43 protein-coding genes and 2 pseudogenes (1 of these 45 cut by a window edge) are annotated in these 57,671 nt (G+C 65.7%); 23 read left to right on the top strand and 22 right to left on the bottom strand.

Going from position 1 to position 57,671, the window contains the following annotated elements:
• From uxaC to AC1PLA_RS20510, 5 genes and pseudogenes are all read left to right on the top strand, one after another.
• A protein-coding gene (uxaC, locus tag AC1PLA_RS20530) for a glucuronate isomerase (RefSeq protein WP_481105258.1) crosses the window boundary here: on the top strand, positions 1-198 show its end. The gene continues 1,224 nt to the left of window position 1, outside the view; only the last 198 of its 1,422 coding nucleotides appear in the window; its start codon lies beyond the left edge, outside the window; it ends in the stop codon at positions 196-198.
• A gap of 163 nt (positions 199-361) precedes the next feature.
• The gene (galB, locus tag AC1PLA_RS20525; RefSeq protein ID WP_481105257.1) at positions 362-3,061 is read left to right on the top strand and encodes a beta-galactosidase GalB; all 2,700 of its coding nucleotides are present in this window, start codon (positions 362-364) and stop codon (positions 3,059-3,061) included.
• 459 nt (positions 3,062-3,520) lie between these two features.
• Positions 3,521-4,567 (top strand): hypothetical protein, encoded by a 1,047-nt coding sequence (locus AC1PLA_RS20520; RefSeq protein ID WP_481105256.1) that lies wholly within the window; start codon positions 3,521-3,523, stop codon positions 4,565-4,567.
• 699 nt (positions 4,568-5,266) lie between these two features.
• Positions 5,267-6,352: pseudogene (locus AC1PLA_RS20515) on the top strand (endo-1,4-beta-xylanase); the annotation flags it as partial.
• A gap of 76 nt (positions 6,353-6,428) precedes the next feature.
• Complete coding sequence (locus tag AC1PLA_RS20510) at positions 6,429-7,466, top strand: SMP-30/gluconolactonase/LRE family protein (protein WP_237348050.1); 1,038 nt, start codon at positions 6,429-6,431, stop codon at positions 7,464-7,466.
• A 252-nt stretch (positions 7,467-7,718) separates the two neighbouring features.
• On the opposite strand, the gene AC1PLA_RS20505 is transcribed toward AC1PLA_RS20510, so the two are convergent.
• The 3 genes from AC1PLA_RS20505 to AC1PLA_RS20495 all read right to left on the bottom strand — a co-directional run bounded on the left by AC1PLA_RS20505 (position 7,719) and on the right by AC1PLA_RS20495 (position 9,774).
• Complete coding sequence (locus AC1PLA_RS20505) at positions 7,719-8,414, bottom strand: DUF3800 domain-containing protein (RefSeq protein WP_481105255.1); 696 nt, start codon at positions 8,412-8,414, stop codon at positions 7,719-7,721.
• A gap of 14 nt (positions 8,415-8,428) precedes the next feature.
• Positions 8,429-8,614 carry a hypothetical protein gene (locus AC1PLA_RS20500; RefSeq protein ID WP_481105254.1) on the bottom strand — a complete coding sequence of 62 codons (186 nt, stop codon included), beginning with the start codon at positions 8,612-8,614 and terminating at the stop codon, positions 8,429-8,431.
• Between the two features lie 116 nt (positions 8,615-8,730).
• Complete coding sequence (locus AC1PLA_RS20495) at positions 8,731-9,774, bottom strand: Kelch repeat-containing protein (protein WP_481105253.1); 1,044 nt, start codon at positions 9,772-9,774, stop codon at positions 8,731-8,733.
• A 162-nt stretch (positions 9,775-9,936) separates the two neighbouring features.
• Here AC1PLA_RS20495 and AC1PLA_RS20490 point away from each other — a divergent pair, with 162 nt between their 5' ends.
• Positions 9,937-10,935, top strand: a complete 999-nt coding sequence (locus AC1PLA_RS20490; RefSeq protein WP_481105252.1) for a DNA-binding protein — start codon at positions 9,937-9,939, stop codon at positions 10,933-10,935.
• Positions 10,936-11,027: 92 nt separating this feature from the next.
• Here AC1PLA_RS20490 and AC1PLA_RS20485 read toward each other — a convergent pair.
• A pseudogene (locus AC1PLA_RS20485) lies at positions 11,028-11,174 on the bottom strand (DUF2256 domain-containing protein); the annotation flags it as partial.
• Between the two features lie 227 nt (positions 11,175-11,401).
• Here AC1PLA_RS20485 and AC1PLA_RS20480 point away from each other — a divergent pair.
• Both AC1PLA_RS20480 and AC1PLA_RS20475 read left to right on the top strand, forming a co-directional pair.
• Positions 11,402-11,824: a hypothetical protein gene (locus AC1PLA_RS20480; protein WP_481105251.1), complete on the top strand. Its 423-nt coding sequence runs from the start codon at positions 11,402-11,404 to the stop codon at positions 11,822-11,824.
• A 72-nt stretch (positions 11,825-11,896) separates the two neighbouring features.
• Complete coding sequence (locus AC1PLA_RS20475) at positions 11,897-12,268, top strand: hypothetical protein (protein ID WP_481105250.1); 372 nt, start codon at positions 11,897-11,899, stop codon at positions 12,266-12,268.
• A gap of 66 nt (positions 12,269-12,334) precedes the next feature.
• Here AC1PLA_RS20475 and AC1PLA_RS20470 read toward each other — a convergent pair whose 3' ends face one another.
• The 3 genes from AC1PLA_RS20470 to AC1PLA_RS20460 all read right to left on the bottom strand — a co-directional run bounded on the left by AC1PLA_RS20470 (position 12,335) and on the right by AC1PLA_RS20460 (position 14,316).
• On the bottom strand, positions 12,335-13,339 hold the full coding sequence (locus AC1PLA_RS20470; RefSeq protein WP_481105249.1) for a 2-hydroxyacid dehydrogenase: 1,005 nt from the start codon (positions 13,337-13,339) through the stop codon (positions 12,335-12,337).
• A 232-nt stretch (positions 13,340-13,571) separates the two neighbouring features.
• Positions 13,572-13,730: a DUF2256 domain-containing protein gene (locus tag AC1PLA_RS20465; protein WP_172454289.1), complete on the bottom strand. Its 159-nt coding sequence runs from the start codon at positions 13,728-13,730 to the stop codon at positions 13,572-13,574.
• Positions 13,731-14,025: 295 nt separating this feature from the next.
• The gene (locus tag AC1PLA_RS20460) at positions 14,026-14,316 is read right to left on the bottom strand and encodes a SymE family type I addiction module toxin (RefSeq protein WP_481105248.1); all 291 of its coding nucleotides are present in this window, start codon (positions 14,314-14,316) and stop codon (positions 14,026-14,028) included.
• A 470-nt stretch (positions 14,317-14,786) separates the two neighbouring features.
• Here AC1PLA_RS20460 and AC1PLA_RS20455 point away from each other — a divergent pair, with 470 nt between their 5' ends.
• Entirely contained in the window at positions 14,787-15,173 is a 387-nt protein-coding gene (locus AC1PLA_RS20455) for a bleomycin resistance protein (RefSeq protein WP_481106242.1), read from the top strand.
• Between the two features lie 147 nt (positions 15,174-15,320).
• On the opposite strand, the gene AC1PLA_RS20450 is transcribed toward AC1PLA_RS20455, so the two are convergent.
• The 7 genes from AC1PLA_RS20450 to AC1PLA_RS20420 form a co-directional block, all read right to left on the bottom strand.
• Entirely contained in the window at positions 15,321-16,784 is a 1,464-nt protein-coding gene (locus AC1PLA_RS20450; protein ID WP_481106241.1) for a mannitol dehydrogenase family protein, read from the bottom strand.
• A gap of 228 nt (positions 16,785-17,012) precedes the next feature.
• Positions 17,013-19,700: a glycoside hydrolase family 3 protein gene (locus AC1PLA_RS20445; protein ID WP_481105247.1), complete on the bottom strand. Its 2,688-nt coding sequence runs from the start codon at positions 19,698-19,700 to the stop codon at positions 17,013-17,015.
• A 2-nt stretch (positions 19,701-19,702) separates the two neighbouring features.
• Positions 19,703-21,397: a glycoside hydrolase family 43 protein gene (locus tag AC1PLA_RS20440; protein WP_481105246.1), complete on the bottom strand. Its 1,695-nt coding sequence runs from the start codon at positions 21,395-21,397 to the stop codon at positions 19,703-19,705.
• The gene (gene manD / locus AC1PLA_RS20435; protein ID WP_481105245.1) at positions 21,397-22,656 is read right to left on the bottom strand and encodes a D-mannonate dehydratase ManD; all 1,260 of its coding nucleotides are present in this window, start codon (positions 22,654-22,656) and stop codon (positions 21,397-21,399) included. Before manD ends, AC1PLA_RS20440 begins: the two co-directional genes overlap by 1 nt.
• Before the next feature lie 11 nt (positions 22,657-22,667).
• Positions 22,668-24,632, bottom strand: a complete 1,965-nt coding sequence (locus AC1PLA_RS20430; RefSeq protein WP_481105244.1) for a sialate O-acetylesterase — start codon at positions 24,630-24,632, stop codon at positions 22,668-22,670.
• On the bottom strand, positions 24,629-26,824 hold the full coding sequence (locus AC1PLA_RS20425) for an alpha-glucuronidase family glycosyl hydrolase (protein ID WP_481106240.1): 2,196 nt from the start codon (positions 26,822-26,824) through the stop codon (positions 24,629-24,631). The genes AC1PLA_RS20430 and AC1PLA_RS20425 overlap by 4 nt, the downstream gene beginning before the upstream one ends.
• 118 nt (positions 26,825-26,942) lie before the next feature.
• Entirely contained in the window at positions 26,943-27,107 is a 165-nt protein-coding gene (locus AC1PLA_RS20420) for a hypothetical protein (RefSeq protein ID WP_016903660.1), read from the bottom strand.
• On the opposite strand from AC1PLA_RS20420, the gene AC1PLA_RS20415 reads away from it, so the two are divergent.
• Complete coding sequence (locus tag AC1PLA_RS20415) at positions 27,058-28,074, top strand: LacI family DNA-binding transcriptional regulator (RefSeq protein ID WP_228960737.1); 1,017 nt, start codon at positions 27,058-27,060, stop codon at positions 28,072-28,074. The genes AC1PLA_RS20420 and AC1PLA_RS20415 overlap by 50 nt on opposite strands.
• 69 nt (positions 28,075-28,143) lie before the next feature.
• Here the strand turns inward: AC1PLA_RS20415 and xylA are convergent, their stop codons facing one another.
• Positions 28,144-29,481, bottom strand: a complete 1,338-nt coding sequence (gene xylA / locus AC1PLA_RS20410) for a xylose isomerase (RefSeq protein ID WP_054591108.1) — start codon at positions 29,479-29,481, stop codon at positions 28,144-28,146.
• Between the two features lie 481 nt (positions 29,482-29,962).
• On the opposite strand from xylA, the gene ttcA reads away from it, so the two are divergent.
• The 3 genes from ttcA (at position 29,963) to AC1PLA_RS20395 (ending at position 33,331) form a co-directional block, all read left to right on the top strand.
• Positions 29,963-30,883, top strand: coding sequence for a tRNA 2-thiocytidine(32) synthetase TtcA (gene ttcA, locus AC1PLA_RS20405; RefSeq protein ID WP_024937607.1), 921 nt, complete (start codon positions 29,963-29,965; stop codon positions 30,881-30,883).
• A 64-nt stretch (positions 30,884-30,947) separates the two neighbouring features.
• Complete coding sequence (locus AC1PLA_RS20400; protein WP_007974628.1) at positions 30,948-31,853, top strand: recombination-associated protein RdgC; 906 nt, start codon at positions 30,948-30,950, stop codon at positions 31,851-31,853.
• Positions 31,854-32,545: 692 nt separating this feature from the next.
• On the top strand, positions 32,546-33,331 hold the full coding sequence (locus AC1PLA_RS20395) for a YgjP family zinc-dependent metalloprotease (RefSeq protein ID WP_039513591.1): 786 nt from the start codon (positions 32,546-32,548) through the stop codon (positions 33,329-33,331).
• A 149-nt stretch (positions 33,332-33,480) separates the two neighbouring features.
• Here the strand turns inward: AC1PLA_RS20395 and AC1PLA_RS20390 are convergent, their stop codons facing one another.
• The 3 genes from AC1PLA_RS20390 to hemH form a co-directional block, all read right to left on the bottom strand.
• Positions 33,481-33,768 (bottom strand): hypothetical protein, encoded by a 288-nt coding sequence (locus AC1PLA_RS20390; RefSeq protein ID WP_481105243.1) that lies wholly within the window; start codon positions 33,766-33,768, stop codon positions 33,481-33,483.
• 132 nt (positions 33,769-33,900) lie between these two features.
• Entirely contained in the window at positions 33,901-34,767 is an 867-nt protein-coding gene (locus AC1PLA_RS20385; protein WP_481106239.1) for an alpha/beta fold hydrolase, read from the bottom strand.
• Positions 34,768-34,769: 2 nt separating this feature from the next.
• Positions 34,770-35,735 (bottom strand): ferrochelatase, encoded by a 966-nt coding sequence (gene hemH, locus AC1PLA_RS20380; protein WP_039521260.1) that lies wholly within the window; start codon positions 35,733-35,735, stop codon positions 34,770-34,772.
• Positions 35,736-35,887: 152 nt separating this feature from the next.
• Here hemH and AC1PLA_RS20375 point away from each other — a divergent pair, with 152 nt between their 5' ends.
• From AC1PLA_RS20375 to tatC, 4 genes are all read left to right on the top strand, one after another.
• A complete protein-coding gene (locus tag AC1PLA_RS20375; protein WP_181105714.1) occupies positions 35,888-36,790 on the top strand; it encodes a lipid-binding SYLF domain-containing protein in 903 nt (300 codons plus the stop codon).
• Between the two features lie 73 nt (positions 36,791-36,863).
• Entirely contained in the window at positions 36,864-37,091 is a 228-nt protein-coding gene (gene tatA, locus AC1PLA_RS20370; RefSeq protein WP_016904256.1) for a Sec-independent protein translocase subunit TatA, read from the top strand.
• 15 nt (positions 37,092-37,106) lie between these two features.
• Positions 37,107-37,745, top strand: a complete 639-nt coding sequence (tatB, locus tag AC1PLA_RS20365) for a Sec-independent protein translocase protein TatB (RefSeq protein ID WP_481105242.1) — start codon at positions 37,107-37,109, stop codon at positions 37,743-37,745.
• Complete coding sequence (tatC, locus tag AC1PLA_RS20360) at positions 37,742-38,479, top strand: twin-arginine translocase subunit TatC (protein WP_039513578.1); 738 nt, start codon at positions 37,742-37,744, stop codon at positions 38,477-38,479. Before tatB ends, tatC begins: the two co-directional genes overlap by 4 nt.
• A gap of 266 nt (positions 38,480-38,745) precedes the next feature.
• On the opposite strand, the gene AC1PLA_RS20355 is transcribed toward tatC, so the two are convergent.
• The 3 genes from AC1PLA_RS20355 to AC1PLA_RS20345 form a co-directional block, all read right to left on the bottom strand.
• A complete protein-coding gene (locus AC1PLA_RS20355; protein ID WP_016904253.1) occupies positions 38,746-39,645 on the bottom strand; it encodes a BPSS1780 family membrane protein in 900 nt (299 codons plus the stop codon).
• Between the two features lie 45 nt (positions 39,646-39,690).
• The gene (locus tag AC1PLA_RS20350) at positions 39,691-40,455 is read right to left on the bottom strand and encodes a glutamine amidotransferase (RefSeq protein ID WP_016904252.1); all 765 of its coding nucleotides are present in this window, start codon (positions 40,453-40,455) and stop codon (positions 39,691-39,693) included.
• 540 nt (positions 40,456-40,995) lie between these two features.
• The gene (locus tag AC1PLA_RS20345; protein ID WP_104647728.1) at positions 40,996-42,810 is read right to left on the bottom strand and encodes a GspE/PulE family protein; all 1,815 of its coding nucleotides are present in this window, start codon (positions 42,808-42,810) and stop codon (positions 40,996-40,998) included.
• 90 nt (positions 42,811-42,900) lie between these two features.
• Here AC1PLA_RS20345 and glyQ point away from each other — a divergent pair, with 90 nt between their 5' ends.
• The 3 genes from glyQ (at position 42,901) to AC1PLA_RS20330 (ending at position 47,921) form a co-directional block, all read left to right on the top strand.
• Positions 42,901-43,809: a glycine--tRNA ligase subunit alpha gene (gene glyQ, locus AC1PLA_RS20340; protein WP_039513568.1), complete on the top strand. Its 909-nt coding sequence runs from the start codon at positions 42,901-42,903 to the stop codon at positions 43,807-43,809.
• Between the two features lie 294 nt (positions 43,810-44,103).
• On the top strand, positions 44,104-46,332 hold the full coding sequence (gene glyS, locus AC1PLA_RS20335; protein ID WP_481105241.1) for a glycine--tRNA ligase subunit beta: 2,229 nt from the start codon (positions 44,104-44,106) through the stop codon (positions 46,330-46,332).
• Positions 46,332-47,921, top strand: coding sequence for a tetratricopeptide repeat-containing sulfotransferase family protein (locus tag AC1PLA_RS20330; protein ID WP_481105240.1), 1,590 nt, complete (start codon positions 46,332-46,334; stop codon positions 47,919-47,921). The genes glyS and AC1PLA_RS20330 overlap by 1 nt, the downstream gene beginning before the upstream one ends.
• A 216-nt stretch (positions 47,922-48,137) precedes the next feature.
• Here AC1PLA_RS20330 and AC1PLA_RS20325 read toward each other — a convergent pair whose 3' ends face one another.
• Positions 48,138-50,828 carry a TonB-dependent receptor domain-containing protein gene (locus AC1PLA_RS20325; protein WP_481106238.1) on the bottom strand — a complete coding sequence of 897 codons (2,691 nt, stop codon included), beginning with the start codon at positions 50,826-50,828 and terminating at the stop codon, positions 48,138-48,140.
• Positions 50,829-51,066: 238 nt separating this feature from the next.
• Here AC1PLA_RS20325 and AC1PLA_RS20320 point away from each other — a divergent pair, with 238 nt between their 5' ends.
• The 3 genes from AC1PLA_RS20320 to AC1PLA_RS20310 all read left to right on the top strand — a co-directional run bounded on the left by AC1PLA_RS20320 (position 51,067) and on the right by AC1PLA_RS20310 (position 57,233).
• A complete protein-coding gene (locus AC1PLA_RS20320) occupies positions 51,067-52,848 on the top strand; it encodes an autotransporter assembly complex protein TamA (protein ID WP_016903873.1) in 1,782 nt (593 codons plus the stop codon).
• Positions 52,845-56,705, top strand: a complete 3,861-nt coding sequence (locus tag AC1PLA_RS20315; RefSeq protein WP_481105239.1) for a translocation/assembly module TamB domain-containing protein — start codon at positions 52,845-52,847, stop codon at positions 56,703-56,705. The genes AC1PLA_RS20320 and AC1PLA_RS20315 overlap by 4 nt, the downstream gene beginning before the upstream one ends.
• 183 nt (positions 56,706-56,888) lie before the next feature.
• The gene (locus AC1PLA_RS20310) at positions 56,889-57,233 is read left to right on the top strand and encodes a hypothetical protein (protein WP_146096916.1); all 345 of its coding nucleotides are present in this window, start codon (positions 56,889-56,891) and stop codon (positions 57,231-57,233) included.
• Positions 57,234-57,671 lie beyond the last annotated feature (438 nt).

Genomic DNA, 57,671 nt, shown 5'->3' with positions numbered 1-57,671 from the left:
GGCTTCTACAACACCGTGGGTTTCAACGACGATACCCGCGCCTTCCTGTCGATTCCGGCGCGGCACGATGTGGCGCGGCGTGTGGACAGTGCCTTTCTCGCCAAGCTGGTCGCCGAGCACAGGCTGGACGAGGACGAGGCGGTCGAGGTTGCGATCGATCTGGCGTATCGCCTGCCCAAGCAAGCCTACAAGCTGTGAGGCTGAGCGAGGCAGCACGTGGCGATGCCTGCACGCGTGCAGGTAGTGCGGATCGACCATGCATGCGTGCATGGTCGATGCGAGACGCGATATGACGCACACGGGCATGCAGGCGAGGGTGATGCGCGCGCTCAGGGATTGCGCATGCCTTGCGCGTGTCGCGATGCTTTGCATCTGCGTGGTAGTGCCCGCGCTGGCAGCACCACCGGCATCGAACCAGTTGCCGCGCGAGCGTGTCTCGCTCAACGGGCAATGGCGCTTCCATCGCGGCGATCCTCCAGGCAATCGGCAAATCCTGGACTACGACATCCGCCCGCACGTGCTACGCAGCGAAGACGGCAAGGTGGCCGACGCGCAGCCCGAGCAGGCGCAGCACCTCAATGCCGCCGCAACCCGCGTGCTCAAGCCGTGGATCCTGCCCACGGCCAACAACTTGATTGCAGATCCCGCGAAGCGGCACAAACGCCCGCCCGGCCACCCCGGCAGCAGCGTCGCCTTCGTGCAGCCGCAGTTCGACGACAGCGGTTGGGAGCGCGTGGATCTGCCGCACGACTGGGCCATCGCCGGGCCGTTCCTGGCCGATGGTCCCTACGGTGGCATGGGGCGCCTGCCGAGCTGGGGCGTGGGTTGGTATCGCAAGCGCCTGGACATCCCCGCCAGCGATCGCGGGCGCGCGCTGTTTCTGGATCTCGATGGTGCGATGGCCTATGCCACGGTCTGGCTCAACGGCAAGCTGGTCGGCGGCTGGCCGTATGGCTACAGCTCCTGGCGCGTGAACCTGAGCCCCTATGTGGTGTTTGGTGCGCGCAATCAGCTGGCGATCCGTCTGGACAACCCGCCCGACTCGGCGCGTTGGTATCCGGGCGGCGGGCTGTATCGCAATGTGTGGCTGACCAAAGCTGCGCCGCTGCATGTCGCGCATTGGGGCACGCAGCTGACCACGCCGCAGGTGTCGGCCGACACCGCGCAGGTGCAGCTGGCGATCACGCTGGACAATGCCGCGCGCAGCGCGGTGCAGGCGCAGGTCAGCACCGCCATCTATGTGCTCGACGATGCGCGCGGCACACGCAGCGGCGCGCCGGTCGCGCGCATTGCCGCCGTGCAGGTTGCGGTTGCCGCCGGTGGCAGCGCCCGTGTGCAGGGCAGCACGCAGATCGACCGCCCGCGTCTGTGGGGCCCGCCGCCGACCCAGCGCCCGCACCGCTATATCGCAGTGACCGAGGTCAGTCAGGACGGCCACGTGGTGGATCGCTACGAAACACCGTTCGGTATCCGCAGTATCGTGTTCGATGCCGACAAGGGCCTGCTGGTCAATGGCGAACATGTGCCGATTCGCGGCGTGAACAATCATCACGACCTCGGCGCGCTGGGTGCGGCGTTCAACCTGCGCGCCGCCGAGCGGCAACTACAGTTGCTGCAGCAGATGGGCGCCAATGCCATCCGCATGAGTCACAATCCGCCCGCACCGGAGCTGTTGGAGCTGACCGACCGCATGGGCCTGCTGGTGGTGGACGAGGTGTTCGACAGTTGGGAGATGAAGAAGACCCCGCTGGATTTTCACCTGGTGTTCCCGCAGTGGCACGAGCCGGACCTGCGCGCGATGCTGCGGCGCGACCGCAATCATCCCTCGGTGATCCTGTGGAGCGTCGGTAACGAAGTCGGTGAGCAGTACACCGGCGAGCAGGGCGCGGCGATCGCACGCACACTGCACGCCATCGTGCATGAGGAAGACCCCACGCGCCCGGCCACGGTGGCGATGAACTACGCCTCGCCCGAGATGCCGTTGCCCGCTGCACTGGATGTCATCAGCCTTAACTACCAGGGCGAAGGCATCCGCGACGCACCGGAATTCGCAGGCACCGAGCGCATCCGCAAACAACCGCAATATCCCGCGTTCCATGGCAGGTTCCCACACAAGGCCATTCTCAGCAGCGAGACCGCCTCGGCGTTGAGCAGCCGCGGTGTGTATCTGTTTCCGGTGACGCCGGACACCAGCGCGCCGGTGCGCGATGGGCGCGGCGGCGACTCGGTCGCGCACCAGGTCAGCGCCTACGAACTGCATGCGGTGGACTTCGGCTCCAGCGCCGACAAGGTGTTCGCGGCACAGGACCGGCATCGGTATGTCGCCGGCGAATTCGTCTGGACCGGCTTCGATTATCTGGGCGAACCCACGCCGTACTACAGCTCGCGCAGTTCGTACTCCGGCATCTTCGATCTGGCCGGTTTTCCGAAGGATCGCTACTGGCTGTATCAATCGCGTTGGCGCCCCGATCTGCCGATGGCGCATCTGCTGCCGCACTGGACCTGGCCCGGCCGCGAGGGCCAGGTCACGCCGGTGCATGTGTTCACCTCCGGCGACGAGGCCGAGCTGTTCGTCAATGGCGTCTCGCAGGGGCGCAAGCGCAAGGGCCGGCTGCAGTACCGGCTGCGCTGGGACGCGGTGGTCTACCAACCCGGCGAGCTGCGCGTGCAGGCGTACAAGGAAGGCAAACCCTGGGCCGAAGACCGCGTGCAAACCGCCGGCAGCGCCGCGCGCATGCAGGTCACGCCCGACCGCAGCAGCATTCGCGGCGACGGGCAGGATCTGAGTTTCGTCACCGTGCGTTTGCTAGATCGCGATGGACGCCCTACACCGACCGCCGGCGATCGCCTACGTTTCCGCATCGAAGGCCCGGGCGAGCTGGTCGCCACCGACAACGGCGATTCCACCAACCTGGAATCCTTCGCCGCGCCGCAGCGCAATGCGTTCAACGGGCTGTGCCTGGCGATCGTGCGTGCCAAGTCCGGCGCGCGTGGCACCATCACGCTGCATGTCGAATCGGACAGCCTGGACGCCGCGCAGGCGCAGATCGTGGCGCAGTGATGAGATTGCGCATGAGCTGTCGCCTGCAGTAATTCACCTTGCAGGCAGCCGTAGAAACAACACCGCCTAGATGGGGAGCGTGCTCGGGTGCGGCCAAAGCAATCGGCCATGCCGTAGTAATCGTTCCATGAAAGCCGCCCCGTCATGGAGTTCGCGTGATGGATATCGGCTTGATCACGCGTGCGTTGCATGGCGCCGTCGGGCGCGTATTTCGCTATCGCCCCTGGCAATCAATGCTGAGACGTCGTCTGCGCGCATCGGCCGCCCGGATTGCGAAATGCCGTAACGCAGCATCGACACCTCGCGGATGCGCGCTTAACACAAGAACGTGACACAGCCCAAAGTTGATGCGTTTGCTGCATCTTCAACTTCGTTTTCCCGGACATTACTTCCTGGTGGCGCATGGCCGGCCTGGCCGTGCGAGGAAGATCGTTTACTCCACCTTCATAAGGAATGGGAATGAATAATTTTGGATCAACGTCAGTGCTTGTTGCCTGCATCATCGGAAGTGTGGCCAGCGCAGGGGCTGCGACGCAGAGCTCGGCCATCAACGCCGCCGGCCGCGCCAAGGCCATGTCGTCCTGGGAAGCGACGATCCATCAGCAAGCGCCGTCGATGGAGGGTTGCTTCCGCTCGGCGTTCCCGAACAATGGCTGGCAGGCGACACGTTGCGCGGCGCCACCCAAGCTCGTGTCGGTGCCACCGGCCGCCATCAACGGCAACGGTCGCGCCACCACTGCGCACACCGATGGTGCTTTCACGGTCGGTAACGGCACCGACTACGCTGCACGCACCGGCAGGTTCACGCGCTCTGCGGTGGGCTCGTTTCCGAGCGTGAGCGGCGTGACCACCGGCGTGGCCGATTATTCGTTGCAGATCAATACCGACACCGCCAGTAATCCCACCACCTGTTCGCAGTTCGGTTACTCCACGTGTCAGACCTGGGAACAGTTCATCTACTCCACCGATGGTGACGGCGACGCCAGCAATGGCCGCACTCCGATTGTCTTCATCCAGGACTGGTTCTTCGCCGGTAGCACTTCGCAATACAACGCGGTCGGCTGTCCATCCGGCTGGAACGCCTATCCCGACCAGAACGCCTGCTATCGCAACAGCGACGCAGTGGACGCACCGCTGGTCGCGGTGAAGAACATCGGTAGCATCAAGCTGACCGGCTCGGCGACCGCTGGTGGCGTGGACACCGTCTCGTTCTCGGTCAACGGCCAGGCCTATAGCGTGAACCAACCCGCCTCTACATTGAACATCAACAAGATCTGGCGGCAGTCCGAGTTCAATATCTTCGGCAATGGCAGCGTCAATCCGGTGGTGTCGTTCAATCACGGCTCGAGTGTTACCGTGAACGTGGCCGTCAACGACGGCACGACCAATGCCCCGACGTGTCTGGGCAACGCCGGCACCACGTTCGAGCAGAACAACCTGACCCTTGGCAGCTGCACCGCTTCCGGTGGTTCGTCGCCGCGCATCAGCTTCACCCAAAGCAACTAAGGTGTGCTCAACGCTCGGGAAGGCCTCGGCCTTCCCGAGCGTTTGTCGTTGTAGCACTTGCCAGCGGCCGGGTGGACCCCGATCCAATTCGCGTCGTCGATCATCTTCGTGCAACGCAACTCGTCGCGGCCACTGCCACTGTGCATCGCTCAATGACATGCCTGCATCTGCTATCGCGCACAGGCGCTGGTTGGGTGCGGTACGCCCTGCACAACGCAGGCGCGCTGATCGATGGCACTGCCGCCGGCACATAGATCTTCGCGCAATGATCGACGCGACTGCTGACGCTCCGTGCCGTGTCGTCGCCGACACGCCATGTCGCCCTGCAGCAGTTGGACGTTGGAGCAAGGCCAACATGGGTGCGCCAATGTGTACTCGCAACCGTTGGACGCCGTGGCGCACACTGTTTGCCGGCATGCACGCGCCAACGCAGGTCGCCGCCGCCCTTGGAGACGGAAGCAGCTATGCTGCGTTATCGCCAGAGTTTGCCGCAGGCGGACTGTGCCATGGCCTTGCGCATCCCCGCGACGCACGCCGCTCCAGTGTCGTCCCTGCGTCCCGGTCAGTTGCCCATGCCTTCCTCATCGAGCTGCCGCCATGTTCGCACCTCCGCAGTTTTCCTTCTTGTTGCTGGTCGGCATGTTGGGTGGCAGCGCGATCGCGAGCGCTGCGCCGTCGGCGGTTGCCACCTCTCCCTGTCCGGGGCAGACGCTCAAGCAGGTCTATGCCGATGCCTTCCTGATCGGTACGGCCGTCAATGCCGAGATCGTGTCAGGCCACGACGCCGCATCCGCGGCCTTGGTCGCCTGCCACTTTAACGCGCTCACGCCCGAGAACGTGATGAAGGCCGAAGTGGTCTCGCCGCGTCGCGGCATCAACGATTTTTCCGCCGCCGATGCCTTCGTTGATGACGCGCGTGCGCAGCATATGTTCGTGGTCGGTCACACGCTGGTGTGGCACAACCAGACGCCGGACTGGTTCTTCACCACCGCTGATGGCCAGCCCAATACGCCGGCACAGCAACTGGAGCGCATGCGCCAGCATATTGCGTTGGTGGCGGGTCGTTATGCCGGCAAGGTGCAGGCCTGGGACGTGGTCAATGAGATCATCGACGAAGACGGGCGTTACCGTGATACCAACTGGGTGCAGCGCGTCGGCGATGGCGACACCGTAGTGCGCAACGCCTTCACCTTTGCCCAGCGCTATGCGCCGGATGCGGAGCTCTACTACAACGATTTCAACGCATGGCGGCCGAGCAAACGCGATGGCATCGTGCGCATGGTCAGGATGCTGCAGCAATCGGGCATCCGCATCGATGGTGTCGGCATGCAAGGACACTGGGGGCTCAACTATCCCAGCCTGCGCGATATCGAAGACGCCATCGATGCCTACGCCGCGCTCGGCATCAAGGTCATGATCACCGAGCTGGACATCGACGTGTTGCCGCTCACCAGGGAAGGCCAGGTCATCGGGACCGGGCTTGCGCACAAGCAGTTCCAGCTGCCGGAATTCAAGCGCTTTCTCGACCCGTATCGCGAGGGCTTGCCGCCGCAGGTGCAGGCGCAGCTGCGCGATCGCTACGCCGAGTTGTTCGCGCTGTTCTGGCGCAAGCGCGACAAGCTCGCACGCGTCAGCGTGTGGGGTGTGAGCGATGGCATGTCCTGGAAGAACGATTACCCCGTGCCGGGCCGTACCAATTATCCGCTGCTGTTCGATCGCAACTACCAGCCCAAGCCGGCGCTGGATGCGGTGTTGGCGGTACCCGCGCGCGCTGGCGGGCGCTAGCGCGGCCGCCGGCGTGCGCAGCAGGCCTGCACACACATGGTGGCATCATGGCCCGACTTCGTTACTGGACTGACCGATGCGCTTGCCGCCCTATCTGCTGTTGGCCGTTCCGTTGCTGGCAATCCTCGCCGCCTGCACCAGGAAGGAGGTGCCGCCACCGCGCTTCGCCGCGATCGGGCATCTGCAGAGCTTCGATCGCAGCTTCAGCGACGTGGTCGCTGGCGATGCGCGCATCGAGAAGCTCAGCGAAGGCTTCACCTGGTCCGAAGGCCCGGCCTGGGTCCGCAACGGTGGCTATCTGCTGTTCACCGATGTGCCGGAAAACAAGCTCTATCGCTGGTCCGAGGACGCAGGCTTGTCGGTCCTGCTATCGCCATCCGGTTACAGCGGCCTGGAGCAGGCCACGCTGCGCGAAGCCGGCGCCAATGGGCTGTATGCCGAACCGGGCGGCACCGTATTGCTGGCTGATTCCGGCACGCGCATCGTCGCCAGGCTCGACCCGGCCACGCGCAAGAAGACGCCGCTGGCGACGCAGTTCGAAGGCCACCGTTTCAACAGCCCCAACGATCTGGTCCGTCGCAGCGATGGCGTGGTGTTCTTCACTGACCCACCGTACGGCCTGAAGGGCATGAACGATTCGCCGGTCAAGGAGCTGCGCTACAACGGCGTCTACCGGCTGGACACCGACGGCAGCGTGCACCTGCTGGACGACAGCCTCAGCCTCCCCAACGGCATCGCACTGTCGCCCGATGCGCGCACCCTGTACGTGGCCAACTCCGATCCGGACCGCCCGATCTGGATGGCCTATACGCTCGACGCAGCCGGTGCGGTGACCGGCAAGCGCGTGTTCGCCGACGCCTCCGATCTGGTCGCCAAGGACTCGCCCGGCCTGCCCGACGGCATGGCGGTCTCCGCCGACGGCCACCTGTTCGCCACCGGCCCCGGCGGCGTCATCGTGTTCGCCCCCGATGGCCGCAGGCTGGGCCGTATTGAAACCGGCGAACCCATCTCCAACTGCGCCTTCGGCAACGACGGCCATACGCTGTACATGACCTCCCACGCGATGCTGGCGCGGGTGCGGGTCAAGGCGCTTGGGTTGGAGTTTGCGCCGTAGCGCCCATTGGCCGGCCAAACCGCAGCACAGCAGTCGCCGCTTCCGTAGGAGCGGCCCTGGCCGCGATGGAGCTGTACCCATCGCCCTATATTGCAAGTCGTTCTGCTTTCAGCCGTCACAACAGCTGATGGATGCGATGTCCTTACTGACCCGGTTTTGTAGCAGGCAACCTTGAATTCTTCGGTCCAGAACCCTAGACTCGCACCCTAAGTGGACTGGGGGTTCCCGGTCGGCGTCATAGCCTCGGTGAGATCACCGGGGCTTTTCGCTTTCTGGCGGCGGGAAAATTTTCAGGCCCCAACCTTCATAGTCGACACCCAATTGACGCCGGCCTTGCTTGCAGAAGAATTTTCGCTGCAGCACGTCGAATGCGCGATTGGGATGATCCGGGCGAAGTACCGATAGCCCGATGGGCCGCGCAACGAGGTCAGCCAGTTGCAAGCCAGATGAGTTGGCCTTTTTGTCCGCAAAGACGATGGTGAAGGGAAGTTGCCGGCCCCAGCGGTTTGCGTCGTCGCAGATCCGCCTGAATTCCAGCTCCAGATCGCGGTCTTCCTTCTTGCCACGGCATTCAACCACCACGTGCGTTGCAACGTTGTCCTGCTTCTTTTCCTGCATCAGTTCGAAAAGTGTTTCCAGGCAGAATGCGAGCGCCAGGTGGTAGGGATTGTCTGCGGTCTGGGCCTTTTCCTTCAGCCGTGTCTTGTCGATGACACAGCTGATCAGGATGAAGTTATGCGACTCGATGATGCCCGTCAGCTCGTCCAGAAAAATCGTCTTTTCCAACCGATCACTGAAGCGGAAATGTCCCTTTTCCTTGCGGATGTCATGCTCGTGAAGAATCACCACGTCATGCCCGAAATGCCTGAACTTGAATGACGCAATGGCGGGAACAACGTGTTGCGCGTAGTGGCCTTTGTGGAAGACACACAAGGCCAGCACAAACACCGGATAGTTGGGATCTACCGACTCAGGCCGTGGTCGCCGCTTTCATCGACATAGACGATGTAATTGCTGTAATGCGGGTCGGCAGCCGCCAGCAGTGGCGATGTTGCCGGCTCGCCTTCCGCCTGTACCAGTGGCAGCGAAAATTGCCCGGCAACGCCAGGCATTGTTGATGGCGTGTGATCTGATCCACGTTTCGGCATGACCACTCCCTGGTGCTGCACATTGAACAACGATGCAGCAGATTAGATCCTCGTCTGCAGAGGCACAACTTCAACCAGGTCTTTCGCAGCATGCCGTACGCGGGAGTCGGCATGGCCTATTGCGCGCTGTTTTCATGCAACACCAGCACATCATCCAGCTCCGGCCCGCCGCCGCGGTTGCCGCTGCCCGCCACGATGTACAGAGCGTCGCCGACCGCTGCGGCCTGGGTGCCGTGGCGCCCTTGCGGCAACGCAGCCAGCGTCTGCCAGGTGGAGGTGGCCGGGTCGTAGGCTTCGACGTCATCGTGTGCCTTGACCTGGCGCGTGCTCTCGCCGCCCATGACCAGCAGCTGGCCATTGCGTGCAATGGCGGCGGCACCGGCGCGCGGCGTCGGCAGCGCGGCTGGGGCAACGCTCCAGGTGCCGCGCTGGATGTCATAGACATCGACTTCGGAAATCGTCTGCGCCAAGGTGTTGCCGCTCTCGTGCGATGACCTGCGGCCACCGGCCGCATACAGCTTGCCGTCGAGCACCACCGCATGGAAATGATCGCGCGCACGCGGTGCGTCGGCCAGCTGCGTCCATTGCTGCGTTTTGGTGTCGAACGCATCCAGCCACGGCACATACCCGCTCATATGGCCGCGCGTATTGCCGCCGACCAGGTACAGCACGCCGTCGTGCGCCACCGCGCCTGCCGCGCCGCGGCGACGGCCTTTGGGAATCTCCGCGCCGACCTGCCAGCGATCAGTGGCAGGGTCGTAGATCAACAGGTGGGTCAGCGCGGCTTCTTCCGGGTAGTCGCCGGTCAGGCCGCCGACGACGTAGATCTTTCCCGACGACACCACCGCCTGCGCGTGGCTGACCGCCAGTGGCGGTGTGCTGCCCTTGGACCAGCGGCGTGTTGTAGTGTCGAAGATGTCCAGCGGGCGGTCGTCGCGCCCTCCGATCAGATAGAGCCTATCGCCGACCGACACCAGGCTGTTCTCATGGCGCGCATGCGGTCTGTTGTGCGGGGTCATCGTCTGCCAGGAGGCCGCCTGCTTCGATTGTGCCGAGGTGGCCACCGGCATCGCCTTGTCGGTGGCCTGACCAAGCGCGGGGAAAGTGCCGACCGCGGCAGCAAACAGGCTTGCGCGGAAACAGCTCGTCAATAGGCGCATGCGGCACTCTTCCGATGGCGTGGGCAGGCCAGTGTAGCGACACGTGCGCGATGATCCACTCGCACAAGCAGGCCGATCCAGGGCCAGGTCGCGCGTGCTTGCGCATTGCCGTGATGTCCCCCGGCAGGCTGCCTAGGCAGTCCTGGTTGCCGGCTTCTTCACATGCAGCAGCACCGCGCATGCGAACACTACGGCAACGCGATACGACAGGAGAAAGGTGTGGCACGCAAACCGGCAAAGCAGGCGTCTTCGACAACACCACCCAAGACAGTTGCCGACGCGGCGGCACGCGGACTGCGGTTGCGCGAGCAGCATGGGCGTGGTGGCACCGCAATCGGCGTTGCGCGTGCGCGCGATCTTTCGGCACGGAAATCGCTTTCCACGCAGACCATCCGGCGCATGCATGCGTACTTCGCGCGCCACAGCGTGGACAAGACTGGCAAGGGCTGGGCCGACCGTAGCGCGCCATCGGCCGGCTACATTGCCTGGCTGCTCTGGGGCGGCGATGCCGGCCAGCGCTGGGCGGCACGGCAGTACCAGCGTCTGGAAGAGGCGGCGAGCGCGAAGACCCCAGCAGGAAAACGAGCAAGCGCGACCACGACGGCCGCCGCCCATGCAAGTGCCGCGGACAAGCGCACCCCGAAGAAGGCCGCGAGAAAGAAGGCAGTCGCAAAGAAGGCAACCGGAACGTCGCCAGCGAGAAAACCGTCGGCAACACAGGCCGCGACCAAGAAAACGAGCGCCGGTAACGCAGCGACGCGCAAGTCGGCGCCCTCGGCCGGTGCCCGCAAGGCGACCGGCAAGAAGGCAGTCAAGAAGACTGCGGCCAGGAAATCTCCTGCAAAGAAAGCAGCATCGACGAAGAAGGCGGTAAACAAGACGGTCGCGCGCCGAACTGCAGCCGGGAAGAGCGCTTCCACGCGCGGTGCAGCGAAGAAAGGCACAAGCAAGACGTCTGCGCCATGGAAAAGGCCCAACCCCAAGAGTCGCTCGCGCTCAGGTCCGCTGTCCCCGGCGCAGAAGGCACAGGCCAGACAACGCGCCAAGGCAGCAGGCCGCCCCTATCCCAATCTGGTGGACAACATGGCAGTGGCAGGTAAAGGCAGCGCTGCCAAGCGGGCGAGTGGATCGGGTGCTGCGAAAAAAGCTGGTAAACCTTAGCCGCAACCGGCTGTCAGAATGGCCGAACCCGCTCGGCTCACGCGCGACGGCACGGGAGAGATGGGTTGCGCGTGAGCAGACGATTGTTCCGGGCGCTGCCGCTTGCTGTTTCGGCGGCATTGGTCCGAACAATACTTCACCTCGTCCCACACCTTTTCCCACTTCTTGCGCCAGCAGAAGGGTCGCCTGCATTGAACGCAGAGCTTTTCCGGCAAGTTCTGCTTCTTGTGGGCGGCCATGGGAAGGCGGACGTCGGACGCTGTGCGGCAGGGGTTCAAGCATGCCATAGCGATGCATTGGCCCGAAGCCTCCGCCGCTCCACGGGATGCGTCGGCGGGCTTGGCAGCGTGGTCGTGAAAGCGGCACGCGCAGTGTCTATCGTGATGCAGGTTGGCTTGTGCCGAGATGGAACGAGCCTCCCCAACGCGGGGACATGCACTCGCCTCATCATCAGACAAGGACACCCATGAAGCTGTTTCCACTTCTGCTATCTGCCCTGCTGTACGGCATTTCGCTGTGCCTTCCTGCACTGCATGGTGGTAATGATCAACTGGGTGGATTTGTCATCCTGCTGCTTGGCTGGATGCAGGTGCTTGATGGCCAGTGCCTGGCCTGGATGAGTAACCCGCTGTTCCTGCTGGCATGGCCGTGTTATTTCCTCAAGGCGGGCAAGATGGCGGCGGCCCTGTTGGCAGCGGCTTGCCTGATCGGGTTGGATACCTTTCGCGCAACCCGGTTCGACAAGAACGAGGCTGGCCAGCAAGTCATGATCGATCACGTGGGCGCCGCATTCTATGTGTGGGAGTTGAGCTTTGTGGTCCTGCTCGTGCTGGTGCTGACGCGCATCTTCAATACATCCGGCGGCAGCCAGGGCGTCCGGGTATCGTGACCGACAGGCAAGCCAAGGTGTCTGAATGGTGCAGATCTGCATGACATCCAGAGAGCGCTCAGGACCATCGACATGTGGCCGATCAACTTAAACCGCAGGGTGGTCATTGCCATCACCACGCTGGCGATTGCCTGCATCGCATCCAATCCGGAGGTTGCAGCGGCCATACCACTGCTGGAGATGGTGGGTATCGACGTGTTTGCATACTTGTTGGCAAGCCGGCTGGGCCCGGTTCTGCTGCAGGGCGTGGCGCCGGTCATCCGGGATGCATACATGCGCCGGGGCCACAGGCTGGTGCGGCCACTGGGCCATGCAGTCAACTGCTGCCTGGGTGGATACTTGCGGCAGGTGAGCTGGTACACCGGTCAGCTGGTGCTGGCCGCCGCGGTTGGTTGCACGCGGATCTGTGCGCTGCGTCGCCAGGCAACTGCCGTACCGGCTTGAACCCGAGTACCACGACAGAGGAGTCGATAAGTCGAACCTGCGCGGGTGGTGAGCGAGAAGGTGACGCTAAGGTGCCGGAACACGATTCGCGCATGGGGAACCGGTAGCGAAATCGGCAAGGTTGCGCAGGGTGATGTCGGAGATCTCCTGCAATGCCTCTGCTGTGAAGAATCCCTGGTGCCCGGTCACCAGCACATTGGGGAAGGTCATCAGGCGCTGAAACGCCTCGTCGTCGATGATCTCGCCCGAGCGGTCCTGGAAGAACAATGCGCTTTCCTGTTCGTAGACATCGATGGCCAGATGGCCGAGCTGGCGGGATTTGAGCGCGCGGATCACCGCATCGGTATCCACCAAGCCACCGCGCGAGGTGTTGACCAGCATCGCACCCGGCTTCATCGACGCCAGCGCCGCGTCATCGATCAGGTGCTGTGTTGCCGGTGTCAGCGGGCAGTGCAGCGAGACGATGTCCGAGCGTGCGAACAGCGTCTCCAGCTCCACCCGCTGCCCGAGCGCATCGAAGCCAGGCGTGGGATAAGGGTCGAAGCCCAGCACATCGCAGCCCATCCCCCGAAAAATACGCGCAGTCGCCAGCCCGATCTTGCCCAGCCCGATCAGGCCCACCGTCTTGCCGTGCAAGGTGCGGCCGAGCAGGCCATTGAGCATGAAGTTGCCCTCGCGCACGCGGTTGTAGGCGCGGTGCGTCTGGCGGTTGAGCGTCATGACCAGCGCCAGCGTGTGCTCGGCCACCGCTTCGGGCGAGTAGGCCGGCACGCGTGCCACGAACAGCCCAAGTGCGGTGGCCGCAGCGAGATCCACATTGTTGAAACCGGCGCAGCGCAGCAGCACCGCGCGCACACCTGCCGCGTGCAGTGCCTGCAGCACGGGCGCATCGAGCTGGTCGTTGACGAACACGCAGACCACCTCGCAGCCCTGTGCCAATGCTGCCGTCTGCAGATCGAGCGATGCCTCGAAATAAACGAACTCGGCTGCACATTGCGTGCCTGGGCGTAGTTTCGCTTCATCGAGAAAGCGCTTGTCGTAAGGGCGCGTGCTGAAGACAGCCATTTTCATGCAGAGAACTCCATCGATACGGAAGGACAGTGACCTATCAGATGCCATGTGTCTGCCACTGACATTCGCCAATCAGTGCGCATGTGGCTAGCTCAAACAGCGGCATGGACGTCAGCCTGACGGATAGAGTCTAAGCATGTCGCGCACCAACACTACGCGCATGCGTCGGTGTGCGCTGGTTTGGCGATGGGGTTGCGCGTGTTGTCGATCGGCGATCAACACACCGCGTACGTCACGGAGTCGGACGCGTCCGCTTGCTCTCGCCACGGCAACGGTCGGAGCAGTACTTCACTTCGTCCCACACGCGCTCCCACTTCTTGCGCCAACGAAACGGCCGCCCGCATTGCATGCAGGGCTTTTCCGGCAACTCGTGTTTCTTGCGCATGGCCATGTGGCGCTTGAACCTGTCCGAACGTGGGCGGGGCGTAGGTGAGGCCAACCATGTTATGTCGAGCGATGCGGTGCAGATGCCATTGCAGGCAAGAAGCTCTCTACCGCTGACAGCCCCTGCGCTACGCAGCCTTGCTTTGCTGCTCCGCACCGCAACAGGCACCTCTGCTCTCACGCGCAAACAGGAACAGCCGGCCTCCCTTCTGCAATCCAGACAAGAGCAGAATGCGTCCCTTCTCCCGTGCACGGAAGAAGGAACCGCAAAGCGCCGTGCAAGGGCGCTCGCCCCAGGCGTGTCACCTGCGGCGTGGTCTCACCGCAGGTACCGCAGGCGCCACGCGGCTGATCAACAGCACGCCGCGTCCCACCGTTACCCGCAAGGCATCACCCACTGCGAAACCGCAGTGTTCCAGCCAGCGCCCGGACAGTCGCAACTTGGGCACCGCACAACCGATGACATCCTCGGCACGCCGCACGTCGTAGTGCTGGTAGCTCATGGTGACCCGCTCTGGAATGCGGAAGCCGGGCTTGCGCAAGGGCGGGGTAGGCGCCAGCGCTGGATCCACCGCTGGCTCAGCGTCGGTCATGCTGGCGGCCGGGCGGTGCTTGGATCTGGCGCGTGTCACAACAGATCGACTGGAAGGCGATGCAGCGCGTGCACGGGCGGTTGCTTTTGGACGGGTCGTATCGAACTCCTTGTGCGATAGGAAGTCCGCCGCATCGCTGTCAATCGAGGTGGCGGACGGTATGCGGTTGACAGACCGGCCACAAGGTACCGGCAGACCTTTCGGTCTCCGCACACCGCCCGCCATAGAGCGGGCACGCCCCCCACGCATGACACCGGGCAAAGAAAAAGCGCCGACATCGTGCAATGGGCGCTGGTGCGCCTTGTGGTTCGGACTGTCAAATCCGGCTGCGGAATGTGCCGCAGCACAGGGATCTTGCTACTCGCCAACACAGCGAGTCAAGACAGCACGGCATGGCTCGCAACCCATCCCTCGTATCTGGCGTATCGTTGTGCTCAAAGACGGGTTCGTTATCCCACTACGAGAAAGCGATGACTTCCACTGCCGAAACGCCAGACCGTGCGATTCCACTGCACCCCGGTCGCTCGATCGAACGCACTGTCGCCTTCTATCGGCGGCTGGGCTTTGTCGGCGACGCGCATCCGCACGATGCGGGCTACGCGATCCTGACGCGTGGCGAGTTGGAGCTGCATTTCTTCGCACACCCGGATCTTGATCCTGCGGCCTGCTATGCGGGCTGCTATATCCGGGTTGGCGATGTCGATGCGGTCTACGCCGCCATGCGTGCCGCGCAGCTTTCGGCACACGGCATCCCCAGGCTCGATGCTGTCAGCGACAAGCCCTGGGGCATGCGGGAATTTGCGCTTGTCGATGAGAGCGGCAATCTGATCAGGATTGGACAGGTAATCGGTAGCTAGGCGTCCAATCGCCTGCATCTGGGTACCTGCATATCTGGAACAGGCCATCGATCAGGTGGCACGATATACACGTTGCCCGACATCGCACGACGTAGACATCGGACCTTGTTGGCATGCGATGGCAGCCGGCGATGCGTATGCCGTGCATCACCTTGCATCGATTGCCAGCTGTATCTGTGCCGGCGTTGCAGTGCCCAGCGCAGCATAGGCAGCGCGCAGTGCCTCCACAAAACGCGCATCGCCAGAGAGCGCAGCGAACATCGCATCCACGGTGAGGAATGCCGCGATGTCATGGCTGGCATTGCCGGTGGTCGAATGGGCGATGTCGCTGAGGACCTCGCTCAGTGGATCGACCAGGGCCACGCCGTTGGCCGCCTGCCTGCGCACGAACTGCAGCCACGCCGCTACCGGAATGCAGAGCCGGTCGATCCGGCGCCCGGCGTCCAATGCATCGCTGATGACGCCGAGCAGACGCACCGGAATCTTTTGCGAGCCATCCCAGGCGATCTGGGCGAGCAGGTGGCGGATGGCGGGGTTGCGGAAGCGGGCGAGGATGGCGTCGATGTAGTGCTGTGGGTCGAAGCCCGGCATGGGCTGCAGGGTGGGGGCGATGTCCTCGCGCATCAGGGTTTCGACAAAGGCAGCCAGTTGCGTGTGGCGCATGGCGTCGGCGACGGTTTCCAGATCGAGCAGGCCGCCGAGATAGGCGAGTGTGGAGTGCGGGCCGTTGAGCAGACGCAGTTTGGCGCGTGCATAGCCGGCGATATCGTCGCTGAGAATCACCTCTGCGCTTTCGAAGGCGGGGCGGCCGTTGCAGAAGCGGTCTTCGATCACCCACTGGCTGTAGCGCTCGCGCTGGATCGGCCAGGCGTCGTGCAGACCGGTTTGCGCTTGTACGTTGGTGCGCAATACGTCGTCGGTGGCGGGGGTGATGCTGTCGACCATCGAGCGCGGAAAAGTCACGTGCCGGTCGATCCATGCCGCAAGCGCGGGATCGGTTTGCTGTGCGAGCAGCAAGACTGCGCGGCGTAGCAGGTTGCCGTTGTCTTGCAGGTTGTCGCAGCTGAGCACGGTGAACGGTGCGCTGCCCTGCTGTCTGCGTTGTTGCAGGCCGGCGACGAGATAGCCGATGGCGCTGCGCGGCGTCGCGGGATGTGCGATGTCGTGCGCAATCTCGGGATGGGCGAGGTCGAGGGTGTCGCCTGCGAGGCAATATCCCTTTTCGGTGATGGTGAGGGTGACCAGGCGCACGGCGGGCTCTGACAGATGCGCGAGCACGGCGCTCTGTTCGTCGGCGGCGCACAGCACCTCGCGGATGGCGCCGATGATGCGTAGCTGCGGGTGTTCGTCGAGCAGCGCGAGGGTGTACAGGCCGTCTTGCGGACGCAGGGCGTCGCGCACGCTCGGGTTGTGCAGGGAGACGGCGCAGATGGCCCAGGTGGGGTCATGTGCGAGCAGGTCGTCGATGTAGACGGCCTGGTGGGCGCGGTGGAAGGCGCCTGCGCCTAGATGGACGATGCCGATGGTGGTCTGTTTGGGGTCGTAGCTGGGAGTGAGGACGGTGGCTGGTAGGTGCGCGAGTGTTGCGATGGAGAGCGTTGGAATTGGCATGGGTTTTTGTTTGGAATCGTGGGGGTGCTGCAAGTTCGCCTGTGGCCGTACCCTCATCCCAACCCCCGCTCCGCGCCCCGGCCCACGTCTTGCGACGTGGGCGCTCCAAGGCACGCGCGCCAGTGGCGCGCAAGCGGTGCCTCTTCGCCCGGCGGGAGAGGGGCCTGGGGCAATCGCGGCTGAGTGGGTTCTTCGCCCACGTCCGCATGGCGAGGGTGTCAACGGCTGCTACTTGTCGGTGATGGTAAAGCGTTGTGTGCTGCGGATATCAGCGCTGGAAGCGCCGACCTGTACTTCGTAGTCGCCTGGATCCACTGCGTAGGCCTTGCGCTGCTCGTCGTAGATGCGCAAGGCGTCCTGCGCCTTGAGGGTGAAGCGCAGCTGCCGTTGTTCGCCGGGTTGCAGGGTGATGCGCTGGAAGCCGCGCAGTTCCTTGATGGCACGTTCGCGTTGCGGCTTGAGCGGATGCAGATAGAGCTGCACCACTTCATCGCCTGCGCGTTGGCCGGTGTTCTTCAGCGTGACCGTGGCCGTGAGCGTGCCATCGGCGGCCACCGTGGTGCGATCAAGGCGTAGATCCGAATACGCAAACTGCGTGTAGGACAGGCCGTGGCCGAACGGATACAGCGGCTTGCCGGCGAAGTAGCGATAGGTGCGGCCGCGCATGGCGTAATCGTCGAAGGCGGGCAGGCGCTCGTCTTCCTTGTAGAAGGTGATCGGCAGGCGGCCGCCGGGGCTGGCCTGGCCGAACAGCACATCGCCGACCGCGCTGCCGCCACGTTGGCCGGGGTACCAGGCCAGCAGGATGGCGGGCACGTGGTGCTGCGCCCAGTCGATCGCCAGCGCCGAGCCGGTGGTCAGCACCGCAACCACTGGCGTGCCGGTGGCCTGCAGTGCCTGCAGCAACTCGCGTTGCGGTTTGGGCAGGCGGGTGTCGGTGCGGTCGCCGCCGGCAAAACCGGGATAGTTGACGTCCATCTCCTCGCCTTCGACATCGCCGGTGAGCCCGCCGACGAACACCACCACCTCAGCGTTGCGTGCGGCGTCCACCGCTTCCTGCAGCGGCGGCTTGGCGCCGGGCATGCGCCAGGCCAGACGCACGCCGGCATCGCGTGTGGCCTCGAAGTATTCCACGCGCAGGTCGTAGGCCTTGCCGCCTTCCAGCGCGACGCTGGCATTGCCGCCGCGCATGCGCGGGGCCTCGCTCCATTGATCGATGAGCAGCTTGCCGTCCAGCAACAGGCGCACGCCATCGTCGGCGGCAATTTGCAGCTCGTAGGTGCCCGACACCGGCGGCAGCAGCTGGCCATGCCAGCGCACGCTGAAGTCGTCCTTGGCCAGCGCACGGTCGGCCTGCAGTTCACCGCGGCCCACGGCATCGTCGGTGGGCGCATTGCGGTCCCAGCGGAAGGCGATACGCGGATCGATGCGGGTCAGCACCGGCTGGCCGGCCAGGGCGCGGCCCTTGAAGTATTCGCCGGTGAGGCCGTTCTGCTTGGCATCCGGCGCCGGGCGCAGATAGCGGGTGTCGATCGGTGCAGCGGCGTTGGGGTCTTCGCGCCCTTCCACCAGATCGCTGCCGCGCGCGTAGACCACCTGTGTCTGCGGTGCGGCGTCGCGGATGCCTTGCAGGATGGTGACCGGCGCGGCCGGCGTGCCGTAGTAATTGCCCAGCAGCGACATCGGGTCGTCGGCGGTGGGGCCGATCACGGCAATGCGCTTGAGCGTGGGTTTGAGCGGCAGCAGGCCGTCGTTCTTCAGCAGCACCAGCGATTCGCGCGCGGTGCGGCGGGCCAGTGCATCGTGCTCTGGCGATTGATTGGCTGATGCGGGAATCTGCGCCCACGGCACCTTGGCCGGCGGGTCGAACATGCCCAGCCGCATGCGCGAGGTCATCAGCCGCTTGAGCGCGGTATCGATGCTGGCCTCGTCGATCAAGCCGGCACGCACCGCCGCCGGCAACGCGGCATAGGTGTCGCCGCAATCCAGGTCGGTGCCGTGCTTGACGCCAAGCGCGGCGGCCGCTTCGGGCGTGGGCACGATCTTGTGGTTCTGCCAGATATCGCGGATGGCGGCGCAGTCGCTGACGATGTAACCATCGAAACCCCAGTCGCGGCGCAGGATGCCTTCCAGCCGCGTACTGGCCGAGGCGGATTCGCCATTGACGCGGTTGTAGGCGCCCATCACCGCGGCGACCTTGCCTTCCTGCACCAGGGCCTGGAACGCGGGCAGATAGGTTTCATGGAGATCGCGCTCGCTGGGATGCACGTCGAAGTGATGACGGTCGGCCTCCGGGCCGCTGTGCACGGCGAAGTGCTTGGCGGTGGCATCGAGCTTGCGGTACGGCCCTTGCTGCGCCTGCAGGCCCTGCACGAAGGTCACGCCCATGCGCGCGGTCAGAAACGGGTCTTCGCCATAGGTTTCCTGCCCGCGGCCCCAGCGCGGGTCGCGGAAGATGTTGATGTTGGGCGACCAGAAGGTGAGCCCCTGGTAGCGCTTGTGCTCGCCGCGCGCCATGAAGGCGTGGTGCTTGGCGCGCGCTTCGTCGCTGATGGCGGTGGCCACCTCGGCCATCAACGGGGTATCGAACGTAGCAGCCAGGCCGATCGCCTGCGGAAATACGGTGGCGCCGCCGGCACGCGCCACGCCGTGCAGCGCTTCGTTCCACCAATCGTATTCGGGCACCTGCAGGCGCGGGATCGCCGGGGCGGCGTTCTGCATCTGCGCGGCCTTTTCTTCCAGCGTCATGCGCGACACCAGGTCGGCCGCACGCGCATCGAAGGGGCGTTGGGTGTCCAGATACGGCGGCGGCGTTGCAGCCTGCGTGCCGGTGGCGGCCAGCGCCATCGCCAGCAATAAGCCGCGCGCAGGTGTGCGACGCGGGGCGGTGGCGCGGTGGGCGGGGTGCGAATGCATGGTCAGTCCTCCTGGGTGCGGTGCGGTTCCAGCTGGGCAAAGGGCCCGATCATGCTGCCGACGAAGCCGCCGGCCTGTGCGGTGCTGAGCATGCCCGCATCGTCGTTGCGGTGTAGCGATTGCCAGCCGCGCCCATCGGCATCGAAGGCAAAGCTGTACGCACCGCCATCGCCGCTGATCTGCAGGCGTAGCTGCGCCGTTGCGGGGACGCGGGTGCGTGCGAGCGTGGTGGTTCTTGCGCCCTCGCGCTTGTCGAGGAAGACGTCCAGCGCATCGCCGTTGCGTCGCACGCCCAACGCATACCACGCATTGGAATTCTGCAATACGGCAAGCCCGGCGCTGACGCCGGCCTGCGTGGGCACCGCCAACGCGGTGCTCGCGGTAAAGCGCGTGTGTTGCTGGCGCCGCGCCAGGAAGGCGGGTGTGGCGGTGCTGTCCAAGCCTTGCGCACTGGCATGGAGGGTCAGCCAACCGGTGCGTGCGCTTAGATCGGCTACCTCATGTTTGGGCACACGCAGATATAGCCATTCGCGCTGCAGCGAGGTGCCGACGAAGTCGTCGCGCCAGGTGAAGTTGCCCGACAACGGCGCTTGATCGGCCGGTGTCTTGGCGCCACGCGGGCTCTGTGCGACAGACGGAATCGGCTCGCCGGCCGGCAGGATCGACGGCCAGCCATCGCGCCAGTGCACTGGCAGCAGGAAGGTTTCGCGCCCGGTGTTGTAGCGTTCGCCCGCATACGGGCGGCTGGCCAGGAACACCGCCCACCATTGCCCGTCCGGTGTGTCCACCAGATCCACATGCCCGGCATTGCTGACCGGGTGCGCGCGTCCGGCCGGCAGGTCGCGTTGGGTCAGGATCGGATTGTGCGGCGAGGGCTCAAACGGCCCCCACACAGTGCGGCTGCGCAGAACCACTTGCGAATGCTGCGGCCCGGTGCCGCCTTCGGCACACGAGAGGTAATACCAACCGTCGCGTTGATACAGATGCGGGCCTTCGATCCAGATCGGCTTGCTGGCCAGATCCACCCCGCCGTTGAGCAACACCTTGCGAGGGCCGACCGGTTGATTGCTGGCGAGGTCGAAGCGCTGCATCCAGATCGCACGGTGGCCTTCGTATAACGGCGTGCCTTCCGGCGGGCCGTTGTTGAGCAGGTAGGCGCTGCCGTCGGTATCGAAGAACAACGACGGGTCGATGCCGTCGATGCCCGGCAACCACGTCAGTGCCGACCATGGGCCGGCGGGATTGTGGGCGCTGGCGATGAAGTTGCCACCGCTGTCGACCGAGGTGCCTACGACATAGAAACGCCCGGCATGATGACGGATGCTGGCAGCGAACATGCCACGCGACACGCCCAGCCCGTCGTAGTCGAGCTGTTCGCGGCGCTCGACCACATTGCCGATCTGCGTCCAGTGCACCAGGTCGGTACTTTCGAACACCGGGATCGCCGGGAAATACGCGAACGTGGAATTGACCAGGTAGTAGTGCTCGCCCACGCGTGTCACGCTGGGGTCCGGGTAGAACCCGGCCAGCACCGGGTTGCGGTAGTGCCCGGGTGGTAACGGCGTGGCGAACACAGCATCGTCGCCGCGATACTCGAACCAGTCGAAGGCGACATCGGCTTTTGCTTGCGCCTGCACGCGCGCAGGCGCGGCCACCGCAAGCAGCAGTGCCGCAAGCGCGGCCGGCAGCCAGCGCATCACCAGTCCCACATCGCACCGTCTTCCAGCCGCGCGATCGGCAACTGCTTGGGCACGTAGGGATACTTCGCGGCCAGGGCCTCGTCGATGTCCACGCCATGCCCGGGCGTTTCGCCGCAATGCAGGCGGCCATCGCGGAATACGTAATCGTGCGGAAACACCGCGTTGGCCTCGTCGGAATGGAACATGTATTCCTGGATGCCGAAGTTGGGCACCCAGGTGTCGAAGTGCAGTGCCGCGCCCATGCACACCGGCGACAGATCGGTGGCGCCGTGGAAGCCGGTACGCACCTGATGCAGCGCGGCGAAATCGGCCAGACGTCGCACATGGGTGATGCCGCCGGCGTGGACAATCGTGGTGCGGATGTAGTCGATCAGTTGCTGCTCGATCAGGTGCTTGCAATCCCACAGCGAATTGAACACCTCGCCCACCGCCAAGGGGGTGACCGTGTGCTGGCGGATCACCTCGAACGCGCGCTGGTTTTCTGCAGGGGTGGCGTCTTCCAGCCAGAACAGCCGGTACGGTTCCAGGTCGCGGCCCAGGCGCGCGGCCTCGATCGGGGTGAGCCGGTGGTGGGCATCATGCAGCAGTTCGATCTCGTCGCCATGATCGTTGCGTAGCTGCTCGAACAGCTTGGGCACCACGCCAAGATAGCGCGGCGTGGACCACACCGTTTCGGTCGGCAATTCGCTCTCGGCCGGCTCATACGGTTTGCCGCCGCTGGAAATGCCGTAGGTCTTCTTGATGCCGGGCACGCCGCATTGCGCGCGGATGGCGATGAAGCCCAGCTCGCGGAAGCGGCCCACCTCATCGCTGGTTTCGGCGATATCGCGGCCATTGGCATGGCCGTAGACCAGCGCGCCCTCGCGCGAGCGCCCGCCCAGCAACTGGTACAGCGGCAGGCCGGCCATCTTGCCCAGGATGTCCCACAAGGCCACGTCCACCGCGGCGATGGCGCTCATCGTCACCGGGCCGCGCCGCCAGTACGCGCCGCGGTAGAAGAACTGCCAGATGTCTTCGATACGGCCGGCATCGCGGCCGATCAGATTCGGCACCAGGTGTTCCTGCAGGTACGCCGCCACCGCCAGTTCGCGGCCGTTGAGCGTGGCATCGCCCAGCCCGGTGATGCCCGAGCGGGTGCGGATCTTCAGGGTGACGAAGTTGCGGCCCGGGCAGGTGACGATGACGCGCGCCTCGACGATCTCGCGATCGCGGGCCGAGCCTTGCAGCGGAGCAGGGGAGTCGGGAGTCTGTGGCATCGTGGTCTCGCTCAGGGAGAAGTGGCGGCAGTGAGGGGGAGTTCGAACGGGCCGGCCGGCAGGCCGCTGCGGTCGTACAAGGTGCATACCGGGCTGTCGGCCCAGCAGTAGCGCACCCGCGTGACGGCCAGGCCGGAGGGAACGCGCAGGCTGATGGTGTGGTCGTGCAAGCTGGCAACGGCATAGCGGCAGCTGTTGGACGCAGCGCCGCACAGCTCGAAGCCGATCGGCGCATCGGCGCCATAGCTGAGCAAGGCGGTGTCCACATCGTCGAAGGCGATGCGCACGCTGTCGCCTTCGCGTTGCGCGCTGCGCGGCACCGGGCCGGAGGGCGCAAGCGCCTCGCCGTACACCACTTGCCGCGCCGCACGCGCCAGGCGCCGGCCCAGTTCCTGCTTGTTGGCCGGATGGATGTCGTAGCGGTCGCCGATGTCGATCGTCACCGCCAGGCCCGCATGCGCATCGTTGGCGACGAAGTGGCGTTGCGCCTCGCGCAGCTGCGCCCAGCCGCTGTCGACCGGCTGGGTGGGCGGCGCGCCATAGTTGGCCAGCTGCACGATCAGCAGCGGCAACTGCGCACCGAAGCGCTGCCGCCAATCGCGTTGCCATGCAGCGAGCAAGGCCGGGTAATGCACCGCATCGCCGGCATTGGATTCGCCCTGGTACCACAGCACGCCACGCAGGCCGAGCTGGCCGAGCGGGGCGATCATGCCGTTGTACAAGGTGGTCAGCCCGGCCGCCGACGACCATGGTGCACGCGGTGGCGAGCCCAGTTGCGGCGGCACGATGCGGTACTGCCAGGGCGCATCCAGCGGCAGCGTGCTGCCATCGGCGAACTGCAGCGCACGTGATTGCGCATCGCCCAGCAGCCCACCACGCCGATAGGTGTTGAGCACATTGAGCACGATGCTGTTGCGCCCGGCCTGCAGGCGCCCGCGCGGCACGCTGTAGCGACGCGGCTGGTCGGCGCCGTAACTGCTGCCCACACCGTGCCCGTTGACCCAGGTCTGGTCCAGTTCGTCCACCGGCCCGAGCAACAAGCTGGCGTCCTGCGCGGCCTGCGCCGGCGTCAGCTCCACGCTGGTGCGGTACCAGACCATGCCGTTGAAGCCGACCAGCTGCGGCACGCCCCAGTCGTCCCAAGCGCCCAATGCCGCCGGTGCGGTTTGCCAGGCGCCGGGCGCATCCGCCTGCCAGGGCTCGCCTTCGCCGTGCGCATGCCACCAGGCCTCCCACAGCGCGCCCCAATGCGGCGCGGCATCCACCGGGTCGCGTGCGTAACGCGCCAGCACATCCAGCGCCGGGCCATCGTCGCCGGCAGCGCGCAGTGCCTTCTCGCCGATCCAGGCCTGCAGTTGCGAGCCGCCCCAGGAGGCGTTGATCAGGCCCATCGGCACGTCGACGGTCCTCTGCAACTCACGTGCGAAGTAATAGCAGGCCGCAGAAAACTCCTTCACCGTCTCCGGCGTGGTGAGCTGCCATGCCGCAGCGCCACCGAAGCGGCGCTGCGGCGTCGGGCTGGACTGCGCCGGCACCTTGAACATGCGGATGCGCGGGTTGTCGGCATCGGCGATCTCGCTGCGTGAATCCAGGGTGCGATGCACCTGCAATTCCATGTTGGATTGGCCCGAGCACAGCCACACATCGCCGATCAGCACGTCATTGACCTGCTGCGTCACGCCCGTGCTGGTGCGTGCGCTCAAGGTGTACGGGCCACCCGCGGCGTGCGCGGGCAGGCGTGCCTCCCAGCGGCCTTGCCGATCTGCGCGTGCCTGCACCTGCTGCGCATCCAGTTGCACGCTCACGCGCGCGCCAGGGGGGGCATCGCCCCACACCCGGATCGGCGCATCGCGCTGCAACACCACATGCTCCTGAAACAGCGCATGCAGCAGCGGCGCATCGGCCGCCTGCGCCAGGCGCGGCAGCAGTGCTGCGCAGAGCGTTGCCATGATGACGGTCGAGAGGCGCGCGCTCATTTCGGATTCCCCGGTGCATACGGAAACTTCAAAGCCTGGTAATACGCCAACGGATGCGCCGGCGGCGCCGTGCCGGCCGGCAACGGCCGCCCGGACACGCGCTGGAAGTAGGCGATGCTGGCATCGCGCCACCACTGCGCTTCGTCCTGCTGGATCGCCAGGAAACTGGCCACCTGCCGGTAACGCGGTGGATCGATCTTGCCGGCCAGGCCCTGCCAGGTCGCGCGCATGGCACGCACCTCGTCCACGCCGTGGTCGTAATGCCATACCAGCTCGTCCCACAGCGGCCGCCCGGAGGCCATGCGGTGCTCCCAGGGCACATGGTGGAACCACAGCAGGTAATGCTCCGGCACGCGCTGCACATCGCCGAACACGCGCGCCACCGGCCTGGCGTATTGCGCCACCGCGTTGCTGCCGCTGGCGCTACGGTCAAAGCCGATCCCGTTACTGTCGGCCCGGTGGTAGTAGACCGGGTCCCAGTCCGGGCGCTCGCTGCCCGCATCCCAGGGTGCCGGGCCGTAGTGATGGCCGCGCCCCATCAGGTGATGCAGGCCGAGCGGGGTCATGTAGTCCACCACTGCCTCGCGCGAGCGCAGCATCATGTCGACCACGGGCGTCACCACGTCAGCATCGTTGGAGAAGCTCATGCGCGCCCACTCCTGCGCGATCGCCTGCGGCGACAACTGCGGGTTCCACGCCAGCCGCCCGTATGCATACCAGTTGGCCTGATCGAAGATCGAGCCGCTCCAGTTGCGGTCCGCACCGATGTTGGCCACCCCGGCAATGCCGGTCAGGCGCGTGCGTTTGGCATCGTTGAAGAGCGTGCCATCCACGGTTCTGGCAACGGTCGAGCCCTTGCCGCGCGCATAGGTGTCGGCCTGCAGGGTTTCGGCAAACAGCGTGCCCAGATAGGCCAGATGGGTGGAAAAGCCCAGATACTCCTTGGTGATCTGGAACTCCGGCATCAACGGCGTCTTGCGCATCGCACCGAACAGCGGATGGAACGGCTCGCGCGGCTGGAAGTCGATCGCCCCGTTCTTGACCTGCACGATCACGTTGTCGCGGAACTGGCCATCCAGCGGCAGGAACTCGCTGTACGCCTGCTTGGCGCGATCGTCCGGTTGCTCGTGCGAATAGACGAACGCGCGCCACATCACCACCCCGCCATGCGGCGCCAGCGCATCGGCCAGCAGATTGGCGCCATCGGCATGGCTGCGCCCGTAATCCTGCGGGCCAGGCTGGCCTTCGGAGTTGGCCTTGACCAGAAAACCGCCGAAGTCCGGAATGCGCGCGTAGATCTCGTCGGCTTTGTTGCGCCACCACTGCTGTACCTGCGGATCCAGCGGGTCGGCGGTCTTCAGGCCACCGATCTCGATCGGCGCGCTGAAGCGCGCGCTGAGAAACACGCGAATGCCGTAAGGGCGGAACACCTTGGCCAGTGCTGCCGCCTTGTCCAGATATTGCGGCGTCAGGCTCCAGGCCTTGGCGTTGACGTTGTTGAGCACGCTGCCGTTGATGCCCAGCGATGCATTGGCGCGCGCGTAGTCGGTGTAGCGCGGATCCAGGTAGCCCGGCAGGGTCTGCCAGTTCCATAACGAGGCGCCGGCGTAGCCGCGTTCGACCACCCCGTCCAGGTTGTCCCAGTGGTTGAGCATGCGCAGCTGCAGCCGCGGCGACTCGCGCAGGTCCAGCGCGGCCAGCGACTGGCCGGTCTGCAGCAGGCGCAGGAAGTGGAATGCCCCATACAGCGCGCCGACATCGCTGCCGCCGACGATGGCGATGGTGCGATGCCCGTCCACGCTGACACTGCGGATCAGGTAGCCCTCGCGGCCCAGGCCGGTGGTCTGCAGCTGTAACGCCGCGATCTGCGGCGCGGCGGCCGCGCCCAGCAAGATCGCACCATCGCGCGTGATCGTGGCGGACGACTGCGGCGCAGCACCAAGCAGGCCCGACAGTCCACGCTGCAATTCCTCACGTGCAACCTGCAGCGTGGGCGAGTCGCCGGCGATGATCAACTCGCTTGCGCTGCCACGCAACTGCGCCGCGTTGGCCAGCGGGTGGTAGCGCAACCATAAGTCGTAGCCATCCTCGGCCCGCGCGCCGGCACTGGCCAGCATCAATCCGCACAGCAACGTCAGCGCCAGCCACCACGGCTGCGTCAACGCTGCGCAATACGCGCCGCAGCGCCGCATTGCACGCGCGCTCATGCGGCATGCTCCAGCGGCATCACCGCACGCTGCGGCGTATCGCCGCTCTGCCTGCTTCCCGGTACCATGCGTCGCATCGTCATGCACGCAGTCGGCGCTTGCGTTACTGCAGCGGGTTGTGTGCATCGTGCAGGTTCGCCACCCACTTGAAGAGGCCACGCTTGGAGAAGGTCAGGAAATCGGTCCGCCGCACCAGCCGCGCGACCACCATCGACGAGGTGGCGGCGCTGGCGAAGGTCTCGCCGATGACGGTCTCGCGCGTGGTCAACAACAACGGCAGCGTGCGCGATGCCACCCGTGCACGCGTGCTGCGTGCGGTCGACAAGCTGGGCTACACGCCAAACCTGGCGGCCAGTGCCCTGGCCGCCGCGCAGAGCACGCGCATTGCGTTGATCTACAGCGATCCAAGCGGCGCCTACCTGCGTGAGTTGCTGCTGGGCGTGTTGCGGGTTGCCTCGCGCACGCCGATCCAGTTGGTGATCGATTGCTGGGACGACCTGGATGCCGACGCCGAACGCCGTGCCGCACGCAAGCTCGCCAAGGGCGTGGCCGGGGTGATCCTGCCGCCGCCGTTGTGCGAATCCAAGGCCGCGGTACTGGAACTGGTGCGCGCCAAGGTGCCGGTGGTGGCGATCGCCTCCAACCATTTCAGCCCGGATGTGGCCTGTGTGCGCATCGACGAATTCGCTGCCGCCAAGGAAATCACCGAGCATCTGATCGCGCAGGGCCACACGCGTATCGGTTACATCGCCGGGCATCCCAACCTGTCTGCCAGCACGCGTCGCTTCGAAGGGTTCCAGGCCGCGCTGGCCGATGCGGGCCTGCGGCTGGACCGGCATCTGGTGCAACCGGGCGACTACACCTACAAATCCGGCCTGGTCGCTGCGGAAAAACTGCTGGCGCGCAAACGCCGCCCCAGCGCCATCTTCGCCAGCAACGACGACATGGCCGCCGCCGCGATCTCGGTCGCGCATCGGCGCGGGCTGGATGTGCCGCGCGATCTGTCGGTGGTCGGCTTCGACGACACCTCCGCTGCCACTGCGGTATGGCCCGAACTCACCACCGTGCAGCAGCCCATCGCCGCCATGGCCGACGCTGCGCTGGATATCCTGTTGAAGACGATTCGCGCCAAGGAGCGCACGGCGAAGATGGTCGATCATGTGGTCGCGCACCTGCTGGTCAAGCGGGATTCGGTGGCCGCACCGGCGGCGCCGGATGCAACGGAACAGCCATGACGCTGCACGCGGTTCTGCGCGCAGGCCGCCGGCGGTCGCCTGCACGTGCAGGCGACCATCGGCACAACATCAACGCGTCAGATACTGGTTGATCAGGTTCTCGTAGGCTTCCTGACGGCCGCTGAGCTGCTTGGGTTCGTTGCCGGCGGCGTACTTGGCCAGATCCACCAGCGTGCTGCTGCCGTTGGCGAAGTCCGCGCCCGCGCCGCTGTCGAAGCTGGCGTAACGCTCGGCGCGCCACTGCTCCAGCGGCGAGGAGGTCAGCAGCGCATTGGCCACTTCCAGCCCGCGTGCGAACGCGTCCATGCCGCCGATATGCGCCAGGAACAGATCCTGTGGGTCGGACGACTCGCGGCGCACCTTGGCATCGAAGTTCAAGCCGCCCGGTGCCAGCCCGCCCTGGCGCAGCACCACCAGCATCGCGCCGACGGTGTCGTACAGGTCGGTCGGGAACTGGTCGGTATCCCAGCCGTTCTGCGGGTTGCCGCGGTTGGCATCGATGCTGCCGAGCAGGCCGGCATCGGATGCCACCTGCAGGTCGTGCTCGAAGCTGTGGCCCGACAAGGTGGCGTGGTTGGCTTCGATATTGAGCTTGAAGTCCTGGTCCAGGCCGTGCTGACGCAGGAAGCCGATCACCGTGGCGCTGTCGAAGTCGTACTGGTGCTTCATCGGCTCCATCGGCTTGGGCTCGATCAGGAAGTTGCCGGTGAAGCCAATCGCGCGGCCGTAGTCGCGTGCCAGGGTCAAAAAGCGCGCCATGTTGTCCTGCTCGCGCTTCATCTGGGTGTTGTGCAAGCAGGCATAGCCTTCGCGGCCACCCCAGAACACGTAGTTCTCGCCGCCCAGCTCGACGGTGGCATCGATCGCAGCCTTGACCTGCACCGCCGCACGCGCGACGACATTGAAATCAGGATTGGTCGACGCACCATTCATATAACGCGGGTGCGAGAACAGGTTGGCGGTGCCCCACAACAGCTTGACGCCGGTGTCGGCCTGGCGCTGCTTGGCGATGCCGACCATGTGCTTGAGGTTGCTCTGGTACTCGCCGATGTCGTCGGCATCGGGCGACAAGTCGATGTCGTGGAAGCAGTAGTACGGCACGCCGAGCTTGGTGAAGAACTCGAACGCGGCATCGGCCTTGGCTTCGGCGCGATTCAACGCGGTGTTGCCGATATCCCACGGGTACGCGCGCGTGCCCGGGCCGAACGGATCGGCGCCGTTGCCGCAGAAGCTGTGCCAGTAGGCCACGGCAAAGCGCAGATGCTCGGCCATGGTCTTGTCGCCGACCTGCTTGTTGGCGTCGTAGACCTTGAACGCCAGCGGGTTGTCCGAGTCGCGGCCTTCGAAGCCGATCTTGCCGATACCGGGGAAATATTCCTTGGCGCCGATGTAGACGGTGTTGCTCATGGGGTGGAACTCCTGCAGAGAGGCGAGGGGAGAAGGGAAAGGTGTTGCACGCGAGTGACCAGCCACGCAGCGCAGCGATCGCGCATGCAGGCCGTCACCGCCGCCACCGGCGCGCACTCTCAATCAGCGCCGGGGACGGACGCCGGCACGGGGCCTGACCCGTGTCGCGCAGAATGTTAGCGCTACCACAATCGCGACCGAAAAAAGCCGCGCGATGGAGCGAAGCTGAAGATGCCATGCCGATCCCGAGTGAAGCGGTCTGCCCGACTTTACCCAGCCCGGCGCCGAAAGGCTTGCTGCGCTGCGAGATGTGCGCTGCCCCGAGCACCTGCGGCACACCTCTAGCGATGATCGGCTCGCTAGCGCCCCGGCACCGCCAAACCAGCGCCGGACACACCGCCCGCAAACGGCTGACCGCCCGTTCAGCCGCGCGTGCGCCGCGCCGGCCCGCCGCGCGCCGGGCAGCTACAATGGCCGGCTTATGACCGCTGTCCTGCCGCTGCCGCAACCCCTGGCCGACCCCGCGCCGCGCGACCCGCGCCAGCGGTTGCAGCGTGAGCAGCTGCGCCTGGGCAAACGCCTGCAGCGCCAGGTGGGCCAGGCGATTGCCGACTTCGGCATGATCGCCCCCGGCGACAAGATCATGGTCTGCCTGTCCGGCGGCAAGGACAGCTACACCTTGCTGGACATGCTGCTGCAGTTGCAGCGCAAGGCACCGGTGCCGTTCACCCTGGTGGCGGTCAATCTGGACCAGAAGCAGCCCGACTTCCCCGCGCAGGTGCTGCCCACTTACCTGCGCGGGCTGGATGTGCCGTTCGACATCGTCGAGCAGGACACCTATTCGGTGGTCAGCCGGGTGATTCCGGCCGGCAAGACCATGTGTTCGTTGTGCTCGCGGCTGCGGCGCGGCGCGCTGTATGCCTACGCGCAGGCGCATGGCGTGACCAAGATCGCGCTCGGCCACCATCGCGACGACATCGTGGCCACGTTCTTCATGAATCTGTTCCACCACGCCCGGCTCGCGGCGATGGCGCCCAAGCTGCGCAGCGACGACGGCGCGCATGTGGTGATCCGCCCGCTGGCCTACGTGCGCGAAGCCGATATCGCCGCCTACGCGCAGGCGCGCCAGTTCCCGATCATTCCGTGCAACCTGTGCGGCAGCCAGGAAAACCTGCAGCGCCAGCAGGTCGGGCGGATGCTGCAGCAGTGGGACCGCGAGCAGCCCGGGCGGGTCGAGCAGATCGCCCGCGCGCTGGGCGATGTGCGGCCCGAGCAACTGGCCGACCGCACCCTGTTCGATTTCCTAGCGCTGGGCCGCAATGGCGATGCAGCACCGCCCGATCCCGATCCCGATTCTAGCGCCTGGCTCGCCGCCGGCGACAGCGCACACGACAGCGACTGACGCGGCCATCGCGGCTGGCAGTCTTTCCACCCTCCACGTTTCTTCCTCCTCTTCGGTCTGACGCATGTTCTTTCGTAATCTCACTCTGTTCCGTTTCCCGACCACACTGGATTTCTCCGAGATCGACACGCTGCTGCCGCAAGTGCAGCTCAAGCCGGTCGGCCCGCTGGAAATGAGCTCGCGCGGTTTCATCTCCCCGTTCGGCCGCGACGAGCAGGAAGTGCTCTCGCACCGTCTGGAAGACTTTCTCTGGCTCACCGTCGGTGGCGAGGACAAGATCCTGCCCGGCGCGGTGGTCAACGACCTGCTCGAGCGCAAGGTCGCCGAGATCGAAGAGAAGGAAGGCCGTCGCCCCGGCGGCAAGGCCCGCAAGCGCCTGAAGGACGACCTGATCCATGAGCTGTTGCCGCGCGCCTTCGTCAAGAGCTCGCGCACCGATGCCATCCTGGACCTGCAGCACGGCTACATCGCGGTCAACAGCTCCAGCCGCAAAAGCGGCGAGAACGTGATGAGCGAGATCCGCGGCGCACTCGGCAGCTTCCCGGCACTGCCGTTGAATGCCGAAGTCGCACCGCGCGCCATCCTCACCGGCTGGATCGCCGGCGAACCCTTGCCCGAAGGCCTGAGCCTGGGCGAAGAGTGCGAGATGAAGGACCCGATCGAAGGCGGCGCGGTGGTCAAGTGCCAGCACCAGGAACTGCGCGGCGACGAGATCGACAAGCACCTGGAAGCCGGCAAGCAGGTCACCAAGCTGGCGCTGGTGCTGGACGACAATCTGTCGTTCGTGCTCGGCGACGATCTGGTGATCCGCAAGCTCAAGTTCCTCGATGGCGCACTGGACCAGCTCGAACACAGTGAAGACGACGGCGCACGCGCCGAACTCGACGCCCGCTTCGCGCTGATGAGCGCCGAAATCCGGCGCCTGTTCCTGCTGCTGGAAACCGCGTTGAAGCTGAGCAAGGCCGAGTAAGCGCAACGGTCGAACGTGTCGTCGTGATCGATGCTCGAGTCAAACGCCCGGTGAGTCGAGTGCGCGGTGTCCTCGCCGCTCGCGGGACACGCCGTGCATCCGTTCGTTGAGTCTCCTTGGCGGCATCCGCCGCCAGGGGTCCCGCAACCAGCAAGGACACCGCACCAGTCAGTTGGTCGGCTGCTTTCTTGAAAGCGTGTCGTCCGGCTGCGCTGCGTCAGGCATTGAAAAGTTTGCAGGTTGCGTGCTGAAAGCCTGTCCGCTGCTCGGCTTGAGGGAAAGCTGATCGCATGCACAACGATCCGAACAACACGCGTCTTACCTGCTTGCAAACATTCACACCGACCATCTCCGATGGTCCTTGCCCGCCTACCGTCGTGTAAGAGCCTACAAGGACGTACTTGCGGCGTGTCCCGCGATGGTGGGCGGGCAAGGGCCTTGCAGCCAAGTCGCCGATCCGCCGCTCTGCAGCTTTTTCATTCGCTATCCAGTACGACACCCAAAACACAGAGACTCGGCCGTGCTGGGCGGGCAAGGGCCCTGCAACCAGGCCGCAGATCTAGCGACGTCGGCTGCGCCCACCTGGCGGTGGGCAGCGTCGTTTGCCAGTCGCTCAAATAAGTCGCGCCAACATCGAATGCATCAATCGCCCCGTCTCACCACCTGACACATCGCGGCGCTATCCTGTGCCCATGTTCAAGCCCGTCCGCCGCCTTATCGCGCCCGCCCCGCAGGTTGTCGAACGCGATTGCCTGCGCCTGCAGCTGGACGGGCGCGAGATTGCGGTGCTGCGCGTGCGCGACCCGCGTGCGCGGCGCATCAAGCTCAGTGTGGACGAACGCGGCGCGCGGCTGACCTTGCCACTGCGGGCAAGCCTGGTGGCCGGCGAACGCTTTCTGCAGGCGCATCTGGACTGGCTGAGCACGCAGTTGTCGCGTTATCAGCAGGTGGATGCGTTTCCGGCGCTGGAGCGTGGCGTGCCGGGGCTGCTGCCGTTACGCGGTGCCCTGTTGCCGCTGAGCTGGCACGACGGGCGCTACGCACGCATCGAGGTCACCGATGACGGCGCGCAGTTCCATGTGCCGACCCGCCTGGGCGATGCAGGCCTGCGCCGCACGCTGAAGGAATTCTACGAAGCGCAGGCGCGCGCCGATGTTGGCCGCTGGTTGCCGAGCTATCTGCCCGGCCTGCCGCGCGCCCCGGCGCGGGTGCGGCTGAAGGTGATGTCCTCGCAGTGGGGCTCGCTGGCACCGGATGGCTCGATGGCGCTGGATCTGGCGCTGGTGCTCGGCCGCCCGTCGGCGTTCGAATACGTGCTGGTGCACGAGCTCTGCCACCTGCTGCAGGCCAACCACTCGCCGGCGTTCTGGGCCGAGGTGGAACAACGCTTCCCCGCCTGGCGCGACGAGCGCAGCTATTTCCACGAGCACGGCCGCCAGCTCAAGGCGCAACTGCGGCGCTTGTTGCAGGTGGAGTGAGGCGGGTCGTTGCGATGCAGTTGCCGTCGCTGTGGCGGCGCTCCTGCAACGATCAAGGCGCGAAGCCGGGGCGCCAATGCGCTTCGGGCTTCGGAGAGCTGCTGCGCGATGGCGCGGCTAGCGAAGCGACATAGCGCCACGCGGCTGCGCTAGCGCCATTGGTAAGACGCGGCGCGCGCAAGGTGCCGGCAGGCCAGCGGCGACAGCCACGCAAAGCGCCTGGTCAGGGCACACTCGATGGCCGCGATGCCGGCCTGCAGCTCGCGTGCCGATCCCCAATGGTCGGCGTCGCAGGCCACCGACCAGACCTCATCCAGGCGCCGGCGATCGTCCGGATCCAGTTGCGGCGACGCGTGCACCGTCTCCAGGAACGTCCCTGGCAAACTCCACTGCTCGAAGGATTCGATCGCGGCGACAAGCCGGTCTGGCTGGCCCATTGCGCTAGCTCAACGGTGCCAGGATGCCGTGGGCCGCTGACGATGCCTGCCGGCACTGAGATCTGCTGTCGCATGCAAGGCAACAAGCACAAACGTCAGCGCAGTGGCATCGCGCAGGACGCATTCCACGCATCACGCGTGCGGCGGCGACAACGACGCCAGGAATCCGTTGATCACTGCCGCCACCGCGTCCGGTGCTTCCATGTGCACATGGTGGGTGCCAGGCAACAACTGCAGGCGTGCATCGCGCATCAGCGCCACGCGGTGATCGCGCAGGGCATCGGGGAAATACACCTGCGCCGGCGTGGCGAAGATGGCCTGGGTCGGGCAGGCGATGGAGGCCAGCAGCACGTCGATCTGCGCTTCGGTCATGCGGATGGCGGTGGGCAAGGTCAGGCGCGGGTCGCTGCACCAGCTATAGCCGCCTTCGACCGCGCAGACCCCGCGCTCCACCAGCAGCCGCGCGGCCGGTTCGGTGAGCTGGTTGGCCATCATGCGTGCGCGCACCGGCATCTCCATCGACGGAAACACCCGCAACGGCCGCTGCGCCAGCGTGCGTGCCGACGCCACCGCATCGCGCAGGCGGGTGGCGGTGCTCTCGACCGGCTCGGCCAGCGCGCCCAAGGCCTCGATCGCGATCAGTGCCTCGACGCGTTCCGGCGCCGCAGCGGCCAGCAGGCTGGCGACGCCGCCGCCCAGCGAGTGGCCGAGCACGCTGAAGCGCTCCCACCCCAGCGCATCGGCTACCTGCAGCAGGATCGCGATCGCGCTGCTGAGCGTGTATTCGGCGCCGATGGGCAGCCACGCGCTGTGGCCGTGGCCGGGCAGATCCAGCAGCACCAGATCCAGGTCCTGCGCGTGCAGATGCGCGCTCAGCGGCAGGAAGCTGGCGGCATTGTCGAGCCAGCCATGCAGTGCCAGCACCCGGCGCGGGCCACGTTCGGGATTGCGCAGCCCAGTGACCCGGCCGATCGCCAGGTCGCACGCAAACGGCTCCAACCTCACGCGCGTCGGGCCACTGCGGCCAGTGCCTGCGCATGCGCCGGGCTGGCGTTGAGGCAGGGGATGTAGCTGAGCGTGGCGCCGCGTTCGGCCAGCGTTTCGGCAAAGCCCAGCGCCACTTCTTCCAGGGTTTCCAGGCAGTCGGTGGCAAAACCCGGGCAGACCAGGTCGAAGCTGCGCACGCCGCCTTCAGCCAGTTTCCACAAGGTCGGCTCGGCGTACGGCTGCAGCCAGCGTTCCGAACCGAAGCGCGACTGGTAGCCCATCTGCCATTCGTCCGCGCCCAGGCCGAGCGCGGTGACGATGGCCTGCGCGCTGCGCTCGCATTGCTGCGGATACGGGTCGCCGGCATTGGCCACGCGCTGCGGCAGGCCGTGGAAGGAGAACATCAGCTTCTCGCTGCGCCCGTGCGCCTGCCAGTGCGCGCGGATCGAATCGGCGATCGCCGCGACCCAGCCGGCGTCTTCGCAATAGTCCTGGATCACCTCGACCGCGATTTCCGGCGCGCTCGGGCGCCAGGCATCGATCACGTCCTGGATCGAGGCGGTGGTGGTGGTGGAATACTGCGGATACAGCGGCAGCACCACGATGCGCCTGATGCCGCGCGCGCGCAGGCCATCCAGCGTCTTGCGCAGCGCCGGGGCGCCATAGCGCATGGCCCACTCCACGTGCCAGTCCGGCATGACCTCTTTCAGGCCCTCGGCCAGGCGGCGCGTGTACACCGCCAGCGGCGAGCCGTCCGGCAGCCAGACCTTGGCGTATTTCTCGGCCGACTTGGGCCCGCGGATCGGCAGGATCACCCCGTACAGCAGCGGCTTCCAGAACAGCGGCGGGATCGCGACCACGCGGCGGTCGCTGAGGAACTCGGCCAGGTAGCGGCGCACGGCCGGGGCGGTGGGCGACTCGGGGGTGCCGAGATTGACGACCAGCAGGGCGGTATCGGGGGTGGTGTTCATGCGCACCATTCTGGCAGAGCGCAGCGGTGCTGCCGAGGACAGCGCATCGATCGCCGCCATTGACCGCCTCTGCCGCCTGGCTGCGCTCACCACCGATTCATTGCGCCACCACTAACGTCGCGCCATTGCTATCTTTGACGGATTGTCCTCTGGAGCTTGTCATGCCTCGTCTGTCGCGCCTGGCCCTGTTGTTGTCGCTGACCTTCGCCGCCGGCCATGCCGTCGCCGGCCCGGAAGAGGACCAGCGCGCGCGTAACGCGGTGCGCGTGCTCAACGAGATCATGAAGATCCCCGAGCAGGCCATCCCGGACAAGCTGCTCGACGAGGCGCGTGCCATCGTGGTCATCCCTGACACGCTCAAGGCCGGGCTGGTGATCGGCGGCCGGCGCGGGCATGGCCTGATGTCGATGAAGAATGCCGATGGCAGCTGGTCGCAGCCGGTGTTCGTCAAGCTCACCGGCGGCAGCATCGGCTTCCAGGCCGGCGTGCAGTCCTCCGACGTGGTGCTGGTGTTCCGCAACGACCGCAGCCTGGACAACATCGTCAACGGCAAGTTCACCCTCGGTGCCGATGCCGGCGTGGCCGCCGGCCCGGTCGGCCGCAATGCCGCCGCCGCCACCGACGGCCAGCTCAAGGCCGAAATCTGGTCGTGGTCGCGCGCCCGTGGCCTGTTCGCCGGCGTGGCGCTGGACGGTGCGGTGCTGCAGATCGACGATGCCGCCGACCTCAACGCCTACGGTGGCGGCGCCACCCCGCGCATGATCTTCGAAGGCCGCACCAACGAGCGTGCCTCCACCGACGTGATCGCCTTCCGCGACCGCCTGGAAGAGGCGACCTACACCGCACGCGCCAATCGCGGTACCGATGGCAGCGCCGACGACGGGGCCAGCGCGCCGCGTCCGGCAACGCCGCCGCCGCCACAGGCGACCACCACGCCGCCGCCAGCGGTGAACGAGGCCAGCACCGTGCCGATGCAGCCCAGCACGACGCCACCGCCGCAGCAGGGCTTCCAGCCGGTGTCCGATGGCGAAATCCGTACCGAATCGCTGGACGGCAACCGCTGACAGGCTGTCATCCCCCTGCGCGGTGCGCTGGGGTATCCTGCGTCTTCCTTCTTCTTCAGCAAGCGAGCAGATCATGGGCGGTTTCAGCATTTGGCACTGGCTGATCGTGCTGGTGATCGTGTTGCTGGTGTTCGGTACCAAGCGGCTCACCAGCGGTGCCAAGGATCTCGGCAGCGCGGTCAAGGAATTCAAGAAAGGCATGCACGACGACGACAAGCCGGCCGGCAAGCTCGGGGACGACACCCGCACGGCCGAGCAGGCACGTGAAGCGCAGGCCGAGCGCGATCGCGACGCGCGTTGATCCGGAGCGGCGTCGGTGTTTGACATAGGTGTTGGCGAACTGACGCTGATTGCGATCGTCGCCCTGGTGGTGCTCGGTCCCGAGCGCCTGCCCAAGGCGGCCCGGTTTGCCGGACTGTGGGTGCGCCGCGCGCGCATGCAGTGGGATTCGGTCAAGCAGGAACTGGAGCGCGAGCTGGAAGCCGAAGAGCTCAAGCGCAGCCTGCAGGATGTGCAGGCCTCGCTGCGCGAAGCCGAAGACCAGCTGCGCAACAAGCAGCAGCATCTGGAGCAGGGCGCCCGCGCGCTGCACGACCAGGTGGGGCGCGATATTGATATCCGCAGCCCGGCCACACCGGTGGCGACACCGCTGGAGCTGGCGCATGCGGATCTGTCTACCGGGGCGACTGCCACGTCGGCAGCGGGCGCTGCGGATGCGGCCGACCATGAGCCGGCACCGGTCATTGCCCAGGCCCAGCCGATTGCGCCGGCGCCGCATCAAACCTTGGTACCGGCCCCGCACGACACCGTGGTGCCGGCGCCGCATGCCGCGCATCTCAGCAGCACCAGCGCGCAGGCGCAGACGCCGGCCACCACCACGCCGATGGAGCCGAGCACGCTGAAAGCGCCGACAGAGCCGGCCGCGCCGGGCAAGATCCAGGAGAAACAGCCGTGAGCCTGTTCGACGACGCACAGGCCGAAAGCAGTCTGATCGAGCATCTGGTCGAATTGCGCGCGCGCCTGGTGCGCGCCCTGATCGGCCTGGGCGTGGTGCTGCTGGCGTTGCTGCCGTTCTCGCGCGCGATCTATTCGTGGCTGGCCGCGCCGCTGATTTCGCAGCTGCCGCTGGGGCAGACCATGATCGCGATGAACCCGGCCGGCGCGTTCTTCGCACCGCTCAAGCTGACCTTCTTCGTGGCGGTGTTCTTCAGCGTGCCGTGGCTGTTGTACCAGGCCTGGGCCTTCGTGGCGCCGGGCCTGTACCAGCGCGAAAAGAAACTCGCATTCCCGTTGTTGGCCTCGGCGGTGGCGCTGTTCTACATCGGCTGCGCGTTTGCGTACTTCCTGGTGTTGCCGGCGGTGTTCCACTTTTTGACCACGTTCAAGCCGGACGTGATCGCCATTACCCCGGATGCCAATTCCTACCTGGATTTCGTGCTGGCGATCTTCTTCGCCTTCGGTGCGAGTTTCGAATTGCCGGTGGCGCTGGTGATCCTGGTGCTGCTGGGCTGGGTCAGCCCCAAGCAGCTGAGCGAAGGCCGCGGCTATGCCATCGTGGGCATCTTCATCCTGGCCGCGGTGCTCACCCCGCCGGACGTGGTCTCGCAGCTGATGCTGGCCATCCCGATGTGCCTGCTCTACGAGCTGGGCATCATCGCCTCGCGTGCGGTGGGGCCGAAGCCCGCCTAGCGCACTCGCCGCGGTGAGGCGCGCCGACATGCAGGCGCGCAACCCGGCATCACCCGAACGCAATCACCCACGTAGGAGCGCACCCGGGCGCGACCGGGCTCTCCCGAGGAAGGCTTCGTCGCGCCCAGGTGCGCTCCTACGAGTTGGGATGGTCAGGCGGCGAACACGTTGGCGCGAGCGAGGGCGTCCCCGGGGAAGCTTCGTCGCGCCCGGGTGCGCTCCTACGGATCAGGGTTTCGTTGTCAGCACATCGCCGGTCAAGGCGATCAAGCGGCGAACACATCCGGGCGCGACGGTGCCGTGGGCTGCGCGGTTGCGCCTGCGTGGGTGAACATCTGCTTCCAGGCGGCGTACACCGAGCCGGCGAATACCGGCATCAGCACCGCCATCAGCAGCAGCTGGGCCAGCCACATCGCCACGGTCTGCCCGGCCACCAGGCCGACGATCAACGCCACGATCATCACCGCGAAATAGATCGCGAAGATGGCGATGAAGGCCAGCACGAAGAACACCAGCATCGCCGGCAGGTTGTGCAGGCTGGCGCGCAGGCTCTCGCGCAGTGCATGGCCGCCGGTGCTGCGGTCGAACATCACCTGCGGCGGCATCACGAATAGCGCCAGCGTCATCGCCGCAAAAGTGGCGATGGTCAGCAGCAGCCACAGCAGGATGCGGCCGGCCGGCAGGCTGGCGGCCAGCTGCTCGATCTGTACCGGATCCGGCTGCGCGCCGGACTGGCTGATCTGGTTGATCTTGATCATCACCTCGGACAACTGCTGCAGCCCGCTGGCGCCGATCATCACCAGCAGCAGCACGCCCAGCAGCAGGCCGGCGATCAGCTGCGGCAGCAGCGACACCAGCAAATGCGGCGCGCGGCCGTCCTGCAGGCCATGCAGCAGATGCGACGGCTTGGCGATGCGGCCTTCGTCGACCTCGCGGATCGCCCACAGCAGGCCGCCCATGAACAGCGGGCCGGCCAGCACCAGCAGGAACTGCAGGGCCGGGCCCAGCAGCGGCACCAGCACCGACAGCGACACCACCAGGGTGGCCGCCACGCTCCAGATCACCCCCAGCGAGCCAAGCGCCAGCGGCGCCCGCTTCAACAGCGAGAAACCGGTCAACAGCCATTCTGCGCCGGCAGACGCCGGCACCTTGCGGATTTCGCTCATTCCCATTCCGGATCGATACGCACCGGACCATCCGGCGTGGCGCGATTATCGCTGCTTTTGCGTGTGTGCGGCGGGATGAGTGGTCACTGTTTGCAGGCCGCGTGCGTGATGCACGAACCGGCGCAGCAGCTTGCGGGCGATTGGCGCGGCGGTGACCTCGCGGGCGACCGTGCGGGCGCAGTGCCCGTGGCGGGCAATGCACTCGGCGCGCGCCTGCACATAGCCGCGCATGTGGTGGGTGGCGAACTCGGGGTGGAACTGCACGCCCCAGGTGGCCTGCCCCCAGCGGAAGGCATGGCAACGGTCCTGCCGCGAATGCGCCAGCACGATGGCGCCGTCCGGGGCGCGCACCACGGTTTGCATGTGGGTGGCGTGCGCCGGGAAATGTGCCGGCAGGCCGGCAAACAACGGGTCCTGCTCGGCTGGCGGGTGCAATTCCAGCGCGATGGTGCCGGACTCGCGCCCGGCCGGGTTGTAGTCGACTTCGCCGCCCAGCGCGTGCGCCAGCAGCTGGTGCCCGTAGCAGATACCGAGCAGCGGCATGCCCTGGTGGGCGGCATCGCGCAGCCAGGCGGCACTGCGTTCGCTCCAGTCGGCGCGGTCGGTGACGTAGGCGGCCGAGCCGCTAACGATGGTGCCGGCAAAGCCGTCGCGGTCGGGCAGGCGGCCGCCGTTGGCGACATCGACGGCGACGGTCTCATGCTCGGCCAGCCCCGCCGCGACGCGGATCCAGTGCCGAAAACGGCCGTATCGCTTCATCTCCGGCACGGGATGCCCGGTTTCGATGATCAGGAACGGCAAGGCGGACATGCGGACGGAAATCCAGCAGCGACTGATGTGCCCGATTGTAGGCAGCTCCAGCCGGTTTTTTTCAAGTGGCGTGCCAACGCATGCAGCTAAGGTTATTCCGGATGGCTATGTGCTGATGGCTATGGGGCGGGGCGCTGGCTACTTGCGCTGTGTGGATGTAAGAGCAGTGATGGCTGAGATGGCTTGTGCCACGTCGGTTCCCGGCTCGGTTGCCGCGGTGATCGTGCGCCGCTGATCTGGTTGTACTCGGCCGTGCCGTGTACGTGGTCAATGGTGAGGCCGAGCCCCTGCCAATGGCGGCATGTGCGTGCCGACGTACCCTCATCCGCCCTTCGGGCAGCTTCTCCAGGTGGGAGAAGGGAGCAAACGGTGGGAGAACGGAGCGAGCGCCTCTCCCGCCGGGGCGAGAGGGCATGGCTTGCGCGCCACCGGCGCGCGTGCCTCGGAGCGCCCGCGTCGCAAACGCGGGCCGGGGCGCGGAGCGGGGGTTGGGGTGAGGGTCGCCTGGGCCGATAACCGTGCAACTCCCAGGCGATCCGCCTAGTCCCGCGGCGGCAACACCGACAACACCTCTTCCACCGTGGTCAGCCCGGCGGCGACCTTCTCCAGGCCGGTGCGCCGCAGCGTGCGCAGGCCCTCGCCACGCGCGGCTTGGCTGAAGCTGGCCAGGTCGGTGTCGGCGCGAATCAGGCTGCGCAGGCGCGGGCTCACCGGCAGCAACTCGTACAGGCCGACACGGCCCAGATATCCGGTGCGGCGGCATTCCAGGCAGCCGACCGGCGCGTGCACGTTCAGCACCTCCGGCAGCGCTTCGCCCGGCTCGCGGATCGCCGCCCACTCATCGTCGCTGAGCGTATGCGGGCGCTTGCAGTGCACGCACAGGGTGCGCACCAGCCGCTGCGCCAGCACCCCGTTGAGCGTGGACGCCACCAGGTAATGCGGCACGCCCAGGTCGAGCAGGCGGGTGATCGCCGAGGCAGCGTCGTTGGTGTGAAGCGTGGACAGCACCAGATGCCCGGTCAGCGAAGCCTGCACCGCCATCTGCGCGGTCTCCAGGTCGCGGATCTCGCCGATCATGATGATGTCCGGGTCCTGGCGCAGCAGCGTCCGCACGCCGCTGGCGAAATCCAGGTCGATGTTCTGCTGTACCTGCATCTGGTTGAACTCGGGCGCGATCATTTCGATCGGGTCCTCCACGCTGCACACGTTCACGTCCGGCGTGGCCAGGCGCTTGAGCGTGGAATACAGCGTGGTGGTCTTGCCCGAGCCGGTCGGGCCGGTGACCAGCACGATGCCGTGCGGGCGCTCGACCAGCGCGCTCCAGCCGGCGGCCTCTTCCGGGCTGAAGCCGAGCTGCTCGATGCTCTTGAACGCCGAATCCGGGTCGAAGATGCGCATCACGCACTTCTCGCCGAACGCGGTGGGCATCGTGGACAGGCGCATTTCCACCTCGCGCCCGCCCGGCGACCGGGTCTTGATGCGGCCGTCCTGCGGGCGGCGGCGTTCGGCCAGGTCCATGCGGCCGAGCACCTTGATGCGGCTGACCACCGCGGTCATCACCGACGGCGGTACTTCCAGCACCTTGTGCAGCACCCCGTCGATGCGGAAGCGCATGCGCCCTGCCTCGCGACGCGGCTCCAGATGGATGTCGCTGGCCCGCTGTTCGTAGGCGTACTGCAGCAGCCAGTCGACGATATGCACGATGTGGTGGTCGTCGGCATTGACGTCGCCGGCGCGGCCCAGTTCCACCAGCTGCTCGAAACTGGGCAGGCCGGCACCCGGTTCGGCGCTGCGCACATCGCCGCGCGCGCCGCGCACCGACTGGGTCACGCCGAAGAACTCCATCGTGTAGCGATGCAGGTCCAGTGGGTTGATCAGCGCCAGTTCGATGCGACGCCGGCTCAGATGCTGCACGTCGGCCAGCCATTCCAGCGCCAGCGGCTCGCTGGTGGCGATCAGCACGCGCTCGGCATCCAGCGCCAGCGGCAGGATGCGGTGGCGGCGCGCATAGGCATGCGAGACCACGCCGGTGACCGCGGCCACATCGATGCGGGTGGGATCGATGCGCAGATAACGCAGGCCGGTGCGGGTGGCCAGCCATTCGGTCAGCCGTTCCAGCCCGAGTTCGCCGGCCGGCGGCTGCGCGGCATGCAGCTTGAGATTGGCCAGCAGCACCAGCGGATGCACCTCGCTGGCATTGCGCACGCCGGCGGCGGAGAACTGCACACGCTCGTGTTCGTGCGGCACCACCATGCCATCGGCGAGCAACGCGGCGGCCACCGGGTCGAACATCAACCGGCCGCGCGGCAGGATCGCCGCTGCGCTGTCTGGATCGGCCGTACGCCGCTGTTCCATGTTCGATGTTCCCCTGCGGCGGTGCTCCGCGGCAAAGCGCTGCGGGTCGGCCGGTATACTAGCGCACCCCTTCCGCACGGCCTTTGCTGCATGTCCGATTCCCGGCGCGTTCCAATCACTTTCCAGGGTCTGATCCAGACCCTCAACCAGTACTGGGCCGAGCAAGGCTGTGTGCTGATCCAGCCGCTGGACCTGGAAGTGGGCGCAGGCACGTTCCATCCGGCCACCTTCCTGCGCGCGCTGGGACCGGAGCCGTGGAATGCGGCCTACGTGCAGCCCTCGCGCCGCCCCACCGACGGCCGCTACGGCGAAAACCCCAACCGCCTGCAGCGCTATTACCAGTACCAGGTGGCGATGAAGCCCAACCCGGACAACATCCAGGACCTGTACCTGGGGTCGCTCAAGGCCCTGGGCATTGATCCGCTGGTGCACGACCTGCGCTTTGTCGAGGACAACTGGGAATCGCCGACGCTCGGCGCCTGGGGCCTGGGCTGGGAAGTCTGGCTCAACGGCATGGAGGTCACCCAGTTCACCTACTTCCAGCAGGCCGGCGGACTGGAGTGCAAGCCGGTGCTCGGTGAGATCACCTATGGGCTGGAGCGGCTGTGCATGTATCTGCAGAGCTGCGACAACGTCTACGACCTGGTGTGGACCTACGGCCCGGACGGCACGCCGGTGAGCTACGGCGATGTCTATCACCAAAACGAGGTGGAGCAGAGCGCCTACAACTTCGAGCATGCCAACGTGGCCGAGCTGTTCCATCGCTTCGACGCCTGCGAAGCCGAAGCCAGGCACCTGGTCGAGGTCGGTCTGCCGCTGCCGGCCTACGAGCAGGTCACCAAGGCCAGCCATGCGTTCAACCTGCTGGATGCGCGCCGCGCGATCAGCGTGACCGAACGCCAGCGCTACATCCTGCGCGTGCGCGCGCTGGCGCAAGGCGTGGCGCAGGCGTATTACGCACAACGCGAGAAGCTGGGCTTTCCCGGAGTGAAGAAGTAACCAAAGCCCCTCTCCCCTAGGAGAGGGGTTGGGGTGAGGGGACGGAGGCGCAGTCCTCCTGCACCCAGACTCCACAGAGCTTCGCCGGTCCCCTCATCCGCCCCTTCGGGGCACCTTCTCCCGGTGGGAGAAGTGACCAGCAGACCCCTCTCCCCCCGGGAGAGGGTTGGGGTGAGGGGACGAGGTGTAGCCCTCCTGCACCCAAACTCCACAGAGCTTCGCCCGTACCCTCATCCGCCCCTTCGGGGCACCTTCTCCCGACCGGAGAAGGGAACACGTAAAGGTCCACGTCTTATGAGCGAACAACTTCCCCTGCTGATCGAACTGGGCACCGAAGAGCTGCCGGTCAAGGCGCTGCCGGGTCTGGCGCAGGCTTTCTTCGATGGCGTGCTGCACGGTCTGGAAAAGCGCGGCGTCGCAGTCACCCGGGGCGATGCCAAGCCGCTGTCCACACCGCGCCGCCTGGCGGTGCTGCTGCCGGGCGTGGCCACCGAGCAGCCCGAGCAGCGCTCCGAAGTACTGGGCCCGTATCTCAACATCGCGCTGGATGCCGAGGGCAAGCCGACCAAGGCGCTGGCCGGTTTCGCCGCCAAGGCCGGGATCGACTGGACCGCGCTGGAGCGCACCAGCGACGCCAAGGGCGAGCGCTTCGTGCACCGCGCGGTGACGCCGGGCGCGCGCACCGCGGACCTGCTGCCCGACATCCTGCGCGAAGCGATCGCCGCGATGCCGATTCCCAAGCCGATGCGCTGGGGCGCGCACGAATACGCCTTCGCACGGCCGGTGCAGTGGCTGGTGCTGTTGTTCGGCGACAGCGTGGTTCCGGCCGAGCTGCTGGGCGTGCGAGGCGATCGCCTCAGCCGCGGGCACCGCTTCATGCATCAGGGCGAGGTGTCGCTGGCGGCACCGGGCGACTACGTCGAGGCGTTGCGCGCGGCGCATGTGCTGGTGGATGCGGACGCACGCCGTGCGCGCATCGTAGAGGAAGTCCAAGCCGCCGCCAGGCAGGCCGGCGGCAGTGCACGCATCAGCGACGACAACCTGGAGCAGGTGGTCAACCTGGTCGAATGGCCGTCGGCGGTGCTGTGCAGCTTCGAGCGCGACTTCCTGGCGGTGCCGCAGGAAGCGCTGATCGAAACCATGGAGATCAACCAGAAATTCTTCCCGGTGCTGGACGACGGCGGCAAGTTGACCGAGCAGTTCATCGGCATCGCCAATATCGCCTCCAAGGACGTGGCCGAAGTCGCCAAGGGCTACGAGCGGGTGATCCGTCCGCGCTTTGCCGATGCCAAGTTCTTCTTCGACGAAGACCTCAAGCAGGGGCTGGAGGCGATGGGCGCGGGCCTGGCCAGCGTCACGTATCAGGCCAAGCTGGGCACGGTGGCCGACAAGGTGGCGCGTGTGGCGGCGTTGGCCGAGACGATCGCGCCGCAGGTGGGCGCCGATCCGGCGCAGGCGCGTCGCGCCGCGGAGCTGGCCAAGAACGACCTGCAATCGCGCATGGTCAACGAATTCCCGGAGCTGCAGGGCATTGCCGGGCGTCATTACGCCAAGGCCGCCGGTGAACCGAGCGAGATTTCGCTGGCCATCGACGAGGCCTACCAGCCGCGCTTTGCCGGCGACGACATCGCACTGTCGCCGCTGGGCAAGGTGCTGGCGATTGCAGAACGGCTGGATACGTTGGCAGGTGGCTTTGCGGCCGGTTTGAAGCCGACCGGCAACAAGGACCCGTTCGCGTTGCGGCGCAATGCCCTGGGGTTGGCGCGGACGGTGATTGAGAGTGGTTTTGATCTGGACCTCAAGGATCTGCTCTATCACGCCTACAGCTCTGCAAAACAGTCGATGTCTGAGGTTGTGCTGCGGCAGAAAAAAGATGTTGCAGACAAAGCACGTGCGTCAGGTGTAGATGCCCCCACGTCACATGCGAATCAGCGATCGCTGCATTTGGAAGAATTGGCTGAGCTCTTCGACTTCATCCTCGACCGCCTACGCGGCTACTACGCAGACAAGGGCGTCCCTGCCACGCACTTCAATGCGGTCGCTGCCTTGTTCTCGGTCGCGCCCGAGGGCGCTCCTACAGGTCTCGTAGGAGCGCACCTGGGCGCGACCCACGGCTCCCTCTACGACTTCGACCGCCGCATCGATGCGATCGGCATCTTCGCCACGCTGCCCGAAGCCGAAGCCCTGGCCGCCGCCAACAAGCGCATCCGCAACATCCTGCGCAAGGTCGAGGGCGAGATCCCCGGCGATATCGACACCACGCTGCTGCGCGAACCGGCCGAAGAAGCCCTGGCCGAAGCGGTGGAAGCGGCCATCGGCGATACCGGCGATGCGCTGCACCGGCACGACTACGTCGCCGTGCTCGCACGCCTGGCGCGGTTGCGCCCACAGGTGGACGCGTTCTTTGACGGGGTGATGGTCAACGCCGAGGACGCGCAATTGCGCGCCAATCGTCTGGCCCTGCTGAAGAAGCTCGGCGACCGCCTCGGCAGCGTCGCCGCCATCGAGCATCTGTCCAGCTGATGGCCGCGTCCGCCGGCGCGGCGCACTGGCAGACCGCGCAGGCCGCGTTGGCACGCCGCGACCTGGCTGTGGCGGCGTCTGCGTTGCAGGCGCTGCTGGAGGTGGAGCCGGCGCATGTGGCGGCCCGCGTGCTGCTGGCCGGCACCGTGCTGGCCAACGGCAGGATGCGCGAGGCGGTTGTGCAGCTGCGGCTGGCCGCAAACGATCTGGGCGACGACGTGACAATGCGTTGCCGCGTGGCGCAGGCCTTGCTGCGTGTCGGCGAGCATCGCGCACTGCATGCCTTGCTGCGTCACCCGTCGGTGATGCGGTGCCAGGACGGCGCGACCTTGGCCTTGCTCGCGCACGTGCATCAATCCCTGGGCGAACATGTCGACGCACTGGCGATGATGCAGCGCGCGCAGGCCTGCGGATTCGATGGACCGGATTTCCGTTTTTTCCTTGCGGTGCAGTTGCAGTTCAATGGTCGCCTCGATGAAGCGGCGCAGGCGCTGGAGCATGCGCTGGCGCACACGCCCGGCTATGGCCGCGCGGCGTTGACGCGTGCGCGCCTGCGCCGGCAGAGCGCCAGCAGCAACCATGTGGAACAACTGCGTCAACAGTTGCAGCTCGCCAAGCCCGACAGCGAAGATCGCGCCGGGCTGGCGTTCGCGCTGTACAAGGAGCTGGAAGACCTCGGCCAGACCGAGGCCGCCTGGGACGCGCTACAGCACGGCAACGCGGTGATGCATGCACGCCTGCGTCATGACGCCGACGCCGAGGCGGCGTTGTACGCGCAGCTGAGTGCGCTGGCCGGCCAGGGCCTGTTCGCCGCGCAGCAAGCCCCCGTCGCACACGGCCCGCAACCGATCTTCGTGCTCGGTTTGCCGCGCTCGGGCACCACGGTGCTGGAGCGGATGCTGGGTAATCATTCCCAGATCGTGTCGGCTGGCGAGTTGAACGACTTCGGCCATCAACTACGCTGGGGCGCCGACCAGGCCGGTCGCAGCCTGCTGGATGCGCGGCTGCTGCAGGCCTTGCCGACGCTGGACTACGCGCAGATCGGCGCGCGTTACCTGGAACAGACGCAATGGCGGGCCGGATCGGCACGCTGGTACATCGACAAGTTACCGGCCAATGCAGTGGCGATCGGCGCGATCGCGCGCGCCTTGCCGGGGGCATTGATCGTGCATCTGGTACGCGAGCCGATGGCGGTGTGCTTCTCCAATTACCGCGCGCTGTTCGGTGATTCTTACGCCTACAGCTACGACCTGCACACGCTGGCGCGCCACTATCAGGCCTATCACGCCCTGATGGCGCAATGGCGCGCGGCATTGCCGGGCCGGGTGATCGATGTGGACTATGCGCAGATGGTGCGCGATCCATCCGCGGTATTGCAGCAGTTGATGACGCGCTGCGGGTTGCAGATCGAGCCCGGGCAGGTCGATATCACCCGCAATGTGGCTGCGTCGGCCACGCTGAGCAGCGTGCAGGTGCGCGAAGGCGTGCATGGGCGCAACGTCGAAGAATGGCGGCGCTACGCCACGCAGCTGGAACCACTGCGGCAGGCCTTGTTACACGCCGGCCTGATCCAAGCCGACGCACGCTGACAGCGGCCTGCGGAACGTCGCGGAGACGCCGCCGCGACGTATGCAGTGTGGCAGCAAACAAAGTGCCTGCGTGTCGCCAGCCTCGTCGTGTCTGGCCACTCCAAGTTCGCCCACTCGCAGCAGCGGCGATCCCCAAGCGCTCGATCCAAAAACGCTTGTCTCAAAACGCCAACGGCAGCCCCGTGGCTGCCGTTGGCAAATACCGCCCTGGCTGACTCAGTGCGCGCCGAAACGCCAGTTGAGCTCCAGCATGTAGGAACGTCCGTAACCGGTGTAGTTGAAGATGTTGTAGTACGGATAGCTGCTGTAGGTGCGATCGCGCGGCGGCCGGGTGTTGGCCAGGTTGTTGACCGTCGCCGTCAGCGAGATGTCGTCGTTGACCGCATAGTCCAGCGTGGCATTGAGCGTGGTCCACGCACCGACCTTGCGTGCGCCCTCCACCGCATAGCCATCGGTGCTTTGTTGCGCCACGAAGTTGGGCGTGCGCCCATTGCGCTGAGCGAACAGCGTGGTGGTCCATGCATCCTTCTGCCACGTGACCGAGGCATTGACGATGCTGCGGAACTCGGAAGAGAAGAATGGTTCGCTGAGCAGATCGCGCACCGGGTCCTGCGGGAACTGCTGGCTTTCGTGCTTGAGGGTGAGGTTGTATTGCGCATCGAAGACGAACAGGCCCCAGGATTCGGTAGCCAGGTTGTACGTCGCCTTGCTGAGCACGCCGGAGATCTCCTCGTTGGAGATATTGATCGGGTTGATGCGGATGTTGCTCAAGCGGTTGGGTACCGGCGCATCGGCGGCGGTGCGATCGATGCGCGACAGCGCGTCCACGCAGGTGGGCGAGCTGATGTCCAGGCTGCCGAGACGGCAGGCCGATTCGGTCTGCAGCAGGTTGTCGGTGCTCAGGTCGCTGACCTTGTCATCGATCTTGATGTTGTAGTAGTCGGCATTGACGCTGAAGCGCGCGCTCGGCGACCACACCACGCCATAGCCCCAGGATTTGGCAGTGATCGACTGCAGGTCGCGATTGCCGGCGCGGCGTCCGGCGATCGAGGTGCCGCCATAGGTGCAGTCGGCGATCGGCACGTTGGGTTCTTCGAGTGCGCAACGGTAGTAATCGTTGACGCCCTGGAAGAAGCCGCTGTCTCCAGCGAAGGAAAACGCCATGTCCGGTGCCTTGAACGCAGTGGCGTAGTTGCCGCGGAACAGCAGCGAATCGATCGGACGGAATTCCAGCGCGGCTTTGTAGGTGAACTTGGAATCGCCGCCGCCGCCCTGGTTCTTGTAGTCGTCGTAACGGCCCGACAGATTGGCGGTCAAGGTGCTCAGGATCGGTACGCGCATCTCGAACGCCGCCGCCCAGTTCTCGCGCTTGCCGCTGCCCTGGGTGCCGGTCAGCTGGTAGAAGTCGCCAGCGATCACGCGTTGATCGGTCGGGTTTTCCCAATACTGGTTGCCCGCCTGCAGCACGCCGGCCACGCCGACCGCGCCGGTCGGCAGGTTGAACAACTCGGTGTTGGTGAGCTGCAGGTTGAGGTTCTGGGTCCAGGTCCGGGACTTGGTGCGGATCTCGTCGTTGAAGCTGCGGTATTGCGCCGGCGTCAAGGCGCGATAGAAGTTGGCATCGTTGGGCGAATAGATCGGGTAACCGTAGTACTCGCCTTGCTGGGCGCCCAGGAACTGCTCGCGGAAGAAGTCCTCGATGCGATCGGCCAGCGGCCATTGCTGGCGGCTGTCGATGCGGTATTCGGCGCGTGCGTAGTACGCATCGTAGGTCCAGTTGCTGGCGCCCAGCCCGCCCTTGATGCCGGCGGCGATATTGTAGGAATCGGCAGTCTGGCGATCGTTGTTGAAGTCCAGGTTGCCGGTCTCTTCAGGCGCAAAGATGCGCTGGTAGCCTTCCAGCTGCTGGCTGTCCTGGTTGTAGAACAAGCCGCCGGTGTCGGATGAGGTCTGCCAGAAGCGTGGGCCGCTGTTGACCTCCACCTTGGTGCGATTGAGCAGCAGCGTCGCGTAGCCCTGGGTGTTGTCGTTGAAGGCGTAGGTCAGGTTGGCGTAGCCGCTGGCGCTGCGTTCCTTATTGAGGATGCTGGCGTAACCGGGCTCGGTGCGGCTGCTGCAGAAGTTGCCGCGATTGGCGCGGTTGTCGTATTGCACCGAGCCGTTGAACAGCGGGCCCAGTGCATCGCAGTTGGCGGCGCTGGGGTCGATGTAGGTGGTTGGCGTGTTGTGCAGCGCGATGCGCGAGCCGTAGCGCAGCGTGGGGTCCGGATTGTCGGAGGTGGAATCGAAGTCGCGCCGCTGGAAGCCGTAGATCGGGTCCTGGTTGTTGAGCTGCAGGCCCCAGACGATATCGGCCTTGCCGAGGGTGCTGCCGCCGGTGAGCTGGAAGCGCTGGTTGTTGCCGCCGCCGCCGTCGTAGGTGCCCATGCGGTAATTCATCTGCACACCGTCGACGTGCTTCTTCAGGATGATGTTGACCACGCCGGCAATGGCGCTGGAGCCGTAGATCGAGGACTGGTTGCCCGGCGCCACGTCGATGCGTTCGACCATGCCCACCGGCACGCTGGCCAGGTCGACGAAGTTGCTCTGTCCGTTGTAGAGCAGCGGGTAATCGGCCATCGGCCGGCCGTCGATCAGCACCAGGGTGAAGCCGGGATCCAGGCCGAGCAGGCTCAGCGATTTGGCGCCGGCGGTGAAGCCGCCACTGAACTGGCCGTCCTGCACTGAGCCGGTGGCCATCGGCTGCGAGCGCAGCACATCGTAGACATCCTTGAAGCCGCGGCGCTGGATGTCCTGGGCGGTGATGGAGAACACCGGGGTGGCTGTTTCGACCTGCGACCGCGGAATCAACGAGCCTGTCACGGTGACCTTGTTCAATTCAGTCACCGCGCCCTGACTCTGGGCCATCGCAAGCGATGGCATGGCCAGGGCGGCGCATACGGCGTTGACCAATAAATGGCGCTTCATGAAAACCTCTCTCTCCAAAGGTGTGGAACAGGGCGCGGCGATCGGGGGAGGGCCGCGTGGTGTCGCTGTCAACGAAACGTTAACAACACCCCGACTCTAACCAGCCCCTGTAGCTCCGTATAGTCGAGATTGCTCAGATTTTTTGTCCCTTCACGCCCAGGCTGGGTATCCTTTGCCGATGCTTAAAGCCGCGTTTGCTCTCTCCCTGCTGTGCACCCTGTTCGTTCCGCTGCAAGCGGTTGCCCGGGCGACCATCGACAAGATCGAAATCAAGGGCTTGGACGACGACGCCGACGCCGAGATGATCGAGAACATCGAGGTCTCCCTGTCTCTGTATGAGGCCGTCGGCAAGGAGCAGGGCGAGTCGCGACTGGAATATCTGCTGGCGCAGGCCGAACGGCAGACGCGCGAGGCACTGGAACCGTTCGGCTATTACTCGCCCACCATCGAGCTGGCTGCGCCGCGCACCGGCGACAAGGTGACAGTGGTGATCACCGTGGAGCGCGGCGAGCCGGTACGCGTGCGCCAGTCGCATATCTCCATCACCGGCTGGGCCGAGCAGGACCGTTACCTCGGCCAGGATCTCAAGCAGTTCGAACCGCGCGAAGGCCAGGTCTTCAGCCATCCGCAGTACGAAGCGAGCAAGGTGCGCATCACCCGCCGGCTGGCCGAGCGCGGTTACTTCGATGCTGACTTCACCCAGCGCCGCGTCGCGGTGACGCGCGCCGAGCACGCCGCCGATATCGATCTGAACTGGGACAGCGGCCGCCGCTACGACATGGGCAAGGTGCGCTTCGATTACGACTACTTCCGTCCTGGCCTGTTCGAGCCGCTGGTGTATTGGGACGAGGGCAGCTACTACCACGAAGGCAAGCTGGATCGCCTGCGCGAGTCGCTGACCAAGCTGGATTACTTCAGCACCATCGACATCCAGCCCAAGCCGGAAGAAGCCGACGACCAGGGCCGGGTGCCGGTGGATGTAAAGCTCACCCGCGCCAAGCGCACCGTCTACACCTCCGGCTTGAGCTACGGCAGCGAGAGCGGCGCCGGTGTGCGTGGCGGCGTGGAGCGGCGCTATGTCAATTCGCGCGGCCACAAGATGGACACGCAGCTGGATTACGCGCAGAACCGCAAGAGCCTGACCACCAGCTACCGCGTGCCGGCGTTCCGCTGGCTGGATGGCTGGTACACCGCGTCGGCGCGGCTCTATGACGAGCAGACCGAATACATCGACCTGCGCAACGTCAAACTCACCGGCAGCCGCAGCGGCCAGATCAATGAGCGCTGGAGTGCGATTGCCTCGATCAACGCCTTACGCGAGCGCTGGCGGTTCAGCAGCGGCAGCGATTTCACCGATGCGGTCTACGAGACCTCCACGCTGATCTATCCGCAGTTGCAGGTCAATTACGTCAATGTCGACGACCGCCTGTTCCCACGCAGTGGCGTGTCCGGGCAGGCATTCATCCGCGGCGGTGCCGAAGGCGCCGGCTCGGATACCAATTTCGGCCAGCTCTACGGCCAGCTGCGCTGGTTCCTGGGGGCCGGCGACAACGGCCGGGTGATCCTGCGCGGCGAAGGTGGCACCACCTGGACCAGCGACCTGGTGGCGATGCCGCCGAGCCTGCGCTTCTTTGCCGGTGGTGCCAACAGCATCCGCGGCTATGCCTTCCGCGAAGTGGGCCCGCGCACGCCCAAGCCGGACGAATTCGCGCTCGGTGCCAAGAACGTGGTCACCGCCAGTGCCGAATACGAGCATTACCTCAAGGGCGGCCCCTGGGGCGGCGCGGTGTTCGTCGATAGCGGCAGTGCCTTCGACGACACGCCTGACTGGCACACCGGTATCGGCTTCGGCCTGCGCTGGCGCTCGCCGGTGGGCCCGGTGCGCGTGGACATCGCGCATGGCCTGAACGACCCCGACTCGCAGTTCCAGCTCTATATCGATATCGGGGCCAACCTGTGAGCACGCCGACGCCTACGCCACCCCCCGCACCGCGCCGCGCGCGTTTCTACCGCCGCCGCCGTTTCTGGGTGGGCTCCGGGCTGACCGTGCTGGGCCTGGTGTTGCTGGCGCTGATCGCGGTGTACTGGCTGCTGCAGACCGTGGCCGGGCGCGATGTGTTGCTGGCGCAGGTGACCGCGCGCCTGCCGGTCGGTGCCACCTTTACCTACGGCAAGGTCGAAGGCCCGGTGGCCGGCCCGCTGACCTTGCGCGATGTCGATTTCCGTTATCAGGACATCCACTTCACCGCCGAGCGTGTGTACCTGGAGCCGGACCTGCGTCCGTTGCTCGGGCGCAAGCTGCAGCTGGATGCGGTGCAGGTCAGCAATGCCAGCCTGAATCTGGGCAAGAGCGAGGAGCCGTTCACGCTGCCGAGCTGGCCCGAATCGCTGCCGCAGATCAACGTGCCGCTGGCGATCCAGGCCGACAAGATTGCCGTGGAGAACCTGCGCATCACCCAGCTGCAGCAGCCGATGCTCGTCCTGCACAAGGTGCAGGGCGGACTGGAAGTGGCCACCGGCGAACTGCGCACGCGCAATCTGGTGGTCGATACCGACATGGGCGACTTCCGCCTGCACGGCGACTACGTGCCCAACGACGATTACCGCGCCGACCTGACTGCAACCGCGGTGCTGCCGGCCGCGCGTGGGCGCACCCCGGCCAGCCTGGGACTGGTCGCACGCGGCGATCTGGACAAGATGGAAGTGGCCATCGCCGGCCGCGCGCCGGCACCGCTGCAGGCCAGCCTGGTGTTCACCGGGCGCGACGACCCCACCTGGGCCTTCAAGGCCGTCACCGACGCGCTGGATACCTCGCTGCTGACGCCGGCCACCAATGGGGAGTACGCCGCCCCGGCCACACCGATCGCGCTGAACCTGCAGGCCTCCGGCAAGGGCGGCAACGCCGACCTGCAAGGCAGCGTCAAGCAGGGCGAGCTCAGCGCCACCTTGCAGCCCTCGCACATCAGCCTGCTGGACCAGGTCATCACCGTCGAGCCGTTGGTGATCGATACCTTCGAAGGCCGCGCGCAGTTGCGTGGGACTGCCGATTTCCGCGACACGCAGAATCCGAGCTTCCGTTTTGCGGTCAACGCCAGCGGCCTGCGCTTCACTCCGACGCCGGACCCCGCCACCCCCGATGCGCCGGTGGTGCCGGTGGAATTGGTCGATGCGCGACTGGGCGTGGCCGGTAACCTGAAGGCGTGGGCGGCGATCGGCCGCGCCACGCTGGAGCGCGACGGGCAGCAGGCCGCGCTGGTGTTCGACAGCCGCGGCAACGATCAACGTGCGCAGCTCAAGCAGGTGCAGGCCAAGACCCCGGGCGGCTCGCTGGATCTCACCGGCGAGGTGGGCTGGACCCCGGAGCTGCAGTGGGATGTCACTGCCCAACTGGCCAAGTTCGATCCGGGCTACTTCGCGCCGGGCTGGAACGGCAATCTGTCCGGCAAGGTCGCCTCCAAGGGCCGCCAGTTGCCGGCACCGGCCGGTGGCGTGTCGCCGGGCTTCGAGGCCACGGCCGATATCCCTAGCCTGACCGGCCAGCTACGTCAACGCGCGCTGTCGGCCAACGGCAAGTTCGCCTTGCGTGGTGAACAGGGCGAGGGCCAATTGCAGCTGTCGCTGGGCAATAGCCGCATCACTGCCAAGGGCAAGGTCGGCGACCAGCTGGATATCGCCGCGCAACTGCAGCCGCTGCAGCTGGACGATGTCTTGCCCGGCGCCACCGGCACGATGCGCGGGCAGCTGCAGGTCAGCGGCCGTCGCGACGCGCCCGACATCACTGCCGACCTGGTCGGCAACGGCTTGCGCTGGAACGACTACAGCGCGCAGAGCATCAGCTTGCGCGGGCGTCTGCCGTGGCGCGGCAGCGACGGGCAGCTGGCCTTGCAGGGCACGGCGATCGAAGCCGGCGTGGTGCTGGACAGCGTGCGCGTGCAGGCACGCGGTGCGGTGGAAGCGCTGCGCCTGGATGCGGATATCGCCAACAGCATGGCCAACGTCGCGCTGCAGGGCGATGTCCGTCGCAATGGCGAGCGTTGGCAGGGCCAGGTCGCCACGCTGCGGATCGCACCGGCCAAGGGCGATGCCTGGGCGTTGCGCCAGCCGGCGCAGTTCAGCACCGATGGCGCCGCGTTTACCCTGTCAGACACCTGCCTGGGCGCGGCCACCGGCGGCGCGCTGTGCGCCAGCGCCAACTGGCCGCGCGACGGCATGGTGGTGCATGGCGATGCGCTGCCGCTGTCGCTGGTGCAACCGTGGCTGCCCAAGCAGGAGGGGCGGCAGATCTATCTGCGTGGCGAGCTCGCGCTTGATGGCAGCTTCAAGCCGCGCGGCAATGCCTGGGAAGGCTCGTTCCGCATCGCCTCGCCCGAAGGCGGCATTCGCCTGGGCGAAACCCGCTACGCCGCGGTGGCCGGCAATCCCAATCGCGGCGAGTTGCTGCGCTACGACCAGTTCAGCGTGCAGGCCGATTTCACCCCGCAGCAGATCCAGGCCAAGCTGGGTATCGGCTTCCAGGGCGCCGGCTTTGTCGATGCCAAGTTCAACACCGGCTGGGATGCGTACGCGCCGCTCAACGGCGAGCTGTATCTCAATATGTCGCGGCTGTATTGGCTCGAGCTGGTGGTGGCCGATGTGGTGCAGCCCAAGGGCCTGGTCGAAGGCCATGTGAGCCTGCGCGGCACCCGCGACAAGCCGCTGCTGGGCGGCGATGCAACCTTGAGCAATTTCACTGCCGAATATCCGTCGATGGGTTTGACCCTGAGCGAGGGCAAGGGCCGCTTCGACGCATTGCCGGATGGCTCGGCCAAGATCACCGCTTCCGCCAAGTCGGGGCAGGGCACGCTCAACATCGATGGCGGGCTGTCGTGGTTTGGCACCAGCACGCCGTTGCTGCTGAATATCCGCGGCGAAAACGTGCTGGCCTACAACACCAGCGAGTTGCGCATCATCGCCAACCCGGACATGCAGTTCGGCATCACCGACAACACCATGCAACTGCGTGGCAAGGTCACCGTGCCCGAAGCCGACATCGACCTGGAACGCCTGGATCGCGGCACCTCGGTATCCGAGGACGTGGTGGTGCTGGACCCGGTGGATCCGGAAGAAGTGCCCGCTTCGCCGCTGGATATGGACCTGGCCATCGTGCTTGGTGACAAGGTCAACATGAGCGGCTTCGGCCTGAAGGGCGGGCTGAGCGGGCAGATGCAGATCCGCGCGCGCCCGGGTCGCGAGATGACTGCCAACGGCGGGCTGGACGTGCGCGGCCGCTACAAGGCCTATGGCCAGGACCTGACCATCAGCCGCGGCCAGCTGACCTGGAACAACAACATCGTCTCCGACCCACGCGTAAGCCTGCGCGCCGAGCGCAAGGTCGGCGATGTCACCGCCGGCATCGACGTCAGCGGCCGTGCCGAATCGCCGCGTGCCGATGTGTGGTCGGAACCGGCGATGTCGCAATCCGAAGCGCTGTCGTACCTGGTGCTCGGCCGCGGCCTGTCCACCGCCAGCAGCGACGAAACCCAGCAGGTCAGCGCGGCCTCGGCCGCCTTGTCGGCCGGCAGCAGCCTGATCGCCTCGCAGATCGGCGCCAAGCTCGGCCTGGACGAAGCGGGGGTGAGCGAATCCAGCACCGTCGGCTCGGTGGTGGGCTTCGGCAAGTACCTCTCGCCGAAACTCTACGTCGGCTACGGCGTCTCGATGGTCGGCAGCGGCTCGGTCCTGACGCTGAAATACCTGCTCAGCCGTGGCTTCGATATCGAAGCGGAATCCAGCACGGTGGAGACCAAGGGCTCGGTGAACTGGCGGCGGGAAAAGTAACCCGCCGCTTGCTCTTCATCACATATTGACAAAGCTGACCGCCTTGTTCATTCTCTGCCAGACTTCGGCTCGCTATCAAAAAAGCTGACGAAGCAGGGGGCAGGGCTTTTGTCCGCGTCGCATTAGATTGCGATGAGCGCAGCCTTGGCTGTCGACTTTGGCACTGTATATCGGTGAAGGTAGATGGGTCTGAATAAGGAATTTCTGCGGTGCGTAGTATTCGTTTGCACCCTGTATTGCGGCTGTGCTTTTCCAGCTGAACTTACAGCTCCCGGTAGATTAGTTTTTTTAGAAAATGGTTGGAATGGAGAGGGGGTGGCGATAAGTCACTCAACTGCTTCAGTGGCCGGCTGTGCAACCGAAACCAACAGCTTTGCTATTGATAAAAACCACCCGGCCTATAAAGAGCTAGTTGCTATTGCATTGTCTGCATATACAAGCGAATCCAATGTCGAATTGATAGTAGACAAAGGCGTCTGCGGCTTTGGTGGACGTACAAAAGTAATCTCAATACGGCTTAAAAAGTAGAGGCTACTCGTCCTCTGCCAAGATTTGTTCTGAAGAATTCCCTCAAAGATTCTTCATTAGCCCTCTTTCTAGCGTTGGGAGTTGGCAATAAAATGAAAATATGCTCCGTTTTCTCCGCGGTTCTTCTGTTGACTATATTCTCCAGTCCAGCGGATGCATTAGAGTGGATTTCTGGTCGGGTGACATCAATCGAAGCCACTTACATGCCAGCACGCATCCCCTTTGTCTTGAATGGTGGAAATGCTACGTGCCCTGCGGGGAAGTCGTTGTCGTGGGCAAATCCTAATATCGAAAACAACAAAGCAATCTACGCTACTTTGATTGCGTCCCTGACAACTGGTAAGAAACTAACGTTCATTATCGATGACAATGACAAGACTTGTTTAGGTAAATTCATTTATCTAGAAGACTGATTTTTACGGGCCCATAAAATCTAAT

The organism is Xanthomonas sp. NCPPB 1826 (genome assembly GCF_056725285.1).
The sequence above is the reverse complement of the archived record's forward strand: the minus strand, read 5'-3'. Positions and strand labels throughout refer to the sequence as shown.

What these genes read in the sequence shown, in the direction of transcription:
- AC1PLA_RS20430 (WP_481105244.1), bottom strand. Translation starts at nt 24,632, where the DNA reads ATGAGCGCGCGCCTCTCGACCGTCATCATGGCAACGCTCTGCGCAGCA.
- AC1PLA_RS20440 (WP_481105246.1), bottom strand. Translation starts at nt 21,397, where the DNA reads ATGCGCTGGCTGCCGGCCGCGCTTGCGGCACTGCTGCTTGCGGTGGCC.
- AC1PLA_RS20460 (WP_481105248.1), bottom strand. Translation starts at nt 14,316, where the DNA reads ATGACCGACGCTGAGCCAGCGGTGGATCCAGCGCTGGCGCCTACCCCG.
- tatA (WP_016904256.1), top strand. Translation starts at nt 36,864, where the DNA reads ATGGGCGGTTTCAGCATTTGGCACTGGCTGATCGTGCTGGTGATCGTG.
- AC1PLA_RS20500 (WP_481105254.1), bottom strand. Translation starts at nt 8,614, where the DNA reads ATGCCGAAACGTGGATCAGATCACACGCCATCAACAATGCCTGGCGTT.
- AC1PLA_RS20480 (WP_481105251.1), top strand. Translation starts at nt 11,402, where the DNA reads ATGAAGCTGTTTCCACTTCTGCTATCTGCCCTGCTGTACGGCATTTCG.
- AC1PLA_RS20425 (WP_481106240.1), bottom strand. Translation starts at nt 26,824, where the DNA reads ATGCGGCGCTGCGGCGCGTATTGCGCAGCGTTGACGCAGCCGTGGTGG.
- galB (WP_481105257.1), top strand. Translation starts at nt 362, where the DNA reads ATGCTTTGCATCTGCGTGGTAGTGCCCGCGCTGGCAGCACCACCGGCA.
- manD (WP_481105245.1), bottom strand. Translation starts at nt 22,656, where the DNA reads ATGCCACAGACTCCCGACTCCCCTGCTCCGCTGCAAGGCTCGGCCCGC.
- AC1PLA_RS20470 (WP_481105249.1), bottom strand. Translation starts at nt 13,339, where the DNA reads ATGAAAATGGCTGTCTTCAGCACGCGCCCTTACGACAAGCGCTTTCTC.
- AC1PLA_RS20345 (WP_104647728.1), bottom strand. Translation starts at nt 42,810, where the DNA reads ATGGAACAGCGGCGTACGGCCGATCCAGACAGCGCAGCGGCGATCCTG.
- AC1PLA_RS20310 (WP_146096916.1), top strand. Translation starts at nt 56,889, where the DNA reads ATGGGTCTGAATAAGGAATTTCTGCGGTGCGTAGTATTCGTTTGCACC.
- AC1PLA_RS20445 (WP_481105247.1), bottom strand. Translation starts at nt 19,700, where the DNA reads ATGCATTCGCACCCCGCCCACCGCGCCACCGCCCCGCGTCGCACACCT.
- glyS (WP_481105241.1), top strand. Translation starts at nt 44,104, where the DNA reads ATGAGCGAACAACTTCCCCTGCTGATCGAACTGGGCACCGAAGAGCTG.
- AC1PLA_RS20375 (WP_181105714.1), top strand. Translation starts at nt 35,888, where the DNA reads ATGCCTCGTCTGTCGCGCCTGGCCCTGTTGTTGTCGCTGACCTTCGCC.
- AC1PLA_RS20450 (WP_481106241.1), bottom strand. Translation starts at nt 16,784, where the DNA reads ATGCCAATTCCAACGCTCTCCATCGCAACACTCGCGCACCTACCAGCC.
- AC1PLA_RS20455 (WP_481106242.1), top strand. Translation starts at nt 14,787, where the DNA reads ATGACTTCCACTGCCGAAACGCCAGACCGTGCGATTCCACTGCACCCC.
- AC1PLA_RS20495 (WP_481105253.1), bottom strand. Translation starts at nt 9,774, where the DNA reads ATGCGCCTATTGACGAGCTGTTTCCGCGCAAGCCTGTTTGCTGCCGCG.
- glyQ (WP_039513568.1), top strand. Translation starts at nt 42,901, where the DNA reads ATGTCCGATTCCCGGCGCGTTCCAATCACTTTCCAGGGTCTGATCCAG.
- AC1PLA_RS20320 (WP_016903873.1), top strand. Translation starts at nt 51,067, where the DNA reads ATGCTTAAAGCCGCGTTTGCTCTCTCCCTGCTGTGCACCCTGTTCGTT.
- AC1PLA_RS20330 (WP_481105240.1), top strand. Translation starts at nt 46,332, where the DNA reads ATGGCCGCGTCCGCCGGCGCGGCGCACTGGCAGACCGCGCAGGCCGCG.
- AC1PLA_RS20465 (WP_172454289.1), bottom strand. Translation starts at nt 13,730, where the DNA reads ATGGCCATGCGCAAGAAACACGAGTTGCCGGAAAAGCCCTGCATGCAA.
- xylA (WP_054591108.1), bottom strand. Translation starts at nt 29,481, where the DNA reads ATGAGCAACACCGTCTACATCGGCGCCAAGGAATATTTCCCCGGTATC.
- AC1PLA_RS20400 (WP_007974628.1), top strand. Translation starts at nt 30,948, where the DNA reads ATGTTCTTTCGTAATCTCACTCTGTTCCGTTTCCCGACCACACTGGAT.
- AC1PLA_RS20390 (WP_481105243.1), bottom strand. Translation starts at nt 33,768, where the DNA reads ATGGGCCAGCCAGACCGGCTTGTCGCCGCGATCGAATCCTTCGAGCAG.
- ttcA (WP_024937607.1), top strand. Translation starts at nt 29,963, where the DNA reads ATGACCGCTGTCCTGCCGCTGCCGCAACCCCTGGCCGACCCCGCGCCG.
- hemH (WP_039521260.1), bottom strand. Translation starts at nt 35,735, where the DNA reads ATGGTGCGCATGAACACCACCCCCGATACCGCCCTGCTGGTCGTCAAT.
- AC1PLA_RS20520 (WP_481105256.1), top strand. Translation starts at nt 3,521, where the DNA reads ATGAATAATTTTGGATCAACGTCAGTGCTTGTTGCCTGCATCATCGGA.
- AC1PLA_RS20395 (WP_039513591.1), top strand. Translation starts at nt 32,546, where the DNA reads ATGTTCAAGCCCGTCCGCCGCCTTATCGCGCCCGCCCCGCAGGTTGTC.
- AC1PLA_RS20350 (WP_016904252.1), bottom strand. Translation starts at nt 40,455, where the DNA reads ATGTCCGCCTTGCCGTTCCTGATCATCGAAACCGGGCATCCCGTGCCG.
- AC1PLA_RS20355 (WP_016904253.1), bottom strand. Translation starts at nt 39,645, where the DNA reads ATGAGCGAAATCCGCAAGGTGCCGGCGTCTGCCGGCGCAGAATGGCTG.
- AC1PLA_RS20475 (WP_481105250.1), top strand. Translation starts at nt 11,897, where the DNA reads ATGTGGCCGATCAACTTAAACCGCAGGGTGGTCATTGCCATCACCACG.
- AC1PLA_RS20490 (WP_481105252.1), top strand. Translation starts at nt 9,937, where the DNA reads ATGCAGCAGCACCGCGCATGCGAACACTACGGCAACGCGATACGACAG.
- AC1PLA_RS20325 (WP_481106238.1), bottom strand. Translation starts at nt 50,828, where the DNA reads ATGGCCCAGAGTCAGGGCGCGGTGACTGAATTGAACAAGGTCACCGTG.
- AC1PLA_RS20510 (WP_237348050.1), top strand. Translation starts at nt 6,429, where the DNA reads ATGCGCTTGCCGCCCTATCTGCTGTTGGCCGTTCCGTTGCTGGCAATC.